Source organism: Planctomycetota bacterium (assembly GCA_018242585.1).
Taxonomy (GTDB): Bacteria; Planctomycetota; Planctomycetia; order Pirellulales; family PNKZ01; genus JAFEBQ01.
On the sequence record JAFEBQ010000006.1, the window covers coordinates 1 to 57,671 of the forward strand.

48 protein-coding genes and 1 pseudogene (1 of these 49 running past the window's edge) are annotated in these 57,671 nt (G+C 63.8%); 21 read left to right on the plus strand and 28 right to left on the minus strand.

The genetic code is table 11. The annotated features are described in order from the left end of the window. Window positions 1-145 precede the first annotated feature (145 nt). The gene (locus JSS27_02945) at window positions 146-349 is read right to left on the minus strand and encodes a hypothetical protein (GenBank protein MBS0207889.1); all 204 of its coding nucleotides are present in this window, start codon (window positions 347-349) and stop codon (window positions 146-148) included. Window positions 350-446: 97 nt separating this feature from the next. On the opposite strand from JSS27_02945, the gene vsr reads away from it, so the two are divergent. The 3 genes from vsr (at window position 447) to JSS27_02960 (ending at window position 5,609) form a co-directional block, all read left to right on the plus strand. After that, window positions 447-860, plus strand: coding sequence for a DNA mismatch endonuclease Vsr (gene vsr / locus JSS27_02950; protein ID MBS0207890.1), 414 nt, complete (start codon window positions 447-449; stop codon window positions 858-860). A 458-nt stretch (window positions 861-1,318) separates the two neighbouring features. Continuing rightward, window positions 1,319-3,271 (plus strand): acetate--CoA ligase, encoded by a 1,953-nt coding sequence (acs, locus tag JSS27_02955; GenBank protein ID MBS0207891.1) that lies wholly within the window; start codon window positions 1,319-1,321, stop codon window positions 3,269-3,271. A gap of 412 nt (window positions 3,272-3,683) precedes the next feature. Further along, window positions 3,684-5,609 (plus strand): hypothetical protein, encoded by a 1,926-nt coding sequence (locus JSS27_02960; protein ID MBS0207892.1) that lies wholly within the window; start codon window positions 3,684-3,686, stop codon window positions 5,607-5,609. Window positions 5,610-5,872: 263 nt separating this feature from the next. Here the strand turns inward: JSS27_02960 and JSS27_02965 are convergent, their stop codons facing one another. Together JSS27_02965 and JSS27_02970 are read right to left on the minus strand one after the other, a co-directional pair. Beyond that, window positions 5,873-6,247 (minus strand): sulfurtransferase, encoded by a 375-nt coding sequence (locus JSS27_02965; GenBank protein ID MBS0207893.1) that lies wholly within the window; start codon window positions 6,245-6,247, stop codon window positions 5,873-5,875. A 171-nt stretch (window positions 6,248-6,418) separates the two neighbouring features. Beyond that, the gene (locus JSS27_02970; GenBank protein MBS0207894.1) at window positions 6,419-6,631 is read right to left on the minus strand and encodes a hypothetical protein; all 213 of its coding nucleotides are present in this window, start codon (window positions 6,629-6,631) and stop codon (window positions 6,419-6,421) included. A gap of 418 nt (window positions 6,632-7,049) precedes the next feature. On the opposite strand from JSS27_02970, the gene JSS27_02975 reads away from it, so the two are divergent. Beyond that, complete coding sequence (locus tag JSS27_02975; GenBank protein ID MBS0207895.1) at window positions 7,050-7,733, plus strand: class I SAM-dependent methyltransferase; 684 nt, start codon at window positions 7,050-7,052, stop codon at window positions 7,731-7,733. A 201-nt stretch (window positions 7,734-7,934) separates the two neighbouring features. Here the strand turns inward: JSS27_02975 and JSS27_02980 are convergent, their stop codons facing one another. Continuing rightward, on the minus strand, window positions 7,935-9,242 hold the full coding sequence (locus JSS27_02980; GenBank protein ID MBS0207896.1) for a DUF1501 domain-containing protein: 1,308 nt from the start codon (window positions 9,240-9,242) through the stop codon (window positions 7,935-7,937). Further along, the gene (locus JSS27_02985) at window positions 9,230-10,897 is read right to left on the minus strand and encodes a DUF1549 domain-containing protein (GenBank protein MBS0207897.1); all 1,668 of its coding nucleotides are present in this window, start codon (window positions 10,895-10,897) and stop codon (window positions 9,230-9,232) included. Before JSS27_02985 ends, JSS27_02980 begins: the two co-directional genes overlap by 13 nt. A 377-nt stretch (window positions 10,898-11,274) precedes the next feature. Here JSS27_02985 and JSS27_02990 point away from each other — a divergent pair, with 377 nt between their 5' ends. After that, window positions 11,275-12,519 (plus strand): hypothetical protein, encoded by a 1,245-nt coding sequence (locus JSS27_02990; protein ID MBS0207898.1) that lies wholly within the window; start codon window positions 11,275-11,277, stop codon window positions 12,517-12,519. An 89-nt stretch (window positions 12,520-12,608) separates the two neighbouring features. On the opposite strand, the gene JSS27_02995 is transcribed toward JSS27_02990, so the two are convergent. Together JSS27_02995 and JSS27_03000 are read right to left on the minus strand one after the other, a co-directional pair. Further along, window positions 12,609-13,184 (minus strand): hypothetical protein, encoded by a 576-nt coding sequence (locus tag JSS27_02995; protein ID MBS0207899.1) that lies wholly within the window; start codon window positions 13,182-13,184, stop codon window positions 12,609-12,611. A gap of 295 nt (window positions 13,185-13,479) precedes the next feature. After that, window positions 13,480-13,659: pseudogene (locus JSS27_03000) on the minus strand (hypothetical protein). Window positions 13,660-14,352: 693 nt separating this feature from the next. On the opposite strand from JSS27_03000, the gene JSS27_03005 reads away from it, so the two are divergent. Further along, window positions 14,353-15,816, plus strand: a complete 1,464-nt coding sequence (locus JSS27_03005; protein MBS0207900.1) for a S1 RNA-binding domain-containing protein — start codon at window positions 14,353-14,355, stop codon at window positions 15,814-15,816. Between the two features lie 123 nt (window positions 15,817-15,939). Here the strand turns inward: JSS27_03005 and JSS27_03010 are convergent, their stop codons facing one another. Next, window positions 15,940-16,323, minus strand: coding sequence for a helix-turn-helix transcriptional regulator (locus JSS27_03010; GenBank protein MBS0207901.1), 384 nt, complete (start codon window positions 16,321-16,323; stop codon window positions 15,940-15,942). A 257-nt stretch (window positions 16,324-16,580) separates the two neighbouring features. On the opposite strand from JSS27_03010, the gene JSS27_03015 reads away from it, so the two are divergent. The 8 genes from JSS27_03015 (at window position 16,581) to JSS27_03050 (ending at window position 25,209) form a co-directional block, all read left to right on the plus strand. Next, a complete protein-coding gene (locus JSS27_03015; protein MBS0207902.1) occupies window positions 16,581-17,195 on the plus strand; it encodes a sigma-70 family RNA polymerase sigma factor in 615 nt (204 codons plus the stop codon). After that, window positions 17,195-17,446 carry a hypothetical protein gene (locus JSS27_03020; protein MBS0207903.1) on the plus strand — a complete coding sequence of 84 codons (252 nt, stop codon included), beginning with the start codon at window positions 17,195-17,197 and terminating at the stop codon, window positions 17,444-17,446. Before JSS27_03015 ends, JSS27_03020 begins: the two co-directional genes overlap by 1 nt. 111 nt (window positions 17,447-17,557) lie before the next feature. Next, window positions 17,558-18,406 carry a mechanosensitive ion channel gene (locus JSS27_03025; GenBank protein MBS0207904.1) on the plus strand — a complete coding sequence of 283 codons (849 nt, stop codon included), beginning with the start codon at window positions 17,558-17,560 and terminating at the stop codon, window positions 18,404-18,406. A gap of 443 nt (window positions 18,407-18,849) precedes the next feature. Then, entirely contained in the window at window positions 18,850-21,951 is a 3,102-nt protein-coding gene (locus JSS27_03030) for a hypothetical protein (protein ID MBS0207905.1), read from the plus strand. 14 nt (window positions 21,952-21,965) lie between these two features. Further along, window positions 21,966-22,970 carry a hypothetical protein gene (locus tag JSS27_03035; protein MBS0207906.1) on the plus strand — a complete coding sequence of 335 codons (1,005 nt, stop codon included), beginning with the start codon at window positions 21,966-21,968 and terminating at the stop codon, window positions 22,968-22,970. Next, window positions 22,967-23,458: a histidine phosphatase family protein gene (locus JSS27_03040; protein MBS0207907.1), complete on the plus strand. Its 492-nt coding sequence runs from the start codon at window positions 22,967-22,969 to the stop codon at window positions 23,456-23,458. The genes JSS27_03035 and JSS27_03040 overlap by 4 nt, the downstream gene beginning before the upstream one ends. A 72-nt stretch (window positions 23,459-23,530) precedes the next feature. Next, complete coding sequence (locus tag JSS27_03045) at window positions 23,531-23,944, plus strand: iron-sulfur cluster assembly scaffold protein (GenBank protein MBS0207908.1); 414 nt, start codon at window positions 23,531-23,533, stop codon at window positions 23,942-23,944. Continuing rightward, window positions 23,941-25,209: a cysteine desulfurase gene (locus JSS27_03050; protein ID MBS0207909.1), complete on the plus strand. Its 1,269-nt coding sequence runs from the start codon at window positions 23,941-23,943 to the stop codon at window positions 25,207-25,209. The genes JSS27_03045 and JSS27_03050 overlap by 4 nt, the downstream gene beginning before the upstream one ends. 196 nt (window positions 25,210-25,405) lie before the next feature. On the opposite strand, the gene JSS27_03055 is transcribed toward JSS27_03050, so the two are convergent. The 6 genes from JSS27_03055 to JSS27_03080 all read right to left on the minus strand — a co-directional run bounded on the left by JSS27_03055 (window position 25,406) and on the right by JSS27_03080 (window position 32,481). After that, entirely contained in the window at window positions 25,406-26,353 is a 948-nt protein-coding gene (locus JSS27_03055) for a hypothetical protein (protein ID MBS0207910.1), read from the minus strand. 39 nt (window positions 26,354-26,392) lie between these two features. Continuing rightward, window positions 26,393-27,502: a hypothetical protein gene (locus JSS27_03060; protein MBS0207911.1), complete on the minus strand. Its 1,110-nt coding sequence runs from the start codon at window positions 27,500-27,502 to the stop codon at window positions 26,393-26,395. 114 nt (window positions 27,503-27,616) lie between these two features. Further along, on the minus strand, window positions 27,617-29,182 hold the full coding sequence (locus JSS27_03065) for a hypothetical protein (protein MBS0207912.1): 1,566 nt from the start codon (window positions 29,180-29,182) through the stop codon (window positions 27,617-27,619). A gap of 412 nt (window positions 29,183-29,594) precedes the next feature. Next, a complete protein-coding gene (locus tag JSS27_03070; GenBank protein MBS0207913.1) occupies window positions 29,595-31,016 on the minus strand; it encodes a hypothetical protein in 1,422 nt (473 codons plus the stop codon). A 156-nt stretch (window positions 31,017-31,172) separates the two neighbouring features. After that, window positions 31,173-31,463, minus strand: coding sequence for a hypothetical protein (locus JSS27_03075; protein MBS0207914.1), 291 nt, complete (start codon window positions 31,461-31,463; stop codon window positions 31,173-31,175). Between the two features lies 1 nt (window position 31,464). After that, a complete protein-coding gene (locus tag JSS27_03080) occupies window positions 31,465-32,481 on the minus strand; it encodes a HEAT repeat domain-containing protein (GenBank protein MBS0207915.1) in 1,017 nt (338 codons plus the stop codon). 440 nt (window positions 32,482-32,921) lie between these two features. Between JSS27_03080 and JSS27_03085 the strand changes: the two genes are divergently transcribed. Continuing rightward, the gene (locus tag JSS27_03085; protein MBS0207916.1) at window positions 32,922-36,839 is read left to right on the plus strand and encodes an FHA domain-containing protein; all 3,918 of its coding nucleotides are present in this window, start codon (window positions 32,922-32,924) and stop codon (window positions 36,837-36,839) included. Between the two features lie 170 nt (window positions 36,840-37,009). Here JSS27_03085 and JSS27_03090 read toward each other — a convergent pair whose 3' ends face one another. The 4 genes from JSS27_03090 to JSS27_03105 form a co-directional block, all read right to left on the minus strand. Beyond that, window positions 37,010-37,924 (minus strand): ThuA domain-containing protein, encoded by a 915-nt coding sequence (locus tag JSS27_03090; protein MBS0207917.1) that lies wholly within the window; start codon window positions 37,922-37,924, stop codon window positions 37,010-37,012. 311 nt (window positions 37,925-38,235) lie between these two features. Further along, complete coding sequence (locus tag JSS27_03095) at window positions 38,236-38,907, minus strand: hypothetical protein (protein ID MBS0207918.1); 672 nt, start codon at window positions 38,905-38,907, stop codon at window positions 38,236-38,238. A gap of 12 nt (window positions 38,908-38,919) precedes the next feature. Next, complete coding sequence (locus JSS27_03100; GenBank protein ID MBS0207919.1) at window positions 38,920-39,894, minus strand: hypothetical protein; 975 nt, start codon at window positions 39,892-39,894, stop codon at window positions 38,920-38,922. A gap of 306 nt (window positions 39,895-40,200) precedes the next feature. Then, window positions 40,201-40,503, minus strand: coding sequence for a hypothetical protein (locus JSS27_03105; protein ID MBS0207920.1), 303 nt, complete (start codon window positions 40,501-40,503; stop codon window positions 40,201-40,203). 418 nt (window positions 40,504-40,921) lie between these two features. Between JSS27_03105 and JSS27_03110 the strand changes: the two genes are divergently transcribed. Continuing rightward, on the plus strand, window positions 40,922-41,863 hold the full coding sequence (locus tag JSS27_03110; GenBank protein MBS0207921.1) for a site-specific DNA-methyltransferase: 942 nt from the start codon (window positions 40,922-40,924) through the stop codon (window positions 41,861-41,863). 54 nt (window positions 41,864-41,917) lie between these two features. Here JSS27_03110 and JSS27_03115 read toward each other — a convergent pair whose 3' ends face one another. Together JSS27_03115 and JSS27_03120 are read right to left on the minus strand one after the other, a co-directional pair. Then, on the minus strand, window positions 41,918-42,388 hold the full coding sequence (locus tag JSS27_03115) for an HNH endonuclease (GenBank protein ID MBS0207922.1): 471 nt from the start codon (window positions 42,386-42,388) through the stop codon (window positions 41,918-41,920). Window positions 42,389-42,949: 561 nt separating this feature from the next. After that, window positions 42,950-43,846 (minus strand): site-specific DNA-methyltransferase, encoded by an 897-nt coding sequence (locus JSS27_03120; GenBank protein MBS0207923.1) that lies wholly within the window; start codon window positions 43,844-43,846, stop codon window positions 42,950-42,952. Window positions 43,847-44,339: 493 nt separating this feature from the next. Between JSS27_03120 and JSS27_03125 the strand changes: the two genes are divergently transcribed. The 3 genes from JSS27_03125 to JSS27_03135 all read left to right on the plus strand — a co-directional run bounded on the left by JSS27_03125 (window position 44,340) and on the right by JSS27_03135 (window position 48,323). Beyond that, a complete protein-coding gene (locus tag JSS27_03125; protein MBS0207924.1) occupies window positions 44,340-45,170 on the plus strand; it encodes a sugar phosphate isomerase/epimerase in 831 nt (276 codons plus the stop codon). Window positions 45,171-45,405: 235 nt separating this feature from the next. After that, window positions 45,406-47,049 (plus strand): HDOD domain-containing protein, encoded by a 1,644-nt coding sequence (locus JSS27_03130; GenBank protein MBS0207925.1) that lies wholly within the window; start codon window positions 45,406-45,408, stop codon window positions 47,047-47,049. Between the two features lie 137 nt (window positions 47,050-47,186). Continuing rightward, entirely contained in the window at window positions 47,187-48,323 is a 1,137-nt protein-coding gene (locus JSS27_03135; GenBank protein ID MBS0207926.1) for a hypothetical protein, read from the plus strand. Between the two features lie 106 nt (window positions 48,324-48,429). Here JSS27_03135 and JSS27_03140 read toward each other — a convergent pair whose 3' ends face one another. The 5 genes from JSS27_03140 to JSS27_03160 all read right to left on the minus strand — a co-directional run bounded on the left by JSS27_03140 (window position 48,430) and on the right by JSS27_03160 (window position 52,963). After that, on the minus strand, window positions 48,430-49,032 hold the full coding sequence (locus JSS27_03140) for a hypothetical protein (protein ID MBS0207927.1): 603 nt from the start codon (window positions 49,030-49,032) through the stop codon (window positions 48,430-48,432). Window positions 49,033-49,137: 105 nt separating this feature from the next. Next, on the minus strand, window positions 49,138-49,953 hold the full coding sequence (locus JSS27_03145) for a DUF1080 domain-containing protein (protein MBS0207928.1): 816 nt from the start codon (window positions 49,951-49,953) through the stop codon (window positions 49,138-49,140). Window positions 49,954-50,293: 340 nt separating this feature from the next. Continuing rightward, window positions 50,294-51,010, minus strand: coding sequence for a response regulator transcription factor (locus JSS27_03150; protein ID MBS0207929.1), 717 nt, complete (start codon window positions 51,008-51,010; stop codon window positions 50,294-50,296). Further along, window positions 51,004-51,933, minus strand: a complete 930-nt coding sequence (locus JSS27_03155) for a HAMP domain-containing histidine kinase (protein MBS0207930.1) — start codon at window positions 51,931-51,933, stop codon at window positions 51,004-51,006. Before JSS27_03155 ends, JSS27_03150 begins: the two co-directional genes overlap by 7 nt. Window positions 51,934-52,075: 142 nt before the next feature. After that, window positions 52,076-52,963 carry a carbon-nitrogen hydrolase gene (locus tag JSS27_03160; protein MBS0207931.1) on the minus strand — a complete coding sequence of 296 codons (888 nt, stop codon included), beginning with the start codon at window positions 52,961-52,963 and terminating at the stop codon, window positions 52,076-52,078. Window positions 52,964-53,054: 91 nt separating this feature from the next. Here JSS27_03160 and bioD point away from each other — a divergent pair, with 91 nt between their 5' ends. Beyond that, entirely contained in the window at window positions 53,055-53,765 is a 711-nt protein-coding gene (gene bioD, locus JSS27_03165) for a dethiobiotin synthase (protein ID MBS0207932.1), read from the plus strand. Window positions 53,766-54,002: 237 nt separating this feature from the next. Here bioD and JSS27_03170 read toward each other — a convergent pair whose 3' ends face one another. Next, on the minus strand, window positions 54,003-54,260 hold the full coding sequence (locus JSS27_03170; GenBank protein MBS0207933.1) for a (2Fe-2S)-binding protein: 258 nt from the start codon (window positions 54,258-54,260) through the stop codon (window positions 54,003-54,005). 267 nt (window positions 54,261-54,527) lie between these two features. On the opposite strand from JSS27_03170, the gene JSS27_03175 reads away from it, so the two are divergent. Next, complete coding sequence (locus tag JSS27_03175; GenBank protein MBS0207934.1) at window positions 54,528-55,790, plus strand: PQQ-binding-like beta-propeller repeat protein; 1,263 nt, start codon at window positions 54,528-54,530, stop codon at window positions 55,788-55,790. Window positions 55,791-55,992: 202 nt separating this feature from the next. Here JSS27_03175 and JSS27_03180 read toward each other — a convergent pair whose 3' ends face one another. Both JSS27_03180 and JSS27_03185 read right to left on the minus strand, forming a co-directional pair. Then, entirely contained in the window at window positions 55,993-56,823 is an 831-nt protein-coding gene (locus JSS27_03180) for a sugar phosphate isomerase/epimerase (GenBank protein MBS0207935.1), read from the minus strand. Window positions 56,824-57,334: 511 nt separating this feature from the next. Next, window positions 57,335-57,671, minus strand: the end of a protein-coding gene (locus JSS27_03185) for a hypothetical protein (protein MBS0207936.1). 740 nt of this gene lie beyond the right edge of the window; the window shows 337 of its 1,077 coding nt (coding positions 741-1,077); the start codon falls outside the window, past its right edge; the stop codon is at window positions 57,335-57,337.

Consider the following 57,671-nt stretch of genomic DNA (forward strand, 5'->3'; position numbering starts at 1 on the left):
GGCTCTGCCGGTGGTTGCTGACTACGACGGCGATACATTATTCAAGTCCGGCTTTCGATCGCTTTTGGAGCTTTACAATAAGCGTGTCGATCTGGTTGAGTTCGACAAGTCGCTTCTGATCGATATTCCTCCTAACATTTGACGCTCAGCGGATTGGCATGCCGAAAATCTTGGGTTCCGGGTGTCCAAGCATCCATTCGTATAGCACGTTCCGCGTCTCCTCGTAGTCGAATTCTTTCGACTTGCCATAATCAACGTATACGGTGATCTCGTCGTCAGATTCCGGAGGATTTCCTCCGCTCCAAGACAGAAAGTGTTTTTTGAGTCGTTTGATTTGCTTGGCGTTCATTTGATGTCCTTCCTAGCAACGAGTGAGTGCGTTAGCTGAGCGCGAAGTGTACCGAATCTGACTTTTGCTCCCAAATTGGAAGCATTCGCGTCCTGAAATGACCGACACCTTCACCAAAGCCGAGCGTTCCCGCATCATGGCGGCGGTGAAGTCGAAGGACACCACACCAGAATTGATCGTCCGCCGGCTCGTTCATTCGCTCGGGTATCGTTATCGCCTGCACGTCGGGGCGTTGCCCGGCACGCCTGACCTCGTCTTTCCACGGCTGCGCAAGATCATCAACGTCAGCGGATGCTTCTGGCATCTTCACGGGTGCCGTTGGTGCCGCGTCCCCTCATCACGGCGCGGCTATTGGGCCGCCAAGTTGCAACGGAACGCCGACCGCGACCGGCGCGTGCGCAGAGCCCTTCGGCGAGCGGGCTGGGACGTGCTTGTCGTCTGGGAGTGCCAAACGCGGGCGGTGGTGCGGGCGCGGCTCTCGCGGGGGTTGGCGGGCTTTCTGGCGGCCTGAAAATCGGTAAACTTTCGCCCGCTTCGCCCCTCGGCCGGCCTGGAACGCGGGCCGTGGAATCGCCGTGCGCGGCGAGTTATAACAGGGGGCTGCCGCGTCCTGGGGGATGACCGTGTGTTCGATTCCCTCTGGTCGCTGCGCGACACCGACAACCAGTTGTCGGTGCTACCCTGTTACGACATCGATGGCCCCCGGTCATTGACCGGGGGCTAAAGGTTTGTTGAGCGACGTCGCGCGCACTGAAAGCCGTTTACCCCCCACCCCTCTCCCACAAGGGGCGAGGGGAGAAAAAACACGTCCGCGTCACCAAGGTCCGTCGTCAGCACAAACTAAGCATCAACATCCCTTTCCGCCGTTTATCGTTCATCGTTTCACGTTCATCGTTTCCGCATCGCTGTAATTAAGCATCTCGCATTCATCAATCATCACTCAGCACTCCGCACTTCCCCGAGGTCTCCATGTCCCAGGCCGCCAATCAAATCGTCAACGTCATGCAAGAATCGCGGCTCTTCCCGCCCACGCCCGAGTTCGCCAAGAGCGCCAAGATCGGCTCGATGGCCGCTTACCAGGCGTTGTGGGACGAGGCCGCCGCCGACGTGGAAAAGTTCTGGGGCAAGATGGCCGGCGAGCTGCACTGGTTCAAGCCTTACAGCAAGGTGCTCGAATGGAAGGAGCCGTTCGCCCACTGGTTCGTCGGCGGGCAGACCAACGCCGCGTACAACTGTCTGGACAAGCACCTGGCCACGGCGCACCGCAACAAGGCGGCGCTGATCTGGGAAGGGGAACCGGGCGACGCCCGCACGCTGACCTACCAGCAACTGCACTACGAAGTCAGTCGCTTCGCCAACGTGCTGAAGGCGCAAGGGATCAAGCCCGGCGATGTGGTGTCGATTTACATGCCGATGGTGCCCGAGTTGGTGATCGCCATGTTGGCCTGCGCGCGGATCGGCGCGGTTCACTCGGTGATCTTCGGCGGCTTTTCGAGCGAAGCGATCGCCGACCGCAACAACGACGCCGGGGCCAAGCTGATCCTGACGGCCGACGCCGGCTGGCGGCGCGGCACGCAAGTGCCGTTGAAGCGGAACGTCGACGAAGCCCTGAAAAAGTCGCCGGGCGTGACCAAGTGCATTGTGCTGCGGCGGACTGGGTGCGAGTGCGATATGCAGGAAGGGCGCGACTTCTGGTGGCAGGATTTGATTCACCACGCCTCGCCTCATTGCCCGGCCACGCCGATGGACAGCGAAGCCCCGCTGTTCATTCTTTATACGAGCGGCTCGACCGGCAAACCCAAGGGGATCAAGCACACCACGGCGGGCTACACCCTATACACCAAGAAGACGACTGAGTGGGTGTTCGATCTGCGCGACGACGACGTGTACTGGTGTACGGCCGACTGCGGCTGGATCACCGGGCACAGCTACATCACCTATGGCCCGCTGGCCGCCGGCGCGACGATGTTGATGTACGAAGGGGCGCCGAACTGCCCCGATGAAAGCCGGTTCTGGCAACTGATCGAAAAGTATCGCGTGACGATTTTCTATACCGCGCCGACGGCGATCCGCGCCTTTATCAAGTGGGGCGACCAGCACGTTGACAAGCACGACCTGTCGAGTCTGCGTCTGCTGGGCACGGTGGGCGAAGGGATCAATCCTGAAGCGTGGATGTGGTACCACAAGAAGATCGGCGCCGAGCGCTGCCCGATTGTCGATACCTGGTGGCAGACCGAGACGGGCGGCATCATGATGAGCCCGCTGCCCGGGGCCATTCCCACCAAGCCGGGAAGTTGCACCAAGCCGCTGCCGGGCATTGTGCCGGCCATTGTCGACGAGACGGGTAGTCCGGTCGAACCGGGCAACGGCGGCTGGCTGGTGATGACCAAGCCCTGGCCGGGCATGCTGCGGGGCATCTGGGGGGACGACGCCCGCTTCAAGGAAGCCTATTGGAGCAAGATCAAGGGTTGCTACCTGGCCGGCGACGCGGCCCGCTGCGACAGCGACGGCTATTACTGGATCATGGGGCGGATCGACGACGTGCTGAACGTCTCGGGTCACCGGCTGAGCACGATCGAGATCGAAAGCGCGCTGGTCAGCCACCCCAAAGTGGCCGAAGCCGCCGCGGTCGGCCGCCCCGACGACATCAAGGGGGAAGCCGTCGCGGTGTTCGTCGTGCTGAAATCAGGCGAGGCGAACGACGCGCTCAAGAAAGAACTCAAGGCGCACGTCCGCAAAGAGATCGGCGCGCTGGCCCAGCCGGACGATGTAAGGTTCACCACGGCGCTGCCCAAGACGCGCTCGGGCAAGATCATGCGCCGCTTGCTGCGCGACATTGCCGCCGGCAAGGAAACCGTCGGCGACACGACCACGCTGGAAGATTACGCCGTGCTGGCGAAACTTCGCAGCGACGAGGAATAGTTGCCTGAAGGGTCTCACCCTCTCGGATATCCATTTCAATATCCGTCGTCGTGGGCAAAAGCGCCCACGCGAACAAGCGGGCGCAGCGGCCTAAGTCCAACTGGCAAGTCGGCTAACACGCCGCGCTTGGCGGCTTGTCCTCGGTTAGATGGGACCACATTGCCGTCCTGCTAGCTGCCCTGACTTGGCGCTGGCCGACCGGTACAATGAAGTGGCCCCCGGGGAGCTAGAGCAGTTCTCAGAAGCATGGATCGCTTGCTTACCCAAGCCGGCGGCTCTGCCGCCGAGAGTCGGTGGCAAAGCCACCGGCTTGGTAGACACGCTGGCTACAGTGATTTGAGAAGCGCTCTAGCGGCCCGGGCCTCGTCTATTCTGTTCGTGTGACAAGGTATCTGCCAGGAGCGAATCTGCCATGAGCGCCAACCGGCCTGGAACTCTGTCCCGCTGGTCGACTCGGGTGACGCTGTTGCTGGCAACCCTACTGGCACTGGTGGTACTGGCCCCCTGGATCCTCTCGAATCCCCCCGTCCTGAATTGGGTGCTCGAACTGGCCCAAGGACGCATGCGCGGCAACGTCGCGCTCGATGACCTGGAACTGAGCTGGTGGCGGCCGACGGGGCTGGCGGGGCTGCGGCTGACCGACGAGGAACACCGCCCGTTCGCCGCGATCGGTCGCATCGACACCGAACGCTCGCTGGGCAATTTGGCCCTCGACCGGCACGATCTGGGAACGATCCGCGTCGTGTCCCCCGAGCTGCACGTGGTGGCGACCCCCGAACGGAACAACATCCGTGACATGTTCCCGCACCTGGTCAAACCTGCCGATCCGGACCAAGGGAAGGACGCGGCTTGGAATCCGACCAGCGCCAAGCTGATCGTCGACAAACTGAAAATCACCTGGTGCGGCGCCCAAGATGAACAGCGCTGGGCCGTGCTCGACATGTCGACCGCCGTGAACCTGATCGGTGGCAACCGCGCCGAGGATCGACCGGCCACGATCGTCGTCGAACCGACGCGCGTGTTCGACCATTTCGATGTCTCGCCCGAGTTGTGTCACGACGTGCTCAAGTACATCGCGCCGCCGGTGGCGGGCGTGTTGCGAACCGACGGCCGGGTGACGCTGGAACTCGACGGCGCGCGCTTCCCCATCGGCCGGCCCGAGCAGGCCACGCTCAGCGGCCGGATGAAGATTCACTCGCTGGACATCGGCCCCGGCCCGGTGGTGCAGGCGGTCACGTCGTTCGTCGGCGTCCCCGAGCGCATGGCGCTGACGCGCGAAGACCTGATCGAGTTCCGGCTCGAGAAAGGTCGCATGTATCACGAGGGGCTCGAACTCGGCTCCGAGAACATCAGGATCCGCACCCGCGGCTCGGTCGGCATGGACCAGTCGCTCGACATTGTGGCCGAGGTCCACTTGCGACTTTCCGAAGCCACGCTGGCCGCGCGACCGGCGCTGCGCGGGCTGGCGTCCCAGCCGCTGGTGATTCCGGTTCGCGGCACGTTGCAAAAGCCACAGATCGACGCCGAGGTCATCGGCCGCTCGGCCCTGGGGGCCGCGATGTCGGCGCTGTCCGAGTTGCGCGGGTCCGATCGGCCGAACAATCTGGGCAAGCGGATCGAAGGCATCTTCGGCGCGATCCAACAAGCCTCGGGGACTCAACCATCGCCGCTGCCAGCGCCTGGGCCGGCGATCGAAGCGCCGCCGGTTCCTAACCCGCCCGCTCCCAATGGTCCGACGATCCCGAACCTGCCCGCTCCGGCGAATTCCAGCGTTCCGGCGACACCGCCGGCGCCGCTGCCTGGGCCGGGTGCGTCGACGTCCGCGCCTCCTGCGCCGGCCAAGCCTGCCGCTACGCCCGCGGCGCCGAAGCCCGAACTGCCGAAGCCCGCCGAGGGAACCGCCGCGACACCGCCGGCCGCGGGACAGCCTGGCAATGCCACCGACCCGGCAAAGCCTGATCTGCCCGGCATGGCGGCCGATATGTTCCAGGATCTGATGCGCCTGCGCCGCGAGCGTCGCGCCCGCGAGGCGGCCGCCAACCCGCCGCCGGCCACCAATGGAGCGGCGTCCCCCAATGCCGCGACACCAGTTCAGCCGGCTCCGCCGGGGGGGAACGGACTGTTGCCGCCGCCTCCGCCGAACGCGCGGCCGGCGCGGCGCTTGCTGCGCGGAGCGCTCGACCGGGCGCTGAATGAATTGACCAAGCCGGCCGAGCCAACGCCGGGCACGACCCCCGCGCCAGGTACGCCCGCCCCGAGCGGCGCGACTCCGCCACCGGCAGCGCCGAATCCTCCCGCGCCATCACCGAGCGACAAGCCAGCGCCGCGCGAGCCGTGATGCGGCGCAAACGCTGTTAAAGGCTTGGCTTGGGGTGGCTCGGCCGCTTGCGGCCGAGTCGCGTTAGCGACAAGAAGAATGTTGTGTGCAGCGCTCGCACCGTTCATTTTTTCTTGTTACTTCGTAACCCGGCCGGCAAGCGGCCGGGCCATCCGACACGAAGTTTGTACTTGCTCGGAACCCAGGGGGTGGGATCCCTGGGCTTGTGGAAGCGTCGCGAAAGATTGCCTGATGTGACGAATAGTGCGCGGTGAGGCGTACATTCACTCGGTCACGACGTGTCGCCCGGCGTCGCGCCAGTCGCGGAATCCGCCGGCCAGTGACCAGACGTTGTCATAGCCCATTTGTTGCAGGCTGTGCGCTGCCAGGGCCGAGCGATAACCCCCGCCGCAGTACAACACCAACTCGGTGTGCGGATCGGGAAACTGTGCCTCGACGTCGCGCTCGAGAATGCCGCGCCCCAGGTGACGCGCGGCGGGCAGATGCCCGGCCTGCCACTCGTGATCCTCGCGCACGTCGAGCAGCACGAACTCGTCGCCCCGCGCCAATCGCGCGGCGATCTGCTCGGTGGTCACTTCGCGAATCTGCTTTCGCGCTGCTTCGACCAGCTTCAAAAAGCCAGGAGCGTGCTTGGCCATGACACCCTCGACGCGGGGAACTCGACGACGGGAAAGCGTGCCGCCAAGGAAAAAACAATACCGAGGATCATACCAGCGCCAGGTGAAACGTCGCATGAGCCGCCGGAGAGGAGCGGGCTCGCTGCCAGGGGCTAGAGGCTGGCAGCGAGCCACGCAAGGCTCCCCGTACGTTCACTCGTCGCGCGTCGAAGGGTCGACGAAAAAGTCCTCGGCGCGGTGCAGCATGTACAGCGCCTCTTCGCCTTCCAGATCGGGGCTGTGCCCCAAGAGGCCCGTGTTGCGATCTTGGCCGTCGGTAAAGGCCGCTACCAGGACGAAACGAATTGGCCGCCGTGCCAGCTCCTGAACTATTTGTTCCGTGGTGGCAAGTTCCAAATCGGTCATGACAGCAGATCCTTTCGACGGAATTGGGTCGTTCCAGCCGAATTCTATGCAGGTCTCGCGAGCGGACAACTTTTTTGCGAAAAAAACTCGGCGATTCCCGCGAGATTCGCGGGAATCGCCGATGTCCCGAGATTCGCTGGACAACAAGTTTTCGCCTTTCGGTCGGCGGCGCGTTATGCTGAGCAGCGCTCGGCGACCCTCAGCTCATGGACATCGCAATTCTGCTCGGGTCGCCCCTCGGGCGGTGGGCGTCGATTTGTGCGACATGGAAACTTTTTGCATGAGAGTTTCGTCATGGCACCGACTCTGGATCGCGACGTTCAGGCTGAGATCGACGACGGGAACGTGCCGGCCTCGGCGGCAGTGGATTGCGGCGCTTTGTTGGACCGTCTGGCTGTCGACGGTGTTGCTGTTGAACTTGGCGAGGCCCGGGAGCTCGGCGCTGTTTGCCGCCGAGCGGATTCCCCCGCGCCAGACGCACTACCTGGGCCGGGTGATTGCGCCCGCCATGAGTTATCACGGGGCCGACTGGCTGCTGCGCGACACCCGGGAGCAAGAAGAAGATTGCCAGCGACTGCTCAGGGCACTGCAAGTGGCGGCCGGGCAAACCGTCTGCGACATGGGTTGCGGCAATGGGTTTTACACCTTGCCGTTGGCTAAGCTGGTCGGCGAGCGCGGCACCGTCTACGCCGTCGACATTCAGCCCGAGATGCTGACGCTATTGCGCGCGCGGACCAAGCAAGAGCGCGTCGTGAACGTCAAGCCCGTGCTGGGCAACCTGGTCGATCCAAAGCTACCCGCCGGATCGGTCGACCTGTTTCTGTTGGTCGACGTGTATCACGAGTTCGCCTATCCCGAGCTGATGCTGCGGGCCATGCGCAATTGCTTGAAGCCCAAGGGGCGCGTGGCGCTGGTCGAGTTCCGCCTGGAAGACCCCGAGGTGCCGATCAAGCTCGAACACAAGATGAGCAAGGAGCAGATTCTGAAGGAGTACCCGGCCAACGGCTTCAAGCTGGCCGAGCAGTACGACAAGCTCCCCTGGCAACACCTGATGTGGTTCGAACGAGACGAGAGCTGGGAGCCGGAGAAGAGCGCGGAGTGACGCTTTGTGTTATCCATCATCACGCGGCGCGCGCTAGCCCTTCTCCCGCCGGGAGAAGGTGGCCGATAGGCCGGAAGAGGGTCAACGTCGACCGAATAGAATGCGTTAACATCGGGCCACGTGGACCCTCATCCGGTTCGCTGCGCTCACCACCTTCTCCCCGGGGGAGAAGGGTTTTGCGCCGCGCGGAAGGCTGCCGCACTACCCGAGCAAGCGCGAGACCGGCGTTCCTTCGCTGAGCTTCATCGGCCGGCCAACGGGGGTCATCAATTCGAGCGCGGGGTTGATGCCCATTGCCGTCAGCAGCGTGGCGTGAATGTCGGCGATCGGCGTTCCTTGCTCCCACGTGACCTTGGCCCCCTCGGGGTCGGTTTCGCCCAGGACCAGGCCGCGCGGCAATCGACCGCCGGCCAGCAGCATGCTGAACCCGTGCGGCCAGTGATCGCGCCCGGCCAGCCGATTGATGATCGGCGTGCGGCCGAACTCGCCGGCGCAAATGACGATCGTGCTATCGAGCAGGCCGCGCGTCTTCAGGTCTTCGAGCAGCGTCGAAATCGCCGGGTCGAGCTTGGCGTTCTGCACTTCGCAACCTGCCAGATTCTCGGTGTGCGTGTCCCAGCCCGACAGCGTCACTTCGACGCAGCGGACGCCAACTTCGATCAGGCGTCGCGCCGCCAGACAGCCGCGCCCAAACGGCGAGTCGCCATACGCGGTTCGCAACTCGGCTGGCTCATGCTCGATCTCGAACGCTTTGAGCTGCTCCGAGGTCATGATCTTGCGGGCCTCGGCTTGCTGATGCCCGTGTAGGGTGCCCTGTACCTGACGCTGGCGGCCGCGTGCGAAGGTCGACTCGACGATCTTCAAGTCTTCCAGTCGCTCGGCGTGCCGCTCGTCGCTGACGCGAGCCTTGATGTCGGGTAAACGATCCTTCGGGTCATAAACCTGAAAGGCGTCATACTGGTTCCCCAGGTAGCCGCCGCGGCCGACGAACCGATCGGGCTGAATCGAGATGTGCCGCGGGATTTCGGTGTGGCCGACCGGAAGCTGGTGACAGCAAATCGCGCCGATCGATGGATGGACCAGCGTCGGGTCGGGGCGATAGCCGGTCTTCACGGTGTGCGCGCCGCGCTCGTGGTCCCCTTCCTTGCTGACCACGTTGCGCACCAGGGTGACCAGCGGCAGCTTCTCGGCCAGACGTTCGAGACCTGCGCCAAGCTTCACGCCCTTGAGCGCGGTATCGATCGCCTTTGACTCGCCGGCAATATCCTTGCCGGGGTGAGGATCGAAGGTTTCGAGCTGGCTCGGCCCGCCGGCCATCCACAGCAGGATCACCGACTGGGCCGGCTGTCCAGGTCGAGCCGTTTCTTCGCGAGCCAGCAACTCGGCCAGCGGCGTCAGCCACGAACCAGCCGCCAGGCCGGCGGCCTTCAACACCATCCGCCGATCGGTCAGTTGCGAAGCCCAGCTTGGTCGCCGTGGCGAGGGCAGGTGCGCGACTAGTGGTTCCATGAGAACTCCGTCGAGTTGATCAGTGTCCAGGCGATGTCCCCAATCCGGTCGTCCCGGCTGACGCGATGGCGGTTCTTCAAGCGGTCGACAAAGTAGTCGCGCTCGGCCAGTGTCGGTGGCCGCGAGAGCGTGGTGTAAAAGACCAATTCGACCGCGTTTTCATCGCTGGTGGCGAACATGGCGATCTGCGAGCAGGTGTTCAGCACCGGATTGCGCTGCGTTTTGTTCTTTACCACTCCTCCGTTCATCAGCAGCAATTGCTGCGGGATGGTCCCGCTCCGGTCTTGCATTTCTTCTTCGCCCAGGTCGCCATAAGCGCGGACGAAATTGCCCGTGTCGACCAGCCGGGCCACGCGAAACACCAGCGACGTTTTCGCGTTGAGCGTGGTGACCGAGGCGCATTGCACCAGGCTGCCCGCGACTTGCTCGGGGCGCAGTCGCGACAGCGGGAAGATGGCAAAGTTCTCGTCCATCGCCGGGGCCGTTGGCGGCGGAGTGGCGTCGTCGTTCGACACCGGCGGGCCGTCGTCGGTGCCGCGGCTGTCAAGCCGGAACGGCCGGCTGAGAGCGATCACCTGGATCAGCCGGTGAATGTCGTAGTCGTGCTCGCGGAAGTCGTCGGCCAACAGCTTGAGCGCCGGCTGAATTGCCTGGCCGCTGCGGATGTCATCGATTGGCTCGACCAATCCTTGGCCGAACATCAACGCCCAAATACGGTTGACGATCGCCTGGGCAAAGCGCTCATTCTTGGGTGCCGTGACCCAGGCGGCCAATTGCTCGCGCGACCAGCCGTTCTTGGGCCGGTCGTCGTCCAGATAGGGCGCGCGGGGCGCGATCGTCAACATCTTGCCGGTCACGCGATCTTCGACCTCGTAAGGGCGTTCGACATTGTGCAGGCCCTTGACCCCCTGGAACGCGGTCTGGCCAAAGAAAGCGGCCAGCGATTGAAAGTCGGCCTGCTTCCACGGCTCAAAGGGGTGATCGTGACACTCGGCGCAATCGATCCGCGCAGCCAACATCCCTCGCGCCACGCGCGACGCCAACTCGGTCGGCTCGGGCTTGGGCGAGCCCATGTCGGGCCTCATGCTGGCGATGATGAAGTTAGCGGCCGGTTCGTCGGTGCCATAGCCTTCGACCGTGAGCATGCGGCGGATCGTCTGGTCGTACGGTCGGCGCTCGCGCAGCTCGTCGCTCAGCCAGGCCACGAACCGTCGCCGGCGATAGGCGATGAACACGCCGTCCTTGGTGCCGACAAACGCGCGGGCCAGCCGCTCGGCCAGATAGTCATTGAAGCGTCGATCGTCCAGCACTTTGGCCAGGTAGACGTCCACGCGCCGGTCTTTGGGTTGCTGATCGAGCTGACGCAGTTCTTCGAGCGACGGGATCGTGCCCATCAGCGCGAGCGCCAGCCGGCGCACCACGGTCGATTCGCCCGCCGGCGGAGCTGGCTCGACGCCTTGCTTGCGCCAGCGCTCCTCGAAGACTTTGTTTAGCCGATCGACCGACGTTTGAATGTCGGGCGCCAACATCCGCTCGGCGGCGTTTCGTTCCTGGCGCAACGGCCGGATGGCCGGCGACAAGATCACCACGCACGCCAACACGCCGCCCGCCACCACGGCCAGGAAGACCAGATTTCGCTTCAGCGTGGCGGGCATGCGACAATCGCCTTAATCAAGCGGACAGAAGGCAGGAAAAAGCTGCGACTTGATTACAAGCCATACGAGGTAAGAACCATCCTAGGAACAACGCCGCTCCCCGCGATGCGGCCAGGCCGCCACGTTTCGCGAGCTGGTCGAACCGCCGCGGGAGCGGCCGCAGGTTCCTGCTTCTGGCTATACCTTCGATGGTACTGGAAAAACTTCGTAATTTGTCCAGAAACTGGGTAAGCTCCGGCGGGGTATGAATGTCAGGTTGCGGTGTTAGGCGCCGATGACGCTCGACGGCCCGGCAGACGCAATCCCGCCAGCGTTTTCATTGCTCGACTCGCCGCTTTCCGCGTTTGAGTGAGCTCACATTAACCTGATAAGTTTCAATGCTTTCCGACGACGTGGTGATCGCCCAGGAATTGCCGATTGACGCACCTCTTACGCCCATCGAGGTGGGGACCGACGCTGGCGCGCCGGCGGCGGAGTCGCTCGTGAACAACGATGTTCCCGCCGCGCGGCCGGGGATTTTCCGGCGCGTCGGCCGGGGGATTTATCGGGCCACGACCTGGTGCTTTGGCGTCCTGTCACTGGTCCTGGCCCTGGCTGTGATTTCCTGGGTGCCGATCCTGCAGTTTGCCAGCCTGGGCTATCTGCTTGAAGTTTGCGGGCGTGTGGCACGAACCGGACGGTTGCGCGACGGTTGGGTCGGCATCGACCAGGGCGCACGGATGGGGGGCATCGCGTTCGGTCTGGCGTTGTTGCTCGCGCCGCTGGTCATGTTGCGAATGTTCGCGCGCAGCGCGCGGCTGATCGACACCGGCGGTTCGCGCGACGCCCTGCTCACCTGGCTGCTGGTGGCGATGGCCGTGCTGGGGGTGATTCATTTCCTCAGCGCCATGTGGCGCGGCGGCCGGGTGCGCAACTTCCTCTGGCCCGCGCCGATTCGCACCTTGCGGATCATTCGCGAGGTGCTGAGTCATCCGCTGGCGACCTATCGCACGGCGCGCGACACGACCTGCGCATTTCTCGAAAGCCTGCGGCTGCCCTATTATCTGTGGCTGGGTGCGCGCGGGGCGCTGGGGGGAATCATTTGGCTGTTCATCCCGGTCACGATCCTGGTTCTGGGGCGCAAGCTACCGGCGCTGGGCGTGCTGGGGGGCATTCTGTTCGGCATCGTGCTGTTGTACTTGCCGTTCGTGCAAGCGCGGTTCGCCGCCGAGAATCGCTTTGGCGCGATGTTCGAGATTCGTCGCACGCGACGGCTGTTCGTGCGCGCGCCAGTGATGTTTGTGCTGGCGTTGTTGCTGACGCTGGCCCTGGCGATTCCGCTCTATCTGACCAAGGTCGAGATGATCCCGGCCGACGCGGCCTGGCTGGCGTGCCTGGTCTTTGTCGTCTTCAATTGGCCGGCGCGATTCATTACCGGCTGGGCCTTGGCCCGAGCGGCGCGGCGCGAGCACCCGCGCAACTTTTTCATTCGCCAACTGGCGCGGGTCGGCATGTTGCCAATCGTGGCGGCTTACACGTTGATCGTGTATCTGACGCAGTTCACGTCCTGGTACGGCGTGGTGAGCATCTACGCCCAGCACCCGTTCCTGGTGCCAGTGCCGTTTCTGGCGTTTGAGTACTAATCGTCCGTGGTCAGTAGTCCGTGGTCAGTTGTTGAAGACCACGCCACTAGCATGCAACTGACAACTGACCACGGACAACTGACAAAACATCACTCTCCCCCGCCTTTGACCATCATGTAGATGAACATGCCGACGAACATCACGCCCACGAAGATGGCGATGCGAATCGACCACTTCAACAACGCCGCGTTGAAATCTTCTTCCTTGCGGCGCTTCTCATCGGCCTGTTGATGCTTGTATTCCTGGCTGTCCTCGAACCGTAGCTCGAATTGCACGTTGCAATACGGGCAAAGCGCTTGCTGGCCGAACATGTCGGACGGCGTTTCCAGCACGTGCCCGTTCGGACAGGGAATGCGGACGATCTGCGGCTCGGGCGGCTTTTCGGGCTCGGCCGGCTTGGGTGGTTCGGGGGGCGGCGCTTGCTGTTGCGGCGCGGGGGCCGCCGGCGCTTGCTGCTGGGCCGGTTGCATGCCTGGGAACACTCCCGGCGGCGTGAATCCACCGGGCTGCATACCAGGTTGCATCCCAGGCTGACCGTAGCCGGCCCCTTGCATCACCGGGATCACGAACATCGAGCCGCACATCGGGCACTGGCTTTGCTGCCCCATCTGTGATTCGTCACCCTGCAACAGGTGTCCCTGCGGACAGTAGAACTGGAATGGCATGATCGGTTACTCGTGGCGTCTCGGAATGATGTATTGAGTTGGCGTCGGGTTCGCTGCAAATGGCGAACGTCCCAGATGGTTGTTAAGGGGAAACTGCCGCGCGGTAACAATAGTCGAACAGCTCGCGCCACTCGGCGTCTTGCAATTTCAAGCAGAGTGCCGTGGCGTTGCCACGCCGGCGGATCGTCGCTTCGCACAGATCCACAAATCGGTCGCAATCCCAACTTCCGCCCACAGTCAATCGCTCGATTACCGCCGCATCGTCCGCGTCGGTTGATTGTCCGCGTAGCGTAGCAGCCAGCGAGCCGAGCACCGGGTGCCGCCCCACACGATGGAACCAGTATTTCGCGTTGCCAAAGTCCCCTTCGCGGCGGTGCATGATGCCGTGCCAGAAGCTGCCGGTCGCGGTGGCGATGTCCTGGCTGATCTGGTGCGACTCGTTGAGAAAGTGATGCCGCAGCCAGAGGGCCGACCGGCACGCCTGAGCCAGCTCGCGATCGGTCACGCGCCGGCCGGGCCACATGGTGGCGTCGTCCAGCGCCGCCAGCCGAGCCCGCGCGGCCTCGTTCGGCGCGCCGTGCCCCACGTCGTCGGCCGGAGCCGCGTCGATCAGGGCCGCAATGGCCGGCGAATAAGCGAGTTGTGTCGCGGTGTCGGGCATGATGGTTTCAGTGTCGCCGCAGGGGTGCGGTACGTGCCCAGGGGCGCGGCTTCGCGCCAGCCCGTACCATGAACTACCCCGATCGATGACGAAACGTCGTCAATTGGCACGGTGGTAGGAACTGCCCCGCCGACGCCAGCGACGACCGATAGTTGATTATTTTGACGGCTGACCGTGCCGTTAGCCCAACGGTCGGTCGTGGCGGGCCTGCGGCCCTGCCAGCCGTTTAACCTGTCTATGCTATCAAGCATTTCTCAAAAGCAATAGAGCGAATGACGTTACAACGAGCGGGCATGCACGTGGCTGGGTGCTGCTTAGTCGTTACAATCGACGCAATCGTTCCCGACAATGTACCGACTGCGGGCGATTTCGCCGCGCCGCGGGCCCTGCTGTCGACAGGCGTAGAACTAATCCCTGCCGGAGCTTACCGGTTCTATCCAGCTTGTCGCGCGGCTGATAAATTGAGTGATTCCATCCACAGCCGTCGATTTACCAGGCCTCAAGTCCATGACCGATTCCGCATCGCATCCCGCCCCGCAAGAGACCACCGCCACCCCCGCCGCCGCAGCGCCCGCCGCGACCGAGGCCCAGGCCGCGAAGCCCGTGGCGCGCGGGCCATTGTCCCGATCCATCGGCTCGCAACGCTCCGGCAGCAAGCCGGTGCGAGCCAAGCCGCAGCGCGAATTCTCGGGCGAGTCGCGCGACCCGCGTCCCGTGAAGACGACGCCGGTGCCGAACACGCGCGAGAAGCTGGCGCCGGAAGACGAGCTGGAGTTGGCGGCCGCGATGGGGGAGCAATCGCTCGACGAGATGCTCGATCCGACAGCCAGCGCCATTGCGGCCGAAATTGAACCCGACACTAAGATACAAGGAACCATTCTGTCGATTCACGGCGACGACGTGTTCGTCGATCTCGGCGGCCGCAATCAAGGCGTCGTGTCGGCGCGCCAGTTGGTCAAAGACCCAGAGGTCGGCGACACGCTGCAAGTGATCGTGCAGCGGTACAACGCGGAGGACGAGCTGTATCAGGTGAGCCCATCGCTGCACACCGCGACCGTGGTCGAGGACTGGTCGCAGGTCAGTGAGGGAATGGTCGTCGAGGCCCGGGTCACCGGTCACAACAAAGGCGGCCTGGAATGCCAGGTGAACCAATTGCGCGGCTTTATTCCGGCTAGCCAGATCGCGCCGTATCGCGTCGAAAACCTGGAGCAATACGTCGGCCAACACCTGACGTGCGTGGTACACGAGGCGAACGTCGAGCGGCGAAATCTGGTGCTCAGCGCGCGGGCGATCATCGAACGGCAGCGTGAAGAGGCCAAGTCGCAAGCGCTGTCCGAGCTGCAAGAAGGACAAGTCCGCGAAGGGACCGTCCGGAGCGTGCAAGATTTCGGCGCGTTTGTGGACATTGGCGGCGTCGATGGCCTGGTCCACGTCAGCCAGTTGAGCTGGCAGCGTGTCAACAACCCCGCCGACGTGGTTAGCGTGGGGCAGCGCGTGAAGGTGCTGATCAAAAAGATTGACACCGCCAGCGGCAAGATCGGCCTGAGCATGCGCGATCTGCTCGACAATCCGTGGCACACCCTGGCCGAGCGCAAGCCGGTGACGAGCGTCATCCGCGGCAAGGTAACGCGGCTCATGGACTTTGGCGCGTTCGTCGAGGTCGAACCGGGGGTCGAGGGGCTGGTCCACGTCAGTGAGTTGTCGGTGGGCCGCGTGTTCCGCGTGCGCGATGTCGTGGAAGTCGGGCAGGAAGTCGAAGCCAAGGTGCTGTCGATCGATCCCGAGGCCCAGCGGATGAGCCTGTCGATCAAGGCGGCGGCCATGCTCGGCGCGCCGCTTGAGGACGAGAAACCCGGCGAGGAAGCCCCGCCGCCAACGCCCCTGACGCCGGCACAAATCGCGGCGCAGAAGAATCTGAAGGGCGGCATCGCCAAGCAGAGCGGCGGCGAAAAGTTCGGCCTGAAGTGGTAGTTCATTTTTCACGTCATCTAACGACGTGCCCAACGCTTGCCGTTTAGCCGCAGGGCCATAGGCCCGCGCGCATCGCCCCGACGTCGAGTCAACCGCCGAAATTCGCGAGCGTCGCAAAAAGCGTTACCGCGTCACGCTCGGTTTGTTCCCCGCTTCTTCAATGACGAAGCGCAGGTTCGCACCCACGGCTTGAGCGTAGTTTTCCAGTGTCGCATACGTGGGGTTGGTGAAGACGCCGTTTTCAAGTTTGCTAATTGCCGAACGGTCCATTCCCGACCGCTTCGATACTTCCGCGAGACTCAGTCCGTGGAGTTCACGGAGTTCTTTCAAGCGACGGAGCGCATGGAGCAACTCGAAATAGTGCTGCTGCTTGAGGGGAGGCAAGTAATCGCCGCTGGCGCTGAGCGATTCCAGCGTGGGCTTGTTCTGATACTTGGCCCTGATCGCTTCGTCGCGAGCGACCTCTTCAGCAGTCAGGCGGCTAGTTCGCGATTGTCGCTTTGGCATCCTAGTTACCGTTATCCGTACATTTATAATCCTGCTGTTGAATTATATTACAACACCAAGTATCTAAGGAAAGTCCGGCAACAGCCCAATCTCTCTAGCCCTAAATTGCCATTTGGCCCATACTTACGCGCGCTTTCTCAAATTACCCAGGGTCTCGTGTGACCCAGGGCTACCGGCCGGCCACTCAAAGGTCAGACAGTCGAGCGACACGGATCGTCGCCGAGTGAGCCGGAGGCGCTGGCGTGAGGATCGGCCTAGTGAGCCTCCAGGATCTCAGCGACGAACAACTCGCCGCCCAGGCGGCGCGTGAAGGCTCGGACGGCCCGGCGTTTGTCACGCTGGTCGACCGCTTTCGCGACCGCGTGTGGCGAGTCTGTTACCGGCTGTTGGGTAACGAGGCTGATGCCCACGATGCCGCTCAGGAAGTGTTTGTCCGCCTGTTTCTGCACCGGCAGAAGTTCGAAGGGCGCTCGAAATACTCGACCTGGGTTCACGGCATCGCGATTCGCACCTGCTTGACGTTACGCCGCGGTCGCGGCCGACGCCGCCGGCGCGAGGACCTGGCGGCGCAGCAAGCCGCGGTCAGCACGCCGGGCGAAAGCGGCCTGAAGCTCGACCTGGTCCAGATGCTCGATGTGCTTGACGAAGAGGATCGCGCCCTGGTGATCCTGAAATACGTCGAAGACTACAGCTATGAAGAACTTGCCGAGATTTTCGAGTTGTCCGTCAGCGCCTGCAAGATGCGCGTGGCCCGGGCCCGCGACAAAATCCAGCAGCGCTACGGCGAGGGAGCCACGAGTAAGCGCGCGGCAACCCCGGCCGACGCGCCGGCCAGCGCCAAGCCCAAGCGCAGTCCAAGGCGGGAGCCATGATGGAACACGACATCTTCAATCAGCTCAGCGAACACGTCGAGCCAGCGCCACCAGCGCCGAGCCATTTCAACCACGCGTTGCACTCGCGGTTGAATCGCTCGCTGCTGGTGCTGCACCTGACCGAGTTCGTGCTCAAAGTTTTCGGCTATGCCGTCGCGCACTTTTCGCGAGCCGTGCTGGCCTTGGTGGTTTATACGTTTTCCGGACGGTACCTGGTCGATCGGCAGGATCGACCACCGCGTGCGCCGTGACCCGTCCGTGCTTGATTCAACGGCGCCGGGACTGCGTGGCGAGCGCAGCCCTGCTCGGCAGATTGTCCCTCGCCGGTTGCTGATCTGTTCTCTTCTTCGGGAGTTAATATCATGAATCCTTCGATCAATCTCGAAACCATTACTAGCTGGCGCCAGGCGCTCGAAGCCAGCGTCAACCAGGCCCTGACGCAAGTCATCACCTGGACGCCGAAGCTCGTCGGCATGATCCTGGTGCTCGTGCTCGGCTACTTTGTGGCCCGCGTGCTCGACCGGATCGTCTCGGCCCTGGCCCAGTCGCTGGGTCTCGAACGCGCCGCCGAGAGCAGCGGCTTGACCACCAGCATGCGGCAAGTTGGCATCGAACGCACGGTGCCGTGGATTTTCGGCCGGCTGGTCTTCTGGCTGACGATGTGCGTTTTCTTGACCGCGGCCTTCAACATCCTGGGCATGCAAGCCGTCTCGACCGCTATGGACAAGGTCGTGGCTTACATCCCGCACGTGTTGCTCGCCACGGTGGTCGTCGTGGTCGGCTTGCTGGTCGCCACGTTTCTGCGGGGCGTGATCGCCACCGGCGCCGATCGGATCGGGCTGAGCTACGCCGAGCATCTGGCCAATGGCATCTACTATGTCTTGGCGCTGATGACCGCGCTGGCCGCCTTGGATCAACTGGGCGTCGAGTTCGGGCTGTTGCAGCAGATGATCCTGATTGCCTTCGCGGCCGTGGCCTTGGGCTTCGGTCTGTCGTTTGGCTTGGGTGGTCGCGATGTGATGGCCGGCATCCTGGCCGGCTACTACACGCGTCAACGTCTGCATGCCGGCGACCACGTGACGGTCGGCACCCTGGAAGGCACGGTCCGCGAAGTCGGCCCCGTCGCCACGGTGATCGAAACGATGGAAGATGGCCTAGTCAACCGGCATAGCGTGCCGAACACCAAGATGTTGAACGAAGCGGTTCGCTAACCGCTGCTAGCACCGGAAGAGTCCGAGTACCAACGAGCAAGCCCGGCGACGTAACAATCGCCGGGCTTGCGTCGTTTTTGTGGCCTTCATTAGCCCCCGGTCAATGACCGGGGGCCAACGACGTTGCGTCGCCAAGTGGGTAGCCCCGATAGCTTGCTATCGGGGTTGCGTAGCAACAAGGGGGCCTGAGTTCGGCTGGCATCGGCAATTCGCACCGCCCACGATCCCTCTTGTCGCTGTCGCGACCCGGATAGCCGAGCTATCCGGGCTACCCGATGTTTTCTTGTCACGCGCCGCTAGAGCGGAACGCGAGCGACGTTCCCGGCAATTCCCTGCTGGCGTACAATCACGCTGCCGCGCGGCCGATTGAGTGACTCGGCTAGCCCCTAGCCTCCAGTCCCTAGCCCCTTCCCGCGCGGCCCCTCAAGGACGAGGAACGGTTCATGGACGCGCACGGATGCCTCCGCTCGTTGGCCGCAGTGTTCATCGCCTCGCTCGCGCTGGCCGCGGCGCGCGGGCAATCGATCGATACCGAGGCGCAATGGCGCTCGATGCAAGAAGACGCCGAGCTGTACGACGTCTGCTTCATCGACGCGCAAACCGGCTGGGCGGTCGGTGATCGAGGCGTGATCTGGCACACCAGCGACGCCGGCCAACATTGGACGCTGCAACCGTCGGGCGTGACTTGCCGGCTGACGGGCGTCTCGTTCGTCGACGCCAAACACGGTTGGATCGTCGGTTCGCAACCGCAACCCGTCGTCCATAACATCGCGCCGGTCGTGCTCCGCACGATCGACGGCGGCGCGACGTGGCAACCAGTTCGCTCGGCCATGTTGGCCGCCGCCGAACGTGTGAAGTTCTTTGACGTGGCGCACGGCATTGTGTTCGGCGCTGGCACGGCGCTGCAACCTTCGGGCATTTCTGACACCGAAGACGGCGGACGCAGTTGGAGCCCTGTGCCCGGCGGCACGCCGACCAACTGGCTGGGTGGCGACTTTGCCGATCCGCACAACGGCGTCCTGGTCGGCGACATCGGGGCGACGGGACTCGTCCGCCGGCGTCAGCTCGAAGTCAGCGACAAGACCAGCTTGGGCCTGCGCCGCCTGCGACAAGTGAACATCGCGCCGCCGGCCTCGGCCTGGGTGGTTGGCGACGGGGGCGTGATTCAATACTCGCAAGACCTGGGCCGCACCTGGCTCTCGCCCATCGGCGATCCGTTAGCGGTCTCGGGCGATCAATTCGACTGGCGGGCCGTCGCCGTGCGCGGCAACAAGGTCTGGGTCGCCGGCGAACCAGGGACGCGCGTGTTGCATTCGAGCGACGCCGGACGCTCGTGGCAGTCGATGAGCACCGGCAGCCATGTCCCGCTGCGGGGCATCCACTTTGTCGACGATGAACACGGCTGGGCCATTGGCGCGCTCGGTACGATTCTGGCCACGGCCGACGGCGGACGAACCTGGCGGCGTCAGCGCTCGGGCGGCGCGCGGGCGGCCATCTTGGCGCTCGTGGCCGAGCCGAACGATCTGCCGCTCGAACTGTTCACGCGTCTGTCGGGCAACGAAGGGTATCTGGCCGCGGCCGAGTTTCTGGTCCGCCGCGACTTGGAACCGGGCGACGCCGAGCGCGCCACGCTGGCGGCCCGCGCCGCGACGGCCATGAGCCAGGTCGGCGGCAGCGCCACCGAGCAGGCTTGGCAGTTCCCGTTGCGTCAACAGGGACTCGGCGCGTCGAGCGAACAAATCCTCGAAACCTGGAACACGGTCCACGACGGCCACGGGCTCGAACGGCTCGAAGCGCGGATTGTCCGCGCGATTCGCACCTGGCGCCCCGAAGTTGTGGTCACGCACGGCGTCGACCCGCGGGGACACAAACCGCTCGATCACTTGTTGAACCAGGTGGTACTACGCGCGATTCAGCAAGCGGCCGACCCGACGATGTGGCCGGCCCAGACGGCACAAATGGGCTTGGAGCCGTGGCGCGTCAAGAAAGTCATCGGCTCGCTCGGCGACGGACAGCCCGGCGCGTTGAGCGTTCCGGCGGCGCAATTCGCCGTGCGAATGGGAACGACGATCGGCGATCTGGCGGCCGAGGCCCGCGGACTCTTAAGCGACGCGCCGCCGGTGAACGTCGCGGCCGGGTTCCAGTTGCTGATCGACGGCTTGCCGCAAGGTGGCGGCGGCAACGACTTCATGACCGGCATCGCGTTGCAGCCCGGCAGCGACGCTCGCCGGCAGTTGCCTCCGATGCCCGACCAGACCGACGCCCTGCGCCGCGCGGCCCAGAAGCGCCGCAATCTGCAAGCCATCATCGCGCAAGAGTCGGCGGCCGACGCCGACCCCGCGCGCTTGGTGTCGCACGTGGCCACGTTAACCCAAGGGCTCGACGAGCGCGGCGCGGCTGACCTGGTTTACCAGTTGGCGACGCGCTATGCCGAGCAAGGTCGCTGGGCCCCGGCGGCCGAGATGCACCAACTGCTCGTCACGCGCTATCCGCAACATCGACTGGCGACGCCGTCGCTCGTGTGGTTGCTGCGTTACTGGTCGAGCAGCGAAATCGCCTGGCAGATCGAACGATCCGAGCAGCGCGCCGCAGCCGCGGTCAACGTGCCGGTGGCCGCCGTGATCGATCCGGTGCGTCGCGCCGGCAACAACAAGACACTTCCCGCCATGAACGGCGCGGTCCAGACCGAGCGCCAGGCCCACTTCGTCAAGGACACGCCAGGCGAAGCCAACCGAGCCCAGCGCGCCGCCGGCGCGGCCGGTCAGATCGAGCAGCGTTCGCCGGCCTTGTTCGCCGAACCGACGGTACAGTTTCCGCTGGCCGCGGCCCATCGCACCCAAGGACTGCCGCGCCAGGCTGACCGGTTCTTCCTGGGTTTTGCTCGCGGGCGAGCGCACGATGCCTGGTGGGCGTGCGCCGCCGGCGAACAGTGGTTGAACGAGCCCAAGGGTGAGTGCCCCAAGCCGGTTTGCAACGCCGCGGTCTGCGCGCTCAAGCCGCGCCTCGACGGGCAACTGGACGACACGATCTGGCGTCAGGCGCACACCGTCCCGTTGCAAAGTCTGCACGCCGACGACGACGAGTGGCCGGCCACGGCCCAAGTTGCCTATGACGAAGAATACCTGTACATCGCGGTTCGCTGTCGGCGCGCGCCGGGCGTGCGCTATGAATCGAGCGACAGCCCGCGGCCGCGCAATCCTGATCTGTCGAAACACGATCGGGTCGAGATTCTGCTCGATGTCGATCGGGACTTCGCCACCTATTACCGATTGGTGATTGACCAACGGGGCTGGGCCTGCGACAGTTTGTGGGTCACCAAGCAGTGGGATCCTGACTGGTTCGTGGCGGCCGGTGGCGACGACGAAGCCTGGACCGCCGAGGCCGCGATTCCGTTCGCGGCCCTGGTGCCCCAACGGCCCGCGTCGCGATTTGTCTGGGCGCTCGGCGTGCAGCGTGTCGCGCCCGGGGCTGGTTTCCAGTCGTGGTCCACGCCGGCGTCGACGTCGGTGCTGCCCGAGGGATTTGGATACCTGATCTTCGACTGACAGGTCGCGATGCCATGGCCTTGCTGATGGGAGTGGACGAAGCAGGCTATGGACCCAACCTGGGACCGCTGGTGGTCTCGGTTACCGTCTGGCGAACCGCTGACGCCAGTCTGCGCGATTCGCTCTACGACGCGCTCGACGATCTGATCTGCGACAACACGGCCGACGCAGCGCCTACCCCCCCCGCGAAACGTCGCGGCAAGAAGCCGCCGCGGCAGCAGCGCTTGGTGATCGCCGATTCCAAAGCGATCTACTCGTCGCAACACGGCCTGGCGGCGCTCGAAGAGAACGTGCTGGCCTTGCTGGCCGCGTGCCGCCCGCGGCCCATGCGCTGGAGCGAGGCCTGGTCGCTGGTTCCCGACGGCGATCGTCAGCAAATCGCCGAGCACACCTGCTGGGCCAAGTTCGATCGAGTGTTGCCGCTGTCGGCGTCGGCCGAGCGGGTCGAGCTGCTGGCCGCGCGGGCGTGCGAAGGTTTTGCCGCCGCGCCGGTGCGGCTGATCGATGTCCGCTCGCGAACGGTCTTTCCGGCGCGTTGGAACCAGTTGCTTGGCGAGCACCCGAACAAGGCGGCGGTCCTGTCGCATACGTCGCTGGGGCTGCTGTGCGAGACGATTGCCCTTTACCCCGATGAAGAGGTGTACGTCGTTTGCGACAAGCACGGTGGGCGCGATCGCTACCTAGGGCTGTTGCAACATTTTGTGGGCGACACGTTCGTCGAGGTGCATGGCGAGTCGCGCGTCGACAGCGTCTATCGTTGGGGCTCGGCCGAGCGGCGCGTCGAGGTCCGTTTCCGCCCTCGGGCCGAGGCCTACCTGCCGACGGCGCTGGCTTCGATGGTGTCGAAGTATTTGCGCGAGTTGGCGATGGAGGCGTTTAATCACTTTTGGACCCAGGCCCAGCCCGAGCTGCGCCCCACCAAGGGCTACCCGACCGACGCCCGGCGCTGGCTTGAAGAGTCGGCCACGGTGAGGCAACAATTAGGGATCGAACTGGCCGGACTCTGGAGGGAACGATGATCCTCTATTTAGTGCGACACGCCTGGGCCGACGAACGCGATCCACAGCGCTGGCCCGACGATGCTCAGCGGCCGCTGACCGAGGACGGAACCAAGCGATTCCGCGCGATGGTCAAACGATTGGTCAAGCGTGGCATGTTGCCGCAACAGATTTACACCAGTCCCCTGGTCCGGACCGTGCAAACGGCCCAGATTCTGCGCGAGCGCCTGGACTTGGCCGCTGAACCGACGACGATCGACGCGCTAGCGCCGGGCGCGCAACTGGACGCGGTTTTGGCGGCCATCGACTCGAGCGCCGTGGCCCCCGAGCAAGCCTGGGTGGGCCACGCCCCGGACGTGGGGGACTTACTGGCCGAGTTGATTGGCGGCGAGACGTTGCGCATCGATTTTGCCAAGGGGGCGGTGGCCCGGATCGACTTCGAGGGCCCCATCGCCGGCGGGCAAGGCTCCTTGCGCTGGCTAGCCACGGCCAAGCTGCTGGGCGAATAATGGTAAGTGGGACTCACTTCTCGCGCGGCGTTGACCCCCGGTCATTGACCGAGGGCTAAAGATCGAACTTTCATGCCTGACGACGACGTTTACCAGGAACACATCCTCGACCACTACGAAGAGCCGCACCATCGCGGCCGTTGTCCTGGCGCGACCCACGCGCACGAGGACGACAACCCGTTGTGCGGCGACGTGGTCGGCTTGGAGTTGTTGATCGATCCGGCAAACCGCGTGGCGCAGGCCTGGTTCCACGGCGACGGCTGCTGCATCAGCCAGGCGGCCGCGTCGATGCTGACCGAAAAGGTCGAAGGGATGTCGGTTGACGACGTCAAACGGCTGACGGCGGCGGACATGCTGACGCTGTTTGGCGTGAAGCTGACGCCGAATCGGCAGAAATGCTGTCTGCTGGCGTGGCGCGTGCTGCAAGCGGCGGTCTACTCGCCCATCAAGCCGGACGAAGCGTCGCCGGCGGGAGGGGGACGATGAGCGCCACAATTAAAGCTGCCGGCTTCGACGTCGCCGCGCTCCGCGCCGACTTCCCGATCCTGCAAACGCGCGTCCGCGCCACGGCCGATTCGCCGGGCGTGCCGCTCGTCTACCTGGATAATGCCGCGACGACGCAGCGCCCGCGGCAAGTGATCAACGCCCTGGTCGAAGTCTATGAAAAGCATTACGCCAACGTCCATCGCGGCATTCACTGGCTGAGCGATCAGAGCACCGATCTGTTCGAGCAGGCCCGCGAAAAGGCCCGCGCCCTGATCAACGCGCCGCGCGTGGAAGAGATCATCTTCACGCACGGCGCGACCGAGAGCATCAACCTGGTGGCTCGGGCTTGGGGCGATTCGCAACTCCGGCCAGGTGATGAAGTGCTGCTGACCGAAATGGAGCACCACGCCAACCTGGTCCCCTGGCAGCAAACGGCCGAGCGCACGGGCGCGGCGCTGCGGTACATTCCGCTCACCGATGACGGCCGGCTCGACCTGTCGACGTTGTCAACGCTACTGACCGAGCGGACCAGGCTGGTCGCGGTGACGGCCGTCTCGAACGTGCTGGGAACGATCAATCCGGTGGCCGAGATCATCGCGGCCGCCCACGCCGTCGGCGCGAAAGTATTGATCGACGCTGCGCAAAGCGTGCCACACCTGCCGACCGACGTGGTGGCGCTGGGGGCCGATTTCGTGGCCTTCAGCGCGCACAAGATGCTGGGGCCCAGCGGCGTCGGCGTGTTGTGGGGGCGGGCCGAGCTGCTCGACGCCATGCCGCCGTTCCTCGGCGGCGGCAGCATGATCCGCCGCGTGCGGCTCGACGGGTTCGAGCCCGCCGATCTGCCCGCCAAGTTCGAGGCCGGCACGCCGCCGATCGCGCCAGCCATCGGCTTTGGCGCGGCCATCGACTATCTATGCGCGATCGGGCTCGACGCGATTCACGACTATGAGCAGCAGCTCGTCCGCTATGCCCACGAGCGGCTGACGACGCTGCCGGGCATCCGGCTGCTGGGGCCAGCGCCGGAGCACAAAGGGGGGATCGTCAGCTTCACGCTCGCAGGGGTCCACGCCCACGACATCGCCCAGTTGCTCGATCGGCACGGCGTGGCGGTTCGGGCGGGGCACCACTGTGCCATGCCGCTGCACAAGCGGTTGGGCGTGAACGCCAGCGCCCGGGCAAGCTTTTACTTCTACAACACCCGCGACGAAGTCGATCAGTTGGCCACGGCGCTCGAAGCCGCGCGGCGCGTGATTCATCGGAAATGAAGCTGGCGTCCGTCAAGACGCGCACCGTTGGCCTACTTCCCGCAATTGCACGAAACAGACTTCACGGGCCGCGAGGCGCGACGCTTGACCACGGCCGCCTGGGGCCGAATCAAACTCGACAAATTCTCGAGCAGCGTGAAAAAGAAACGCAAACGCGCCGGCTGGAACAACGACGCCCCGCTAGCCATCATCTTAGTTAGAGAGCGTCAGGAACTACTGGCCACTCGCAATGCACAATGTTCTCGGTCTTTACCTCGTACTCGAATTCGTCACCGGTAGCGTCAGCCTGGATCGTGACTAGGCCGCGAAACTCGCGAGGGAGAAACCATCGATTCAGATAAAAGGCAGGCGTCTGGTCGAGAGGAAAATTCCAGAGCATCTTGCCATCGGCGCTGACCGCTGGTCCCCGGCAAGTCGAAAACTCGCTCTCTGCCATTTCCCCAGGACTGCGGACAGTAAAGTAGCTATCCGCATCTGGTTCTGCGCCCTGCACCAGAAAACAGAGTGTCAGGCTGCTGTAGTCGATGATCCCCACATCAATCAGATCAAACAGCACGAACGCCCGATCACCCATTTCGTTGACCACCGAGGGCAGCCTGCGTTCCAGGAAGGCGTAATGGGCCCGCTGAGGGTGCAGCCGTTCTTCGCGTAAAATGGCCTCACTGGCTGCCACTTCGCGCAGCGCTTCCTCCCAATCAGCGTCAGCGGGCCGATTCCCGATGCGAATTGCATCGGGGTAAACCATGATGACATTGGAGCTCGCTTCGCCAATTAACGAGAATCGCCAGAGCGGGAATTTTTTCACCACATCAGCCTGAAGGCGCTTTAGCAGGCTCGGCGTAAGCCAACTGTGGTCTCCAATATCCACCAATAAGGTTCGTGGCGAGCTCCAATCGCGCACCCACATGCCTGGAGATGCTAAATGATCGATTTCAGGTTTTGGCGCGGCAGGCGAGTTCTCTCGCGACCAATCTTCAGCCGCGAAATAGACGTCCCAAAACTCGAGCTCATCCCAAACAGGCAATGCGGTCGTCGACCGCAAAATCGGATACTGTTGAGACGGCGACTCCTCATCCCGAATGTTGTAGTACCCGTTGAATTCCTCTGCCGAAGGGCAGCGTTCGGAGATTGGGCGTCCTGACATATCGCTGCCTCAAATCGGTGGCCAGTAGGTTCCCGACCTTCATTTGTACTCCTTACGAGCCAGCCTCTCAAACATCTCGTCCACAGCGCTACGAAAATTGAGCGCCGCATAGGCGCCGACTTGGGTGAGAATCTCCATGTACAAACTATCATTGTCGCCGGTGAGCAGCGACTGTGCGCGAACCAAGTCGCCAGCATCGAGCGCTTCCATGGCTCGACGGTAATGCCCACTTGTCCCGGCCACCTGCAAGACGCTCGCCTGAGCCGCAATAGCTTCTCCCAGAAAGGCTGAGGCAATCGCCGCTTTGGTCAGAATATTGAAACGAGGCTGCGTCCTGATTCGACGCCCGTTTGCCATGACGTCGTCCATCGCCGTGACAACTTTGGTTCCCCTTGGAACAGCTTTTTTTATCGCTCGATTGAATGGGCCAATCACGTCGTGAGGCCTGCCATTCGATCCTTTGCCGCTTTCAATCAGATTGATGAACTCTTCCATTTGCTCTTTGGTCATCTTCTTGATTCGCTTGCGCTCGATGAATTTGAGGATTTCTTGCTTAACAGCCTTTGTATAATCGCCATGCTTGATGCCACCGTACTTGCCATACGAATGGGATGGATTTGTCGCTCCTGATGTCCGTCCGGCGGCATACGTAAGAGCATCGTCCCCCAATTTCGGCAGGACATCATCACTATAGATGGCAGCTCTCGCCGCAAAATGATGGCCGTCGCCGGAAGATGCTGCCGTGAACTGCGCCACTATTGGTCGACGATTGATTAGTGCGGCGTCGCTCGGCGCGCTAGCATTCGATGCGTGGTCTCCTTCGCCACCGGTGGGGGCGAACCAGCCCGGGTTCGGCTGACTGCCGCGGCGAGGGTGCTTGGCCGGGTTCCATTCCGCCTCGTGCAATGGCGCCACGTCGCGCAGCCAACTGCGAAACTCCTCGTCGGCGCGGGCCGCCGCTTCCGCCGCCAGCTCGCGACGCAGTTGATCCGCGTGGTCCGGCGAAATGTCGGCCAGAAACTGCCGATACTCGCGCTCGTCGGGCACCGGTCGACCGAGAATCGCTTGGGCGAACTTCCAACCTTCGCTACGCTCGATTGGTTCACGACGACTGTCGGATCGTGGCGGTCGATTTCCCAAGCTCATCATCAGTTCCCCTCAAATGAACGGTGTCAACCATCGCGCATTGTTACGACGCCACGAGGCTAGCGATACGAGGGAAATCCCGCCAGGGAAAGAGTGGGCCACGCCAGCCCATCGCCGCTAAGGCCGCGAGGCGATTTCGAGATCGCTCGAACCGAGCGCGTGGCCCGTGGCGGCTTCGATGAACACCCGCACGTGGCACGCGCCGCTGGCCCCCTCGGGCACGCGCAGCGCCGCGGCGAAGCGGCCGTCGCGCACTGGGACTTGCACCGCGACCAGCCGCGGGTCGTTGGCCCGCTCATAGGTCGTGGCGAACTCGCGCTCGGCGGTCGGCGCGGGGTTCGCCCCCGCGCGGGTCGGCGCCACGAACGTCAAGCGATCGCGGCGGACGACCAACTCGACGTGGGCCACGCCGGCCGGCAAGGGCGAGTGCCCGGTGATCTCGATCATCGCGCCCGGCGTCGTTTCGGCCGGCGCGTGGACGACCGCCGCTTCGGCTGGACGAAGCCGGAGCAATGGATCCCCCAGCAGGTTGAACTGTTGAATATGGTCGCGCCGCTCGGCGGCCAGATCGCCGCTCGCCGGATTGCAGAGCCGCGCCACCGCGTCGAACATCCGCCGCTGGGCGCTGTCGCGATCCGTCGCGGCCAGGTTCTGCTTAGCCGCCAGGACCAGCTCGCCCAGCGTGGCGTGCCGCTGCTGACAATGCTCCGAAAGCAATTCGGTCGCCAGGATGCACATCGCATAGGGCATCGTCACGCGCGAACCCGCTAGCGCCGCCACCGGACCCGAGGGGGAATTGACCAGCGCCTCGGCCAGGCTTGGCTCCAGGTCATCGAACGCGCCGGTGTAACAGGCCAACAACAGCGCGATCGTCGCCCGCCGCGCCGGCAGCGCGGCGGCATCGGTCGCGTCGAGGATCGGATAGCCGCGCTCGTTGAGCACCACGTAATCAAGCTGCTGCGGCTGGGCATGTCCGACATAGACCCAGAACAGGCAGCCTTCGCCCAGGCGGCGCATCGTTGTGGTCCGAAATGTTTCCGCGCCGGGAAAGAACGGGCTCCGCCAGTTGGCATAGGTAAGCGTCGTCGCGTACGCGGCCGGGACATTCTGGGTCAAAATCGTTTTGGCGACGGTCTCGATGGCGGCGTCGGCCACCGGCCCAAAGCCGCCAGCGCCGGCCACCACGTTCAGTTGCCGCCGCCAGGGGCCATGATCGGTCGAACGCTCGTAACGAATGGTCCGCTCGACCAGCGAGCGAAGTTGCTCGGGGGACCGGATCGGCAAGCGGCCCACGGCCGCGTCGGGCAAGCCGTCGTCGTCGAAGTCGCCGTAGCGACCATCGGCGGCCAGTTGGTTTTCAGGACCGAAGCGATGGACCACCTCGGAGTCGACATAGAACGTCGGCACGCTGTCGGGTCGCCGAGCCTGGATCGAGCGCGGCGAATCGGCGTCGCCCATCAGCACGACAAAGCGCGGCCGCACCGGCCCCACGGCGCGGGCGATGTTGCGCCGCGCCAGTTCAGCCGTCTCGGCCCGATCGACGACCACTGGCTCGTGACCTTGGCTGCGACGATAGACGAGCCAGGGTTCGAGGGCCTGCCGGTACTCGGCCGGACAAACGACGACGGTATCGACCGCGCCCCACGGCAAGATTGACAAGCAAAGATAAGCGGCCAGCGACATGTTAGTGGCGCGAATTGGACGGAGCAGGTTTCAAAGCCGGCGACAATTTATCCCCGCCAGGGGACCAGGGACAATGTCAGTTCGGGCCGGGCCGCCCGCTGCTATCGTAGGCGCGTGCGATTCAGGCTCGCGCGGCAATCACCCCTCCCTAACAGGGAGGGGCAGGGGGGAGGGTCGAGACGTCGCAAGCCAAACATTGGCGGGCACAGAGTAATTCGCTCTGAATGCAACGGTTGTCGGCTTGCAGCGCGTTTACCCTCACCAGCTTCGCTGCGCTTGCGACCTCTCCCTGAAAGGGAGAGGTGTGCCGGCGTTGCCGGCAGAAGGTATGCAAAAGGAAAAACGCCGCTGGCTGTTGTCAGCCAGCGGCGTCTGGGATTGCTTTCGCGACGTTGACGAACGTGCGTCGAAACTATTCCTTCGGCGCGACCTTGGTCTTCGTTTCTTCAACTGCGGCCGGGGCATTGGGATCAGCCAGCACCGGCTTGTTCGTCAGCGTGGGTTGCTTGGTCGGCGCCTCTTGCGTGGCGGCCGGCGTCGGCTGCTGCGATGCGCTTGATTGGGTCGCAGCCGACTGAGCGGTCGCGGCCTGGGTCGTGACGGTCGCCGACTCGATGATGGTGCTCGTCGTCGGCACCGGCATCAGCGACGTGGTCGGCACCTGCACGCTAGGCGTGGCCACTGGCAACGGATTGCCACAGGCGTCGATTGGTTCGCGATACATCACCGTCCGCGGCACTCGATAGGTATAGGTCACCGGCGTGGTCTTCTTGACCAAGCGCGGCACACGCACCGTCTCTTCAAAAGCGGCCTGGCGGCAGACGCGAACCGACACGTCCTCTTCACGCTCTTCCTGCACGGTGCGATAGGTCGTGACCGGCACCTTGCGGACTTGCGTCTCGGGGACCATGCGGACGGTCGTGACCGGCACCTTGTTGTCGACCCGTTCACTCACCTGGCGAGTGACCTGCACCGGCACCTTGCGAACTTCCTGGACGTACTCAGTGCGGCAGACTTGCACGGGCACCTTGCGGACCTGGACTTCATCGACGTACCGCATGGTCGTGACCGGCACCTTTTCGGTGAACGTGCGCGGCACCAAGGTCGTTTCCGGCACCTGGGCCGTGACCATGTTCGATTGCCAGACGCGCTGCACTTGGACTTGGGCGGGGGCTTGCATCGGCACCCAGGCCAGACCGCCGCGCTGGTAGTACGGCAATTGAGTCCCGGGATCGATCATGTAGGCCGATTGCTCCACGGCCAAACGCCGCGTCACGCGGCCCGGCACACAGACGGTCTGATCGACGTAGCCTCCTTGATCGACGGTGACCGGGCGATAGGTCGTGACCGGTTCATAGCTGGTGCGCAGCTCTTCGCGCTCCGAGGTTTCACAGACTTGGCGGCGGACAACGTGGCGCTCTTCGCGCTCTTGCGTTTCATAGACTGGCCGCGCGACGGTGTAGGCTTCTTCGCGCTCGCTGGTCTCGACGACGTTGCGAATCACGTCGTAGCTGCGGTCTTCGATCCGTTGTTCATAGACCGGCTTGAAGACGGTGTACTGTTCTTCGCGCTCGCCTGTTTCGGCCACCTGGCGCTGGACGGTGTAGCGCCGCTTGCGGACTTCGGTTTCCCAAACCGGGCGGTAGCTCGTCACCTTGCGTTCGTCGTAGACGGTTTCGTACTCGACGCGATACGCGGTGACCGGACGTTCTTCGATGACCGTTTCATAACGGACGCGATACTCGGGACCGCAACAACTTTGCGCGCGAGTATCATTGGCCGGCAGCACGGCCGCGCAGCCCACACCCACCAACATCAGCTTGAACAATTGCATGGCTTCGTCATCCCCGTGTTCTGAAGCAAGCTCCCCTGGTGCAAATCAACGTATGACGGCAGCCCAATCCGTGGCCCTCCCTTGATGGCGGCATCAGGTACAACGCCGCCGACAAAAGTTCCCGTTCAATTCGAGTCCCAACTGAACTCTGGCGAATTAACGCCCGGCTTGCAAACAGAACATTTTAACAGCCGGACGAACACGCTCAGGAAGCACCAAGCCGACAAGCACTTGCGACTGGAAAAAAACCTTCAAGTTTTTTACTGTTGCAACCGCGGCTTGGTTCGCGCTCGCGCTGCGATTTCGCCACGTGCTGTCGCCGCGCGACAACTCACGTGATTGATTCGCGAAACACGAACGACGCGCGACCGCGAAAAAGCTTGGATTTCCAGTGTAATCCGAGATGCTGCCGCCGCAATCAGCGCCGGCAGCGATAGCGGCGGTCAAGCTAGGGGGTCTGTGTCGATTGTGCCGGCGCGGCGGCCAACTCCTGGGCGACGATCTTGGCTTCGAGCGCCACTTGCCCCAAGTCGGACTCGCGGCTCAGCCGTTCCGCCGCGGCCGCGAGCTTGGTGCGATCGACCGTAGCGTTGTGTTCGACCAACTGCTTTGCGCCGCGCAAGCCGTTCATCAAGATGCTCAGCCGCTTGGCCTCGCGGAGCTTGGTTTCGTCTTCGACGTCAATGCCAGCGCGCTCGTCGGGATTGAGCATTTCGAGCAACACCGGTACGGCCCGGTCGTCACCCATCCGCGCCAACATCGTGGCCGCGTTGTAGCGCACGTCGGGAAACCGATCGGCAACCAGCCCTTGCAGTCGCTGTTGCGCCTGGGGTCCGCCATAGGCCGACAATACAAACGCGCTGGTCGAGCGCATGTTCGGCGCGTCGGCGTCGGCCTCGCGCAGCGCCAGCTCGAGCACCTCGGGATGAGCCCCGCGCGCGAACGACGGCGAGTCGGCCACCACGCTGGCCACGGCGCGCAGCGCCGCGAAGCGCGTGCTGGCATCGGCCTTGTTGGCGGGGTCGGCCGCGCGCACCAGCACCGGCAACACTACCTCGGGCAATTGAAACCGCCCCAGCGCGCCGCACAGGAAGACTTGCAACTGCAAGTCTTCTTTCTCGGTTCGGTGGGCGTCGAGTTCGCGCCCCAGAATCTCGGTCAGCCGCTGCGCCAATTTCGGGTCGTGGCGCAAGTCGGCGTGGCGCGGATCGCGCAGCGCTTCGGCCAGGTTGTAGGCCGCCTGCCAGCGAACCGCGTTGTTCCGTTCGAGCGCGTCGAGATACGAGTAAGGATCGCTTCCCGAGCGGACCAGCCAGACCACCGCCAACCACGCCACCGCCAACGCGGTAACGATCCCGGCCGGAATCAGGAACAGCTTGACCAGGAATTGAGCGTCGGGGGGCTGGACCGGGGGCAGGGCGTCGTCAGGGGAAAAACGCGGCGAATCTTGCGGCATGTCGGCCATCGGGGTACTCGTCGGGCGCGCGGGTTAGCCCGGCCAGGGGGCGGCCGTCAGGGGCCAGAAAGCTCACGCACGGGCCGCGTGTCCCCCTCGATCGATCGGGCAATGCCCTCAGTGTAGAACCAGGGCCGAGAGCGTCAATGCCGCGAATCCGCACACAAACCCGAGGTTTTCCGGGCAGATTTGTCCTCGGGCGGCGGTGCCGCGTGGGACGTTGATGAATAGAATTTGCTCATTGCCCGCCTGCGCCTCCGGGCCCCTACTTTGGGGCCGTGGCACGGCGGCTCAAGCGGTTTGTCGCAACGGATTTAACGCCTGGCCGGAGTCATGGGGCCAAAAGTTGCGACCGTGTTTTCTGTAGGTATAGTAAGGTTTTGGCTCGTTTTCGGCGCTCCCGGGGCGCGCACCGGGCGCCGCTGACTTAGTCGGAGTCGGTTACGACGATGAATGTGAAGCTGATAGTCGTCAGTGGCGAGTCCAACGCTCGCGAAGTCCCCATCAAACGCCTGCCGTTGACCATCGGGCGCGACCCGACGGCCGACCTGCGGATTGTCCATTCCCAAATCAGTCGCCGGCACTGCCAGTTCTTTCTGCGCAATGGTCGATTGGCGCTGCGCGATTTGCGCTCGTCGAACGGCACGTTCATCGACGGCAAGGCGATCGACGAAGCGTCGGTCAAGCCGGGCGCGACGATCACGATCGGGCCGCTGACGTTTCGCGTCGAAGTCTCGCAATCGCCGAAGCCGGCCAAGCCCAAGGGGTCCGCGCCGAAAGCGACGACGCTGTTTGACCCGCTGGCCGATGCGCCGGCGACGGGCGACATGGCCGCCACGCAAGAGTTCGCCCAAGAGTCGCTCTTCTCGCCCGACGACGCGACGATGTCGTTCAACGACGTCGTGGCCGCCGCCGGGGCGGAAGCGGCCCCACCCGCCGAGGAAGACTTCTTCGCCGCGCTGGCTGACGGCGGCGCGCCGGTCGACGCCGCACCGACCACGCCGGCCGAGCAGCCAGCGACCTTGTTCGAAGCAGCCGAAGCAGTGCCCACCGACCCCGCCGCCGATGCGGTGTCGTTCGATGCCGTGGAACTGGTCGACACACCTTTTGCCGAGACCGCCGCGCCGGCCGAACCCCTCGCCGTGGCCGGCGACGAAGCCGATTTCCTGGCCATGCTCGGCGCGGCCGACACGCCGGCCGAAGAGGCGGCAGTGCCTGCAGAGGCGGATGTGCCCAAAGCTGCGCCAGCCCCCGAAGCCGCGCCGGAGCCGGTTGCTGAAACAATGATGTTCGAGCCGGCGGCCGAAGCGAAAGCGGAATCGCCGTTCAACTTCCTGGCCGAGACCGAGGCAGCCGCCGAGGAACATGCCGCCGCGGCCGAGGCCACGCCGGTCGAAGAATTGCCCGCCGAAGCGGAGGACGCCGCCTTTAATTTCCTGTCGGCTGAAGCGGCCACACCCGTCGAGACTGCGCCAGTAGCCGAGCAACCTGCGGCGTCGGTTGAAGATGGCGCATTCAACTTCCTGGCGGCGGCGGATGAGGCCCCTGCCGCGGAAGCGACACCAGCGGTTGAAGAACCGACGCCGCCAGCTCAGCCTCAGGCGTCGGAAGATGACGCATTCAACTTTCTCGATGCCGCCGAAGAGGCGCCGGCCGAAGCTGCGCCCGTCGCGCCCGAGCCAGCCGCTGCGGTTGAAGACAATGCTTTCAACTTCTTGACCGGCGGCGAGGCGGCGCCGGCTGCTGAAAAGACACCTGTTGTCGAAGCACCGGCAGCGGCTCAGCCCCAAGCGTCGGAGGACGACGCCTTCAACTTCTTGTCGGCTCCCGCAGCGGTGCCAGTCGAGCCAGAACCAATCGCGCCGGAACCAGCAGCGTCGGCCGAAGACAATGCGTTCAATTTCCTGGCGGCCGCGCCCCCATCTCCTGCTGAGGCCCAGCCTGCCGTTGAGCCAATGATGTTCGAGCCTGCGGCCGAAGCGGCTCCCCTCACGCCGGCCCCGGAACCGGCGGCCCCGCCGGCCGAGGATGACTTCTTCGCGGCCCTGGCCGGCGAAGGGATCGAAACTGCTCCTTCGCCCGCCGCGCCGGCGGCGGACCCGATGGCCGCCACCACGATGTTCGATCCGGCCAGCGCCGGTGACGACTTGCAGGGCCTGATGTCGGCCAGCGCCGAGCCCGCCGCCGAGGAAGCGCTGTTCGATCCAACGGCAGCTTCCGCGGAACTGCCGGTGGGTGAGCCAAGCGAGGAACTGGCCGAGTCGCACGCGACGGTCGACGACGCGGCTTTCGGCTTCCTGAGCGCTGCGGCGGAAACCGGTTCAGCCGAACCGGCCGCGCCCAGCGACGAAGTCGGCGCAGCGCCAGTCGACTTGGACACCGGCTGGTCCGGCACCGAGGCGGAGGCTGATGACGAGCCGATGTTCGCGCCGGACGATCTGCGCGAGCCCGAGTCGGTCACACCGGCAGCGGACCCGGAAGCTTTCTGGAGCGAAATGTCCGGCGGCACTCCCGCCGTGAGCGACGCGGTCGATGAGTTTCAACCAGTCGACGAATACCAGCCGGCCAATGAATTCCAACTGGCCGACGATGCCGAGTTGGCGGCCGCGAGCGCGTCGATAGCGCCGGAACATCCGGACGTCGGCTTTCCGATCGAAGATGTGCATGGCAACGTGATCGACGACCAGGCACAAGCGCCGCACGGCTGGCCCGTCGATGCAGGGTCGCCGGACGGCGGCGGCTATCACGCATTTGCTCCCCAGACACCGCTCGGCGCGATCGCGCTGGACGACACGCCGGTCCTGTCGAACAAGATCACATACGCCGCGAGCGACCTGGTGATGACATCGCCAGCCGCGCCGGCCGGCAAGCTCGGCGCACCGGCTGTCATGTTGGGTGCAACGGCGGCGGTCCCGGCGGCCGCGCCGCGCCGCAAGAAGCGCCGCCCCAAGGTGGCCGATGTTGGCACCGGCGCGCTCGACACGCTGGACGTCTTCTTCCCACCGATCATGACCGCGCCGGTCGACAGGCCGGTCCCCCCCGCACCCGCGGAAGTGATGAGCGAGGTGTTGCCCAGCGCGGGTGCCGCCACGGCCATCGACGAATCGCCGGCCGAGGGAACCGACGAAGGGTTCGGCTTTGCCGAGGCGCTGATGCTGGGTGCTCGCGCCGCGGAACTCGAATCGGAAACCGGCCTGATGCCCGACGCGGCCGATCCGTTTTGCGAAACCGAGCAGGCGATCCCCGCCGACTTGCCGCCGACTGGCAGCGACGACCTGACCGCCTGGTTCGATGCCGGCCAGGGTGCGCCAAGCGTCGACGAAGATTTCGCCGCCGAGCCAGCAGCCGAAGCCGCGCCATTCGATCCGATGGCCGACGAGCCGCTGGCGGAAGCGCCTGGTGGCGAGAGCGCCGACAGCGATTGGCCCCCGGCGGCCGAACCGCCGGCAGCGAGTGAAGACGATCTGTTGGATTTCATGACGTCCGACGCGTCGCAAGAGGCCGAGGGCTTTGCGCCGGCGAATGACTTTCCGGCCGAGCCCGAGTTGTTCGCGCCGCTGGGGAATGATTCGTTGGCCGACGCGCGTCGCGCGGGGGCGATGGACGAGTTGACCGCACACGAAGCGCTGTCGACCGAGGCCGACGCGCTGAACAGCCCGCATCTGCACTTGTCGGACGCGCCGGTGGAAGAGGTCGACCTGACGGCGATGTGGGGTTCGGAAGCGACGATTCAGGAAGCGCCGCCCGTGCCACCCACCTCGACCGAGGATGTGGCGTTCGACTTCTTGGGCGCCGTCGAAGAGCCGGCGGCGGAAGCCACGCCGCTCAACCCGCTGGCCGATGAACCGATGGACTCAGCGCCGGCGAGCACGACGCCCGAGGCGTTTGGCGAGACGGCCGCGCCGGCGACCCCGACCGACGAAGACCCGTTCGCGGCGTTCCTAAGCGAGCAGCCCGCGGCCAGCGAGCCAGAGTTCAATTTCGCGGCCGAGGAACCGGCGCCGGTCGCCGAAGCGCTGTCGGAAGCGATGCCCCCCGCGGCCTCGAGCGAGCCCGCGTCGGCGGAAGACGCGGCCTTTGATTTCTTGACCGGTACCGAGGAGCCGGTCGTGCCCGAAGCGGCATCACCATTATCGGAAGCGCCAGCGCCAAGCGCGGAAGACCTGCCGCTGGACAGCTTGCTCGACGATTTGCCCATGCTGGAAGACGCCGAGGAAGAATCCGGCTCGGTTCCTGATCTGGCATCGTTCCTGGGAGACGCGGCGGCTGAACCTCCGGCGGCCGAAGCGCCCGCCCCCGACGCCGAGACGCCGTCACGCAGCGAAGACGACGAACTAGCTCAGTTCCTCAAAGACTTCGGGAAATAGCGGTTGGGCTGCCGGGAAATTTGAACCGCAAAGACGCAAAGGGCGCGAAGGGGAAATGACGAATCGCTAAGCGGCCAACCGACAATCGTCCTCCCATTCTTCCCCGTTTTCTCCGTGTCCTCTGTGCCTCTGTGGTGAATCTTTCTTTCTGCAATTTGCCGCACTGAGCGTTACTTCTTCGGCGTCGGCGTCGGCGTCGGGCGCGGGGGCATGACGTGCGCCCCGGGGGTCACTTCCTTGATGTTCGGCGTCACGTCGGCGTCGACGTTGCGACAGACCCAGGTCAGGGCCCCCAGCATCACTTCCTGGAAGGTGGCATTGTCCCAAACGTCTTCGCGGTGTCCCATCGACGTGTAGAACACGCGTCCCTTCTCGTACATCCGCGCCCAAGTAGCCGGGTAGTTGGGCCGCTCGTAGTCGCTTCCTTTCATCCCTTGCGTGTCCTGGACCAGGATCACGTGCAAGTTGTCGGCGAAGTTCTTGAGCGAGTACCATTCTTCCATCAACTCGAACGAGCTGCCAGCGCCGCTCAGGCCGGGGAACTTGGCGTCGGTGACCGCCAGGCGGGCTTTTTGCTGCGGGCCGTGCTTGATGAATTCGCCGCCGAGCATGGCGATATATGGGTCAAGCTGTGATTGCTCCTCGAATCGCTCGCCGGCCGAATGGAACGTGTCGCTGCCACAGTGCGAGGCGATGAACCCTTTGCCCGCGGCCACGGCGTCGATCAGCTTTTGCTTGCCGGCCGCGCTCATCGGCGGCTGCTTGTCGGTGCCGCTCTGGGTCAAGTCGCCCGTGGTGTAGAAGACGAAGGCGTCGTATTGATTGATGTCGCCGTCGAACACCCTGCCGTCCTTGGTGGCGGTGACGTCAAAGCCTTGCTTGGCGCCGATTTCGGTCAACACCCGTTCGTTGTAGGCCGGCTGGCCGTCGGCTCGCCGGGTGGCCGAGTGCTCGAAGCTGCTGCTCTTGGTAAAGAACAACACGCGGCGCCGCGGCGCGTCGGCGGCCCGAACTTGTCCCCAAGGAAATTGGCTGGCGGCCAATGCCGCGCCGGCCGAGGTTAGAACCTGACGACGAGTGAACATGGCGGGACTCCTGCGGGAAGAAATGACGAATGGGATTCGACCACGACGACACAACGGGCACGACGCCGGAAAATGTTAAGAAAATTGAACCACAAGGTCGCAAAGGCACGCGAAGTAAGATGTGGGAGGAAAACGCGGGAGTAAGGCCAACTTGCGGTTTAATCCGCAGGCCAAAGGCCTGCGTGCTTCCCTGCCGCATTCATCACTCAGCACTCATCATTCATCACTTCCTACGTCGTGCCCGTCGTGTCGTCGTGGTCGAATTCTCTTTGACTTTCCTTTGCGTTATGTGCGGTTCAACTGCCGTCCGTTCAGGAAGCGTCGCCGCGGGTTAGGCGTAACATCTCGAACAGCGCCTGGGTAACTTCGGCCGGATGTTGCGTCAGTTGCCAGGCGACCAGCGCCAACAGCGCCGCACCCAGCGCCGGCAGCGCATAGCCCCAGGCGTTCGGCTGGTGCGGTGCGGCCGCCAGTCGTCGCGCCAGCCCGGCGTGCAGCAAGGCCCAGGCCGCGTGGTTCTGGTGTTCGTGGACCGCCTGCAGGACGATGGTGTTCGAGGCTTGGGCGATTTCGACCGACAATTCGACGTGCTGCCGCGGCATCAGCAACGTCGAACCTGCCCAGCGGCTTTCGGGGTCGAGCTCTTCAATCACCTGAGCCACGATCGGGCGAAACTCGGCCAGCGCCGGCGCGTGGTAGATCACCAGCCGCTGCCTGCTGTTCAAAACCACCAGCGACACGCACAGGCTGTAGACGACCGCCACCATGCCCCAGACCAGCGGGCCGTAGTTGATGATGGCTTGCTGCGGCAACAGCAGCTCGGCCGGGCCAATCGTCACCAGCCCCGACACGCCCAGTGCCAGGGCCGTCAGGTCGCGGCTGCCCGTGACCACGGTCGGCGTGCGCTTGCGGTGCAACATTCCGATGGCCAGCAGATAGAGCGCCAACGGCCCCAGCGCAATCGACAGTCGCAGTGGATCCATCGTGTCGCTCACTTAGCGCCGCTTGACCAGCCAGGCGATGCCGCCGGCGGCGCCACCGATCACCAAGGCGACGCCAATCTGCAAGAAGAAGTCCAGGTCCGACAACGATTGAATCACGAACGTCAGGGCATAGAAACCCAGCGCGCCACACAGGAACGCCATGGTGGCCGCGTTCTTGCGGGCCTTGGCCCGTTCGACCGGGTCGTATTGTTCCTCGGCCTCACGCTCGCGATTGACCGTCTGGCCCATTTCGCGCGCGGCGGCCTCGCGCGGGTAATACTTGTTGATCACATCATGGATCGCTGTCGGCGTACACAGCACCGGCCGCACCGGCAGTCCCAGCCGCAACCGCAGCTCGTCTTCCAGGTCGCTCGACAACGGGTTGGGCGAAGCCACCATTACCCGTTCGTCGTCGGACATCACCGGCACGCACGAGTGTTGCCGCGCCAACGTGGCTGGCATCTTCTGGGCCAGGCCGACGTCGAGCGTCACGTGGGCCAGGTCCAGGTACGGCACGCCGAGCGCTTCGGCCTGGGCCTGGACGACCTGCTCGGGCGAGGCGACCTTCTGTTGCAGGATCGCGTCGCGCAGCTCCATGCCGATCGCCGTCGCCAACTGTTGCGCCTTGGTCAGCTTCTCGGCGTCGATCAACTTGCGCAGGACCAGAATCTCTTCAAACGTGCGCTTGGCGCCGGCGCCGCCGCCGGTGCGGCCCAGCGACGAGTCATAGTCCGACTTGCGGCGCGTGTCGGTCAGACAGAGCATGGCCCGGGTCAACTCGTTCAACAGCCCGCCGGCCCGATCGGCGTACTCGGTGGCCAGGTACTTGCGGACGTTGGCGCTGAGCTTGTTGTAATGGGTGCGAATCAGGCCGCTGTCGTCCTCGAATTGCTTGAGCCGCAGCAATTGATAGTGATTCAACGGCCGGGCCGTCTCGGTGACGCCAAGCCAGCGGGTGTAAATGTCGCCTTGCGCGGGAGCCGCCATCGGTGGATTCCGGTCAGAAGTTTTTCAGATTCGATTCGTCGTGCGATCTTTCATTGAGACTCGCGCTGCACAATCACGGACGAACACCCCTCCCTGTCAGGGAGGGGCAGGGGGGAGGGTCGAAGCGTTGCAAGCCCAGAAGCATCGCGATTGGAACACCAGAACTTCGCGCGATGCCAGTCGGCCGGCCACGGGGCTCCTCATCCGGCGGCTCTTAGCCTAATCGCTGCCGGTGCGCGACGCGAGAGTCGCGTGCCGCAAGTGCCGATTCAGTCGTGCCAAAGGAGCGGGCCCAATCGCGCCAGCTTACTCGGCGATGACTTCTTTGACCGGCTGGACGAAGTGGGGAGTCTTCTGGTTGGTGGTCAGCTCGGCGGCCTTCTTTTCGGCCTGCTTCTTTTGGCTGTATTCGAACAGCGCCACCCGCTTGAGCGATTGATTGAACACGCCCCAAAACGCCTTCAGGCGAACTTCCTTGGCGGTCTTGGCACGGCTTTTGCGCTTGGCCGGCGCCTTGGGCGCTTTGGCCTTGGCTTCTTTCCCCTCGGCCCCTTCGGCAGCGTCCGATTCCTTGCGTAATTCTTTCCGATTCAGAACTTTGCGTGCCATGGGCTCTATCCTTCTCGAACGTAAAGGGGGCGTCGATTGTGGAGCGCTCGGTCAACGGCGCGCTGGGGGGCCGGGAGGTCGAAACCGACAATTTACCACCTTTTTCGGGGAGTCTCTAGTGCCGTTTCGTCTGGCGTAGTAGGCCAGTTTGGTGAAACGGGGTGGCGGGGTCAGAACGAAGTGATGGCCCCGAACCGTCACCACGGGGCCATCGCTGCGCTCTGACCCCGGCGACCCAACGTCCTAGATGCAAACTGCCCCACCATCCCGGGGTGCGAACGGTTGCTCGCCCGGCCGTTCGTGCTACCATACTTCCGCTCTCGATGTTATCGGCCCCGGGGCTTGTTGGACGCCGACCTGGACGGACCCGCCCCCCTGCTTTGCACGGATTCCGCACGCTTTGCCCCGCGCTCGTCTCATGGCCCACAAGCAATCCTCGTTGAAATCGGTCATCAACCGGCTGCACCACCAAGACTGCGTCGCAGGCCTGCGCCGGCTGCCCGACGGCTGCGTTGATCTGGCCTTCGCCGATCCGCCGTTCAACATCGGCTACGACTACGACGTTTACGAAGATCGCCGGGCGGCGGATGAATACCTCGCCTGGTGCGGTACGTGGCTGGGCGAGGTGAACCGTGTGCTCAAGCCGACCGGCACGTTCTGGCTGGCCATTGGGGACGAATATGCCGCCGAGCTCAAGGTGCTGATGCAGCGCGAGCTGGGGCTGGCCTGTCGCAGTTGGGTGGTCTGGTATTACACGTTCGGCGTGAACTGCAAATACAAGTTCAGCCGCTCGCACGCCCATCTGTTCCACATGGTCAAAGACCCGCAACAATGCACCTTCAACGCCGAGCAGATTCGCGTCCCCTCGGCGCGGCAACTGGTCTATGGCGACCGGCGGGCCAACCCCGTGGGTCGTCTCCCCGACGACACCTGGATTCTGCGCCCGCAAGATTTGCCGGTCGGCTTCACGCCCGACGAGAACACGTGGTACTTCCCCCGCGTGTGCGGCACGTTCAAAGAGCGCGCCGGCTGGCACGGTTGCCAGATGCCCGAGCAGCTCTTGGGCCGGATCATTCGGGCCTGCAGCAACCCGGGCGAACTAGTGCTTGACCCCTTCGGCGGCAGCGGCACCACGCTGGTCGTGGCCAAAAAGCTGGGGCGCAATTTCCTGGGCTATGAATTGTCGCCGGAGTACGCGGCGCGGATCGAACAGCGCCTGGCAGCGACCGAAGTCGGCCAGGAACTCGACGGCGCGGCCGAGCCGCTGGTCAGCGCGCCGACGACCGCCAACGGGCGGCGTCTGGACGACCGCGGCAAGGCGAAGCCCAGGAAGAAACGCCTGGCGCGGAATGACCGGTGACGGTTTTTCACGTCTCCCTTTAAGGGAGACGTCGCTGCGGGCATTGCACAAAAACTACGCGCAAAATGTGTGTGGCCAGTTTCGCGCCCTCAAGCCCAAGATCAGCTTCTGAGGATTGGGGCGCGCTTCCAAGGCGCTCGGAATAACAATCTGCTGAGGCAACCGGGCCTTGAACTCTTCAAGCCCCATGTGAAGCTGTAAGCCCGCCAGCCGGCTTTCACAATCGGGGTTCGTTATGATTCGATAATTCGACTGTACCCCCAACAAACCGTTGTCATATGCCCCGTGGTGAAGGCGGCACAACGCCAACCCATTGGTCACTTCATCCGTCGATTGGGGATAGGAAACTGGAACGATATGCGCCGCATCAACAAGCTTCAACGCACACTGACAAACCGCACACTTATGGCGGTAAGCGTGCAAGACGGCTGGTTTGAATTTGGCATCGCGATATGCACGCATCGTCGTTACTAATTCATAGCGACGTGACGCTTGATCTTCGGATTGCGATTCGTCAATGAACATTCGCTCTTCCGTCGTGGTCTCCGGGCCAGTCTCCGCAAGCAGTTGAACGCCAGCGCTGTCTGCTTCCGAATTGTGAACGGGTAAGCCTTGTTCTACATACCAGAGAAGCGAATCAGGTTCGACCGCGACAACTACTTCCCGGCCCTGGGCGACTGGTCGAAACTGCGTGCCAATTCCAACGCGCCTGGCAATTGTCAGAGTCGCTAAATTGGTTTGAAAGCTTGACGATCCCTGGGAAAATCGCGTGTGACGGCGAGGATCCCAGAAGGCCCAAACTTCAGATTCTCGATTCCATCCACCGATCAATGTTCGTCGGCCTGGTTCAAGGGGAAACTCACTCACGCCAGTTGCTTGGATACGCCGCTCATTCGGTGGTCGGCGTCTTCCCCCAGGTGTTATTTCCCAAAGAAACAAGATGCAATCGATCGCCGACGAGCCTGTAATTACGCGAAGCCTGGCCGGTCGCGCTACATCACGCTGCTGGTTTCTGATGACCGTTGCACCGGCACGTTCTAGTTGGTCAACGAAGAGGTCAACCAGCCTTGAAAAGAGCACGTTGACTTAACTCCCTGGCTTGGATGCCGCAACGCGCCTCTTTCCTATCGGGGCTTGTGCGTTATCGAAGAGCGGTCCTGTTTCAAAACGTAGTATGGAGCCTTCGACATAGCGTGACTCTAGTTCCGATGCCAACCACCGACGGCCGCTTACGTCGCAAACTGACCCAGTCACATTGCTTCCCGCGAACGGGTCAACTACAAGATCACCCTTCGATGTGAGGTAATCAACAAAAAACCGAACCAACTGTTCCGGGTATCTTGCAGGGTGCGGCTTAATGCCCCGCTCTTTGCATTTTCGCAAATAAGCGCTATTCGATTCTGTGTTCGCAATAGTGATCAGGTTCGACGGAATCGCCCCCCCGTTGTCGCGCTGAAACTTCGTTGAAATGTCGTGACCTGATGGCCGCTTCTGTGCCTTATAGCCCTTCTTAATCAACCCCTTCATGCTTTCGCTGTAGGGCTGCAATACCTGTCGATTATCGGCTTTGGGCCATTCAGATTTGCCGAACCACCAAACCATATTGACCGCGTCTTTGACACGCAGTCGCCGCACAGTCACCCACTCCGCAGGTGTTGGCAATCGCGCCGGGTTGTACCAGTAGAACTCCTGCGCAAGGCAAAACTCTTTGGCCAACTTCACCGCGAGTTCAAAGTGGTAGATACTGCGGACAGGAACACCTGGCACCCACGCGCCACCAATATCAAGCACGAAACTGCCGGTCGGTTTCAGCACGCGCTTAATTTCCAAACAGAATGGCATGAACCATTCAAGATACTTGTCGAGCGGCTCATTGCCGTACTCCTTCTTACGCGTAAGTGCGAAAGGAGGCGAGGTCATCACGAGGTCAACGCTGTCGCTCGGCAGCTTCGTGAGCAAGTCGATGGCGTCAATCTGGAACATCGCGCCGCCCGGCGTGCAATAGGCGGGCGTGAATGATGTAAGCCTGAGTTGCTTCGGCCAAGTCAACTCGGTTGAGAAACCGTTTCGTGTTAGCATCCTGCAACCCTCGAAAGCGGCATGTTTATCCGTGCTCAATGATTCCTAACACCAATTCAACAGGCGACTTAGGACGAGCGCATCCAACCGTTGATGTCAGTTCGCGAGTGTACAGTAGCGCCGATTCTCGTTCAACTTGTGGTCGGCCATTTCTCAAGAAATACCGGTTGCCAAGCGTCCTTCACGCAGGATATTTCATGTGAAATAGCGTCTCGTGGGGTAAAGCTCGCCTGCGAACGACCTAACCCTATCGCAGCCAAGGCTGCCAGCGATGCGAGTTTGCCTTTTACCGCTGCCAACCTCACACTAATTGCCGGCGGTTACACGAACGATCGACGCATATTGTCGGCGCGCGCAAGCTCGCCTCTCAAAACCTCTCATCCAAAGCGCGCACCTTATGAAATTCGCCATTTGCAACGAGACGTTTCAGGACTGGCCGCACGAGCGGGCGTTCCACTTCGCGCGCGAGGTCGGCTACACGGGCCTGGAAATCGCGCCGTTCACCATCAACACCGACGTCCGCCAGATCACGGCCGCCCAGCGCCGCGAAATCCGCGAGCTGGCCGACCAGGCCGACCTCGAGATCATCGGTCTGCACTGGTTGTTGGCCAAGACCGAGGGGTTTTATCTGACCACGCCCGACGCCGCGGTCCGCACGGCCACGAGCGCCTACCTGGGGGAACTGGCCCGCTGCTGCCGCGATCTGGGGGGCTCGATCATGGTGCTGGGCTCGCCGCTGCAGCGCATCTTGCTGCCTGGCGTGAGCAACGACGACGCCATGCGCTACGCCGCCGACGTGCTCGAGCGCTGCATGCCGGTCTGTGAAGAAAATGACGTGACGATTGCGCTCGAACCGCTGTCGCCCGAGTGGGGGCCGTTCTTGAACACGGCGGCCGCAGGGGTCGAGTTGATGGAAATGGTCGGCTCGCCTCATTGCCGCTTGCACCTCGACTGCATCGCCATGTGTACCGAGCCGACGCCGATTCCAGAGCTGCTCCATCGCCACCGCCGCGAGCTGGCCCACTTCCACGCCAACGATCCCAACAAGCAAGGCCCCGGCATGGGGAACCTGGACTTTGTGCCGATCCTCCGCGCGCTGGGCGAGATCGATTACCAAGGCTGGGTCTCGGTCGAGGTGTTCGACTACGCGCCAGGTTCGGAGCGATTGGCGCGAGAGAGCATCGAGAATCTTGAGGCGGCGCTGGCAGAAGTGATGAATGCGGAGTGATGAACCGGAACCAAGTGATGAGTGATGAATGTTGAGTGATGAGTGAAAAGCATGAGGAAAGCATGCTTGCCTTCCATTCATCATTCATCATTCCGCACTCATCACTTTCCCCGGCACAACCCCTACAATTCACGCAACTCTGCCCCGCCGCCGTCCTCTCGGGCGGAAATAAGCTACTCTTGTCTCGGGCCATTTCGCTTCTTCCCGGCAAGTCCTTGCTCGTGCAGTGTCGCGCATGGAAACGCTCGCGCCAGGCCGTTCTCTCGATGAACTCGTCGAGCAAACCTCGGGCTTGTACAGCCTGCCCGCGGTCGCGGTTGACGTGTTGGCGTTGACCAACGACCCGCAAGTTGGCGCGGCCGATCTTAAACGCTGCATCGAGCACGATCCGGCGCTGGTCGTCAAGCTGCTGCGCGTGGTGAACAGCGCGCTGTTCGGGCTGTCGCGGCCGGTGACCGATCTGACCCAGGCGATCACGCTACTCGGCGTAAAGCCATTGAAGCTGCTGGTCCTGGGCTTCAGCTTGCCGCGCAGTCTGAGCGACGGCGTCCAGACGCAAGTCCTGGAAGCCTACTGGCGGCACGCCCTGACCAAGGCCGTCGCGGCCCGGCACCTGGCCGAGCAACTGCGCACGGCGTCGGGGGACGACGCCTTCCTGGCGGGCTTGCTGGCCGATATCGGCTTGCTGGTGTTGATTCAGTCGCTGGGCGATCCTTACGTTCAGGTTGTCCGCCGCGTGCGCCATCTGCAGCGGCAGCTCGACGACGTCGAGCGCCGCGCGCTGGGCTTTGACCATATCGAGCTGACGGCCCAGTTGCTGCGCCGCTGGAACATGCCGGCCGCGCTGGTCGACGCGATTGCCAGCAGCGCACCGCACCTCGACGCCAGCCAGCCGACCCGCGCCGATCGGGAAGGAACGCTGGCCGAAATCTTGGCGCTGGCCGAACATTGGGCGCTCGTGTTGGTCGAGCGCCAGGACGACCACCTGCCGCTACTGCTGCAACGACTGCGGCAGCTCAGTGCCATCACCCCCGAGCAATTGACCGGCTGGTCGACCCTGGTCGAATGCCGCGTCCGCGAGCTGGGCGACGCGTTGTCGATGGCTCTGCCTGACGACCTTGATTACGCCGAAGTGATCACGCAAGCGCATCAACGCCTGAGCGACAATGTCTCGCAATGGGCCACCGAGTTGATGACCGCCGGCGCGCGGCGCGCCCCGCGCGGCGATGACGTGGAATTGGGCGATCAAGTCCGGCAATTGATGGCCCTGGCCGGCTCCCCCTGGTCGGCGCTGCGAGTGGGAGCGTCGGCCAACGCATCGGCGTCGGCCACAGTGCCCGCCGGCGTAGCTGCCGCGCCCCCCGCGGCGAGCGTGCCTTCGACTCCTCCCCAGGCCACGGCGCCGGCCTCGGCCGTGTCGGCCTTGGAAGAATTGCTCGACCGCGTGCAGCGGATGTCCGATGACTGTCGCCAGGCGCGATGCGCACTCAGTCTGGTGCTGGTGGCGCTCGACCGCGACGATCGCCAGCGGGCCGAGTTGGGACTCGTGCAGCACACTTCCTGCTGCCAGCAACTGGCGGCGATCTGCCGACAGGTCGATCACTGGGGCGCGGCCATGATCGAATTGTCGATCAGCCGCTTCGCGCTGCTGTTGCCCAACGCCGATCGGGGCCAGGCGAGCGATTGCGGCCTGCACGCGCTGCGCTGCGTGCGCGATCGGTTTGCTCATTACCAGCATCCGGTGACCGTCAGCGTCGGCGTGGCGGCGGCCGCGATGGTGCCCAAGAATTTTTCTGGCCAGCAACTGGTGCTGGCGGCGGCCCGCTGCTTGCAAGCGGCACAAGTGTCGGGCAACACGCTGAAGAGCATCGAGCTCTAGCTCTTCGGTGGGGCAAGGAGTTATGGCGCGCCACGCGGGCCTTGACTTTCCGATCCGGGCCTCGGGCGATATGCTTCCGTTAGGGCCGCGAGAGTGTTTTTCCGCGCGACGATCCTTGTCCGACGAGCGATTTCGAGATGACTGATTCGGCCGACCATGAACCGCCGGCAACTCCCCGGTCGTCGGCCGAGTGGAACCCCAGGCCGCCCTCTTCGGCGGGCGGCGAGCCGCCCCGCCCCGCTTCGCTCGACGCGCCGGCGGAAACCTTGCTGCCTCCCGTCCAGGCCGAAATCGTCGAGCCGGTGCGGGTGCATGTCAGAAATCCTTACGCGCCGCGTCCAGGGGCGTCACACCAGTCCCTGCCGCCGGACCAGCAATATGCTCAGCCCCGGCAACGGCGCCTGATCCTGCCGCTGGTGCTGTTTCTGGTGACGTGCCTGTCGACGTTTTGGGCCGGCGCCGCCGGCAGCGAAGGCCCCGAAGGGCCGATGATCGCCGTGGGGCTGCCGATCGATCCGCTGTACGTGCTGGCCGCGGCTGTCGAGACCGTCGCCGATCATTGGCATGACGGCCTGATGTACATGCTGGCCGTGATGGCGATTCTATTGGCCCACGAGATGGGACACTTCATCCAGGCGGTTCGTCACCGCGTGCCGGCCAGCTTGCCCTATTTCATTCCGATGCCGATCTCGCCACTGGGGACGATGGGAGCGCTGATCGCCATGCGCGGCTCGCAAGCCGACCGGCGGCAATTGTTCGACATCGGCATCAGCGGCCCGATCGCGGGCTTGCTGGTGGCGCTGCCGGTCGCGTGGATTGGCATCGCCCAGAGTCAGCCCGGCAATAGCCCGATGATCTTCAACGACCCGCTGGTCTTGAAGTGGATGGTCCACTGGCTCCATCCGAACCTGGGTCCGAACGATTCGCTGGCCTGGAATCCGCTCTATATGGCCGGCTGGGTCGGGATGCTGATCACCGGCTTGAACATGATGCCGATCAGCCAGTTGGACGGCGGGCACGTGGCCTATGCCCTGTTCGGTCGCGGGGCCCACTGGCTGGCGCGCGGACTCGTGGTCGCGGCGGGTATCGCCATGGCCATCTCGCAGCAGCCGACCTGGATCGTGATGCTGGCCTTGGTGATGCTGATCGGGACCGATCACCCGCGCACGGCCAACGACGCGGCGCCGATTGGCTGGTTCCGACGCATGCTGGGACTGGCGTCGCTATTGATCCCGCTGGTCTGCTTCGTGCCGGTGCCGATCTCGGGGAATTAGGAAACGATAAATGATGAACGAGAAGCGATAAACGGAAGACATGCGGAGCGGGCACGTGCCCGGCCTCCCTTCATTTATCGTTCATCGTTTCGCGTGGATCGTTTCCCTAGGGCGCAAACGGGTTCGCGGGCGCGGCCGGATTGGCGGGCGCGGCCCCGGGCGCTGGCGGCGTGGGCGCGGCCCCGGGCTCGGCTGGCGCAGCGCCTGGCTCGCCTGCCGGAGCGGCGGCCATGGGCTTGGCCGGAGCGACCGGTGTGCCGCCGGCAATCGCTCGGCGATTTGATTCATAACGCTTGGCGCGCACCTGTTCGCGCTGCTTGGCGGCCAGCACTCGAGCTTCGACCCGGTAGTTTTCCAGCATCGCCCGGCTGCTTCCTTGCACGCGCTCCAAGCTCCGGCTCACGTCGTAGAACTGGGACGATTCGCTGGTCTCGAGCTTGGCGGCCTTCATGAAGTCAGCGCGGCCGTCCGGCTGTCGCCCCAGGTTCAGACAGCACAGCCCGCGGAAGTAATACGGCCGCGGGTCGTTGATGCCCGCCTCGATGGCGGCGGTGAACAGTTTATGGGCTTCGGTGTAATTGCCGCTGAAATAGTAGTGAACCCCTTTGCCGTACTCTTCTTCGAGCGCTTCGCTCGACAGCCCGGCCAGCGCCACGCCCGAGCAACTCAACAGGCAACCCAACACCGCGGTGAAGACGGCGCGTTTCATCTCAATTCTCCCGATCGATAACCAGTAAGCGTGACTCAAACTGAACCAAGTGCAACGGGCGTGCCGCGGGATGGCCCGCGTCCGCCGAGTCGATCTATCAGACGACTACAGCGGCTTGACCATTAGGTTCTTGTACCAGACCTTGCTCTTTGGATCGTGCTGCTGCAGCGCGACATAGCCGCGCGTGAACGAGTTCTTTTCGTCCACGAAGTCGACGACCGTCTTGCCGTTGACCTTGATGATGATGTGGTTCCCTTGGCAGATGACGTGCTGGATCCACCAGGTGTCGTCGGCCACGAGTTGTTCGCGAACGTCGACAAAGTGGTACAGCGTGCCGGTTCGCTTGGGATCCTTGTGGCTGTTGTTCACCTGGGCTTCGTAACCCTTGGGGAACTTCGGCCCCATCGCGGTGCGGAAGTACATGCCCGAGTTGCTGCCGGCGGCCAGCTTGATGTCGGCTTTGAACTCCAGGTCGGTGAACTCCTGGCGGACGTAGAACAAGTGGCTGACCGCGCCGTGGCCGGCCAAGGCGTCTTCTTCGACCGTCCAGCTTTCGGGGCTCTCGTTGGCCTGCCAGCCGTCCAGCGTCTTGCCGTCGAAAATGCGAATCCAGCCCTCGGCGTCGGGCGTTGGCTCGGCAGCCCGGGCCGTTACGTTCAGCGACAACACACACAACAACGCGGTCAGCGGCGCAAACCATTTCACGGCACGGTACCTCGGGCGGGGCGGGGGCAAAAAGTGGAGTAGAGCCAAGTTTGGCCTCACCGCCGGGCCAAGGCAACAGGCAGATGATGGTTTTTTGCCACTGCATAGGGGATTAACCACGGAGTCACAGCGGACACGGAGAAAACACGGAGAGGATGGGGATTGAAATGTGGGGATAGAAGCCCTGGGCACTTTCCCGTTTAGCCCCAGGGCCATACGCCAGCGCGCTGCCGCTTCCTGACAAATTTGAACCGCAAAGACGCAAAGGTCGCAAAGAAATCCGATTAGAATTCGACCACGACGACACGACGTAGGAAGTGATGCACGATAAGTGCCGAGTAATGGACTCTCGCGGGCCTATGGCTCGGGGCTAAACCACAAGCGTACGTTACTTCCGCGTTCTCCTCCCACGTCTTCCTTTGCGTCTTTGCGGTTCATTTTTCTTGGTACTTTCCGACGTCGTGCCCGTCGTGCCCGTCGTGTCGTCGTGGTCGAATCCCCTTCGTCATTCGTCATTTCGTAGCATTGTGCCTCGATGGTAAAGACCCGCCGCCGCTCACGCCGGCGCGTTCCCCGACACGAACCGATAGCCCGCCCCGCGGACGCTCAAGAAATGCTGCGGCTCGGCTGGGTCCAGCTCGAAGTATTTGCGCAGCCGGACGATGAAATTGTCGACGGTTCGCGTGGTGGGCGAGTTGGCGAAGCCCCACACGTCCTCCAGCAGTTGCGCGCGGCTGATCACGCTCTCTTCATTGTCGATGAAGTACCGCAGCAGCTTCATCTCGGTTGCGGTCAGTTGCACCGGCTGGCCGGCGACGTTGACTTCGTAGGTGTCAAAGTTGATCTGCGCGCGGCCAAAGTCGTAAGTCTTCAGCTCCTTGGTCGTCGGCGCGGGGCGGCGGCTGAACCGGGCCAGCAAGTTCCGCACCCGGCTGATTAGCTCGTCCAACTCGAACGGCTTGGTCAGATACTGGTCGGCTCCGACGTCGAAGCCGCGAATGCGATCCTCGGTCAGCGTCCGCGCGCTGAGAATCAGCACCGGAACCTGGTTTCCTTGCTTGCGAATCTCTTCGCAGATCGCATAGCCGCTCATGCCCGGCAGCATCAGATCGAGGACCACCAGCTCGATCCCCAGCGGATCGTCCTCGATCATGGCCAGCGCCGCCGGCCCCTCGGTACACACCGTGACGTCGTAACCTTCGGCTTCCAGATTGAACTTGATGCCGAATGCCAGATGCTGCTCGTCTTCGACCACCAGGATGCGCTTCATGATGGTGTCGCCGCGCCGGCCAGCGGCGGCCCGCCGGGCAATTCGACTTCCATCACGGTCCCACCGCGGGTCAACGGGCTGCGCACCTGGACGCGGCCGCGCATTCGCCGGACCAGGGTTCGCACGATGAACAAGCCCAGCCCCGTGCCGGTCTGCTTTCGCTCGAGTTCGTTGCCCAGCCGAACGAACCGGCCAAAAATCTTGCGCCGCGCGTTGATCGGAATGCCCGGGCCGTTGTCGCTGACTCGCGTGATGACCGTGCCGCGGCCGTTCAGCCAGCTTTCGATTTTCACCTCGGGGCTGGGCATCGAGTATTTGACCGCGTTGTCGATCAGGTTGCGGAACACGATCTCGACGTCCATCGCCCGGGCATGCACCATCGACGGGGCGGCGTCGATCTGGACCGACTCGACCGGCACGCCGTAGCGGTGAACGGCCGACTCGACCGCGCCGCGAAAGACTTCCAACAACGGCACGTCTTGCAACTCGGCGGCGTCGGGTTGTTGATCGAGCCGAGCCGCGTCCAGCAGGTGATTGATCAGCGAGTCGAGTCGCTCGACGTCCTCGAGCATGTAGCGATAGAAGTCGGCCTGCTGCGACTCGGGCACGTTGCGGCGCGAGAGAGTCTGCAGGTACAGCTTCAACGAGGAGATCGGGCTTTTGAACTCGTGCGTGACGCTGTCGATGAAATTGGACTGCCGCTGATTGAGCGCGATCTCCTTGACCGACATCGCCAGGTAAAGGACCACGCCGACCAACACCAGCACCAGGAACGTCAGTCCCAGGGCCAGCACCGCCCACCAGTAGCTGGCGTATTGCGAGGCGTTGACCGCCAGCAGCACCCAGCCGACGATCAGCGCCACCAGCAGCACGATCATGATCGTGCCCAGCGTGATCGGCCAGCTAATGGATCGGCGACGGAGCATGGGGGGCGGGGGGGAAGTTGCTAGTTGCTGGTTGCTAGTTGCGAGTGGGGAAAGAGGCGGGCAGGAAATCGAACGCCTAAACCGCGCGGCAAGTTTCCTCGCCTTTACTAGCAACTAGGAACTAGCAACTAGCAACTTCCCCTCAATCAATATACCTTCGCAGCAGGTCGCCGTACGCATCGATGCGGCGATCTCGCAAAAACGGCCAGTGCGTCCGCACCGAGTCAATCTGGTCCAGGTTGCACTCGACCAGCAGGGTTTCTTCCTTGTCATGGCTGGCCAGGGCCAGCAGATTGCCGGCCGGATCGGCCACGAACGACGCCCCCCAGAACTCGATCCCCCCCTCGACGCCAGTTCGGTTGACCGCCACCACGAAACAGCCGTTGGCGATCGCGTGGCTGCGCATCATGGTCTGCCAGGCGTCGTGCTGGCTGGCACCGAACTCGGCCTTCTCGTGAGCCTGCCAGCCAATGGCCGTCGGGTAGAAGATGATCTGCGCCCCGCGCAGGGCCGTGATCCGCGCCGCCTCGGGATACCACTGGTCCCAGCAGACGCACACGCCCAACTGCCCAAACCGCGTCGCGCAACTGCTGAAGCCAAGATCGCCCGGCGTGAAGTAAAACTTCTCGTAGTACAGCGGGTCGTCGGGAATGTGCATCTTGCGATAAGTGTGTACCGGCCGACCGTCGGCGTCCCACACCACCGCCGTGTTGTGATACAGCCCCTGCGTGCGACGCTCGAACAACGAGCCGACGATCACCACGCCGTGCTGCTTGGCCGCCTCGGCCAGCGCCTCGGCCGTCGGCCCCGTCAGCGACTCGGCCTCGTCAAAGCGCAAGAAGTCTTCGCTCTGGCACGGATAGTGGCCGTGGAACAGTTCCTGCAGACAGACGATGTTCGCCCCGCGCGCCGCGGCATCGCCAATGCGAGCCAGCGCCTTCTCGACGTTGGGGCGCTTCGCGTGTACGCAGGTCATCTGGACCAGCGCCACGGTCACCTTGGCCGGGGGAACAAGATTCGGCACAGCCATAAGTCAGCTCGCTCGCAACAAGGGGGGCGGTCGCACGCTTCGCCGGCCCGCGCCAATTGCCGACCGGCAAGTTGATGGTACCCTAGGCGCTATGAATGACAACCGGGTTCCAGGCCTGTTCATCACCGGCACCGACACGAACGTCGGCAAAACCTACGTCACCGCGTTGATCGCGCGACAGTTGGTGGCGAGGGGCTTGCGCGTGGGCGTGTATAAACCCGTCGCCAGCGGCTGCCGCTTGGAAGCCGGCACGCTGGTCAGTGATGACGCGGTGGCACTGTGGGAAGCGGCCGGCCGGCCCGGCACGTTAGAGCAAGTCTGCCCCCAGCGCTTTCGCGCGCCGCTGGCGCCGCCGCGCGCGGCCGCCGAGCAAGGCGACACGGTCGACGCGGCGCTGCTGCGCGCGGGGCTCGAACCTTGGCTCGCATCGAGCGACATCGTCCTGGTCGAAGGAGCCGGTGGGCTGATGGCCCCGATCAGCGACGACGACTATGCGGCCGACCTGGCCCACGATTTTGGCTATCCGCTGATGGTCGTGGCGCGCGATGCGCTGGGAACGATCCATCAAACCTTGTCAACATTGATCGTGGCCGCCACATTCCGTCGCGGGCTCGACGTGGCGGGCGTGGTCTTAAATCGAACCTCGGCCGAAGCCGACCCAAGCGCGGCCACCAATGCCGAGGAACTGGCGGCTCGCTGCGTGCCGCCACTGTTGGCGCGCGTCGGCTGGCAGGCCAACGCGTTCAGCGAGACAATCGACTGGCTCGCCTTGGCGCAAGGGAAGCCGTTGCAGCGCCGCTAGTGCGCTCTCGCAATGGGTAGCAACGGTTGCTAAAGCAACCGGTGCCGCGCGAGCGGCAAGAGGTCAAGGTCCGATGCTTGCCGTTCGTGAGAAAAACGACGATGCGAACGGGGTGAGAGGTGCGCTCCACCCTCGATGCCTCTGGCGGCGGTTGCCGCACCGGTTGGCAAGCAACCGGTGCTACCCGGTTCCACTACCCAAAGATGTGGGTGAATTAACGAGAAACACCTGGCCCGTTTACGAGCCGGCGTTTTGCAGGGCGATGAACTTCCGCAGCCGCCGGTGACAGGCGGTGCAGCCCGAGCCGGCGCCGGTGACGCGCGCGACTTCGCACAGCGACATCAACGGACAAAGGGCCGACGCATCGCGCAGATCGTCTTCGGTGACGTTCAAACAACGGCAGACAACCGTCGCGTCACTAGCGACCGATGTGCAAGAATCGCAGCTTGTGACCGGCGCCATTTCATCGGCGACCGTGTAGTAAGCCACAACCATGAGAGTGCGAGGTGGAGGGAAGGCTAGGTGGGAATGAAATTGATACTCAATCTCAACTCATTCCTTGTACCAGCGGCTGACGCGCCGTGTCAACGAAAATCCTCGGGAAATCGCCAGGCTACCCGAACCGCTAGCACCCGGTCGGGGCCAAATCGAGGCTGGCCAAGGGATAACCGTAGCCCTCGCCCCGCCAGATAGCCCAGAACGCCCCTTGCCTATCCGGTATGATGACCCGGCTCGGCTGTCATCGCATCGCACAGGTGTTTTATGCGTAAGCTCCTTGGTCTGCTGCTGTTGACCGCCGGGACGGCTTTGACCGCCCAGGCGGGTGACTGGACCGATTTTCGCGGCCCTGGCCGAACCGGCCGCACGTCCGAAACCGGCGTCCCCCAGCAATGGAGCCCGTCGGAACATGTCCGCTGGCGGATGCCCCTGCCGGGCCCCGGCAACAGCAGCCCCGTCGTGGCCGGCGACACGGTCTTTGTCACCTGCGCCAGCGAGCGCGGCAAGCAACGGGGGACGTACGCCTTTGATCGACAGTCGGGCAAGCAGCGCTGGCAGCAAGTCGTCTCGTTCCTGGAGGAAGATCCGACGCACGGCACGAACCCTTACTGCGGCTCGTCCCCGGCGGTCGCCGGCGGTCGCGTGGTCGTCTGGCACGGCTCGGCCGGGGTGCATTGCTACTCGGCCACCGATGGCCAGGCGCTCTGGTCGCGCGACCTCGGGTTGTTCCGGCACATCTGGGGCTATGGCTCGTCGCCGGTCATCGACGGCAAGCTGGTCTACCTGAACTGCGGACCCGGCGCGCGGCAGTTCGTCATCGCCTTGGAACTCGAATCGGGCAAGACCGTCTGGCAACAAGACGTCCCCGGCGGCGACGCCGGCGAAGAGAACCGGGGCGACGGCGAGAAGCCGTTGTGGACTGGTTCGTGGAGCACGCCGGTCGTGGCCACGATCGACGCCCGGCGGCAGGTGCTGGTCTCGCTGCCGCGCTTTGTCCAAGCCTATGACGCCGCCAACGGCGAGCCGACCTGGCGCGTCGACGGACTGGGTGACCTGGTTTACACCGACATCGTCCTGGGGGACGGCGTCGCCGTGGCGATGGGGGGCTATCACGGCCCGGCTATTGGTTTCAAGCTCGGCGGCTCGGGCAACACCACCGAGACGAATCGCCTTTGGCGACAGACCTCGCGCAATCCGCAGCGCATCGGCTCGGGCGTGATCGTCGATGGGCTGCTGTACATCGCCAACGAGATCGGTCTGGCTCAGTGCCTTGATCCCAAGACCGGCGTCGATCGCTGGAAGGCGCGCCTGCCGGGGAGCAAACTCTGGGGCTCGACCATCTTTGCCGATGGCCGGCTGTACACGACCAATCAGGAGGGGACGACCATCGTCTGGACGCCGAATGCCGAGCGGCTGGAAGTGCTGGCCGAGAATCGCTTGGGCGAGCACAGCAATTCCACGCCCGCCTTCTCGAACGGCCAGGTCTTCCTGCGCACGTACGAGCACTTGTACTGCGTCGAGAACTGAGGGCCTGTTCCGCCGCTGTTTTGCCACGGAGACACGGTGGCACGGAGATTTGCACGGAGGAGGAAGAGTAAGCGGGGAAACAAAGCCTCAATGACCAATAGAACACAGCCGGCTCCTTCGCATTATTGGTCATTGGTGCTTGGGCATTGGTCATTCACATCTACTCCGTGTAGCCCTCCGTGCCTCCGTGGCGAAATCTGCCTCAAGCGCTTTCGCGGATGCTGCTGGCGACGGGAAGCAACTGCTTGAACGTCGAGTGCGTTTTGCGCAGCAGCGTCGGGTAGTCGTCGGGCGGGACTTCCAGCCCCATCAGCACCACGTCGTAATCTCCCCGGTAGCCGCCCCTTTCGAGGGCCGCGATCAGCGACAATAGCGGCGCTTCCCCTTCGCCCAACGGCGTGTGCCGCTCTTCACAGTAGGTCGGCGCGCGCCCGTCGGCCAATTGCACCAGCGCCACGTGCGGCGCGGCGGCCGCCAGTTGTTGCTGTCCCTTGTCGTCCCACGGCGTCTGGTACGTGTCGATCGCCAGCTTGAGCCGCGGGCTGTTGAACTCCTGGACCAGCGCCAAGGGCTCGTCGAGCCCGACCAGGAAGGACCATTCGGTGGCCATCAGGGCATGCACCGGCTTGAGCGCCAAGGTCACCCCCTGTTGTTCGGCGGCGGGAACAAGCTGCTTCAGCGCTTCGCGAAACAGCCGCCGGGCGTGCGCGTTGGTATGCCCCGCGCGCGGACCCGAGTAAACCAGCAGCGTGGCGGCCCGCAGCTCGGCCGCCAGCGCGATGGCGTCGAGCGCATCGTCGATCGACTCGCGGAGCGTCCGTCCGTCGCTGGCCGTGAAGCCGCCGGCCCAGGCCAGGTTCGACACTTCCAGACCGCTGCTGGCCAGCAAGTCGACGCCCCGTTCGCGACCGAAATCGTCGAGCTTGTGCCGCCAAACGCCGATCGATTTGAAACCGCCGGCAATGAGTTGCTGAACATCCTGATCGAACGTCCAGCGAAACGTCGTAAGTTCGTTAATCGACAACCGTGCCATGAGGGCCTGAGCGCTCCGTGCGATGAACCGTCGGCAATACCTGGCCAGCGGCGCGAGACTTGGCGGCGTCGCCCGTGCCAGAGAGCCAGCGCAGTTGCCCCTTCGCAAATCGAAGCTTCCACTACGCGACGCCGCCGAGCGAACAGCCCGATCACCGCCTGCTCCCCTCACGTCTCTCGGCCGATGGCCAAACGGAAGTCACCGAGTATCGACAAATCATCCCGCGCTGGCAAGCGGCGGTCGACAACGATGGCGCGGTTCCGCCACGAAAATCTGTTCGGACGTTCATCGCGTCAATGGTAGCACGCGACCAAACGTGCCCGACGGCACAGCGCATCGCCGCATTAGAGCAATTCTCGGGAGCGTGTATCGTTTGCTTACCCAAGCCGGCGGCTCTGCCGCCAATCTCGGTGGCAAAGCCACCGGCTTGGAAGATACGCACGCTATACTGAATCGAGAAGCGATCTAGAGAGCAGCGGCAATTAAACAACCGCGCTGCCGTCCATACTGCTCAGGGAGCGGTCAACCGCTCGCGCGTCTGCTGGATCGATTGCAAGATCGCTTGCTCGATCTGCGCCAGCTGCGCCGCGCGCTCTTCGGCCGGCGCCGCGGCATCGAACTTGACCGGGGCGCTGACGAGCATCTTCAACCGGTCGTACGCCTGGCGGCGGACTTCCGCGTCGTCGCGGCGCATCAACGTGAACCAGGTCCAGGCGTCGCCGGCCATCAACAGCGTCAGCCGGTCGTTCGAGTCGTCCTCTTCATCGACAAAGCCGCGCATCACCTGCTTCAGCCGATAGCGCTGCTCGGCGTCGAGCTGGCCCAGGTCGAACTGCTTCAGCAGCGGC

Coding starts and splice junctions, on each gene's coding strand:
- JSS27_02945 (MBS0207889.1), bottom strand. CDS start 349: ATGAACGCCAAGCAAATCAAACGACTCAAAAAACACTTTCTGTCTTGG.
- vsr (MBS0207890.1), top strand. CDS start 447: ATGACCGACACCTTCACCAAAGCCGAGCGTTCCCGCATCATGGCGGCG.
- acs (MBS0207891.1), top strand. CDS start 1,319: ATGTCCCAGGCCGCCAATCAAATCGTCAACGTCATGCAAGAATCGCGG.
- JSS27_02960 (MBS0207892.1), top strand. CDS start 3,684: ATGAGCGCCAACCGGCCTGGAACTCTGTCCCGCTGGTCGACTCGGGTG.
- JSS27_02965 (MBS0207893.1), bottom strand. CDS start 6,247: ATGGCCAAGCACGCTCCTGGCTTTTTGAAGCTGGTCGAAGCAGCGCGA.
- JSS27_02970 (MBS0207894.1), bottom strand. CDS start 6,631: ATGACCGATTTGGAACTTGCCACCACGGAACAAATAGTTCAGGAGCTG.
- JSS27_02980 (MBS0207896.1), bottom strand. CDS start 9,242: ATGGAACCACTAGTCGCGCACCTGCCCTCGCCACGGCGACCAAGCTGG.
- JSS27_02985 (MBS0207897.1), bottom strand. CDS start 10,897: ATGCCCGCCACGCTGAAGCGAAATCTGGTCTTCCTGGCCGTGGTGGCG.
- JSS27_02990 (MBS0207898.1), top strand. CDS start 11,275: ATGCTTTCCGACGACGTGGTGATCGCCCAGGAATTGCCGATTGACGCA.
- JSS27_02995 (MBS0207899.1), bottom strand. CDS start 13,184: ATGCCATTCCAGTTCTACTGTCCGCAGGGACACCTGTTGCAGGGTGAC.
- JSS27_03005 (MBS0207900.1), top strand. CDS start 14,353: ATGACCGATTCCGCATCGCATCCCGCCCCGCAAGAGACCACCGCCACC.
- JSS27_03010 (MBS0207901.1), bottom strand. CDS start 16,323: ATGCCAAAGCGACAATCGCGAACTAGCCGCCTGACTGCTGAAGAGGTC.
- JSS27_03020 (MBS0207903.1), top strand. CDS start 17,195: ATGGAACACGACATCTTCAATCAGCTCAGCGAACACGTCGAGCCAGCG.
- JSS27_03025 (MBS0207904.1), top strand. CDS start 17,558: ATGAATCCTTCGATCAATCTCGAAACCATTACTAGCTGGCGCCAGGCG.
- JSS27_03030 (MBS0207905.1), top strand. CDS start 18,850: ATGGACGCGCACGGATGCCTCCGCTCGTTGGCCGCAGTGTTCATCGCC.
- JSS27_03035 (MBS0207906.1), top strand. CDS start 21,966: ATGGCCTTGCTGATGGGAGTGGACGAAGCAGGCTATGGACCCAACCTG.
- JSS27_03040 (MBS0207907.1), top strand. CDS start 22,967: ATGATCCTCTATTTAGTGCGACACGCCTGGGCCGACGAACGCGATCCA.
- JSS27_03045 (MBS0207908.1), top strand. CDS start 23,531: ATGCCTGACGACGACGTTTACCAGGAACACATCCTCGACCACTACGAA.
- JSS27_03050 (MBS0207909.1), top strand. CDS start 23,941: ATGAGCGCCACAATTAAAGCTGCCGGCTTCGACGTCGCCGCGCTCCGC.
- JSS27_03055 (MBS0207910.1), bottom strand. CDS start 26,353: ATGTCAGGACGCCCAATCTCCGAACGCTGCCCTTCGGCAGAGGAATTC.
- JSS27_03060 (MBS0207911.1), bottom strand. CDS start 27,502: ATGATGAGCTTGGGAAATCGACCGCCACGATCCGACAGTCGTCGTGAA.
- JSS27_03065 (MBS0207912.1), bottom strand. CDS start 29,182: ATGTCGCTGGCCGCTTATCTTTGCTTGTCAATCTTGCCGTGGGGCGCG.
- JSS27_03070 (MBS0207913.1), bottom strand. CDS start 31,016: ATGCAATTGTTCAAGCTGATGTTGGTGGGTGTGGGCTGCGCGGCCGTG.
- JSS27_03080 (MBS0207915.1), bottom strand. CDS start 32,481: ATGGCCGACATGCCGCAAGATTCGCCGCGTTTTTCCCCTGACGACGCC.
- JSS27_03085 (MBS0207916.1), top strand. CDS start 32,922: ATGAATGTGAAGCTGATAGTCGTCAGTGGCGAGTCCAACGCTCGCGAA.
- JSS27_03090 (MBS0207917.1), bottom strand. CDS start 37,924: ATGTTCACTCGTCGTCAGGTTCTAACCTCGGCCGGCGCGGCATTGGCC.
- JSS27_03095 (MBS0207918.1), bottom strand. CDS start 38,907: ATGGATCCACTGCGACTGTCGATTGCGCTGGGGCCGTTGGCGCTCTAT.
- JSS27_03100 (MBS0207919.1), bottom strand. CDS start 39,894: ATGGCGGCTCCCGCGCAAGGCGACATTTACACCCGCTGGCTTGGCGTC.
- JSS27_03105 (MBS0207920.1), bottom strand. CDS start 40,503: ATGGCACGCAAAGTTCTGAATCGGAAAGAATTACGCAAGGAATCGGAC.
- JSS27_03110 (MBS0207921.1), top strand. CDS start 40,922: ATGGCCCACAAGCAATCCTCGTTGAAATCGGTCATCAACCGGCTGCAC.
- JSS27_03115 (MBS0207922.1), bottom strand. CDS start 42,388: ATGTTCATTGACGAATCGCAATCCGAAGATCAAGCGTCACGTCGCTAT.
- JSS27_03120 (MBS0207923.1), bottom strand. CDS start 43,846: ATGTTCCAGATTGACGCCATCGACTTGCTCACGAAGCTGCCGAGCGAC.
- JSS27_03125 (MBS0207924.1), top strand. CDS start 44,340: ATGAAATTCGCCATTTGCAACGAGACGTTTCAGGACTGGCCGCACGAG.
- JSS27_03130 (MBS0207925.1), top strand. CDS start 45,406: ATGGAAACGCTCGCGCCAGGCCGTTCTCTCGATGAACTCGTCGAGCAA.
- JSS27_03135 (MBS0207926.1), top strand. CDS start 47,187: ATGACTGATTCGGCCGACCATGAACCGCCGGCAACTCCCCGGTCGTCG.
- JSS27_03140 (MBS0207927.1), bottom strand. CDS start 49,032: ATGAAACGCGCCGTCTTCACCGCGGTGTTGGGTTGCCTGTTGAGTTGC.
- JSS27_03145 (MBS0207928.1), bottom strand. CDS start 49,953: ATGGCCCTGGGGCTAAACGGGAAAGTGCCCAGGGCTTCTATCCCCACA.
- JSS27_03155 (MBS0207930.1), bottom strand. CDS start 51,933: ATGCTCCGTCGCCGATCCATTAGCTGGCCGATCACGCTGGGCACGATC.
- JSS27_03160 (MBS0207931.1), bottom strand. CDS start 52,963: ATGGCTGTGCCGAATCTTGTTCCCCCGGCCAAGGTGACCGTGGCGCTG.
- bioD (MBS0207932.1), top strand. CDS start 53,055: ATGAATGACAACCGGGTTCCAGGCCTGTTCATCACCGGCACCGACACG.
- JSS27_03170 (MBS0207933.1), bottom strand. CDS start 54,260: ATGGTTGTGGCTTACTACACGGTCGCCGATGAAATGGCGCCGGTCACA.
- JSS27_03175 (MBS0207934.1), top strand. CDS start 54,528: ATGCGTAAGCTCCTTGGTCTGCTGCTGTTGACCGCCGGGACGGCTTTG.
- JSS27_03180 (MBS0207935.1), bottom strand. CDS start 56,823: ATGGCACGGTTGTCGATTAACGAACTTACGACGTTTCGCTGGACGTTC.